The organism is Niallia taxi, assembly GCF_032818155.1.
GTDB classification, from domain to species: domain Bacteria; phylum Bacillota; class Bacilli; order Bacillales; family Cytobacillaceae; genus Niallia; species Niallia taxi_A.
Genome location: NZ_CP102589.1, coordinates 80,001 through 137,671 on the forward strand (window position 1 = coordinate 80,001; position 57,671 = coordinate 137,671).

Below are 57,671 nucleotides of genomic sequence, written 5' to 3' on the forward strand. Positions count from 1 at the left end.
CTTTCTATTAAAGTCAATATTTTATTTTCCATAATAAAACTCGCTTTAATTAGGCTGTTTTCATATAATATCACCTAACACCACAATAGTCAACATATACTTATAAAAAATTTATACTCAAATCACTTTCTTCTATATATATAAAAAAAAGAACCTGACTTATAAAGTCAAGTTCTCTAATAGCTTATTTCACGATAGAAATAATTTCTTCTTCTTTCAAGTCAACATTGCCTGGTTTGTTAATCTGTACAGATTCACCTTCAGCTAAATTAGTAAAGATGATTGGCGTTGTTGTTGAAGTTGCGTTTTCTTTAATGTAATCCAAGTCCACTTTCAATAGAGGCTGACCTTTTTTAACAACGTCATTTTCCCCTACTAGAGTTTCGAATCCTTCCCCTTTCAGTTTCACTGTATCAATACCGAAATGGATAAGGATTTCACGACCTGAATCTGCCATAATGCCGATTGCGTGTTTAGTTGGGAACAGGTTTACGATTTTTCCATCAACAGGAGATACCACAGTACCTTCAGATGGAATAATCGCGAAGCCATCACCCATCATTTTTCCAGCAAATACTGGATCCGGAACTTCTGTGATTGGAACAAGTTGTCCTTTAATAGGTGAAACCATTGAATCATCACCATCAAAATCACCTTTAAGTGCATTTGGATTCACATCTTCAATTTGCTGCTGTACTTCTTTATCCATAGAAGGCGTTGCAGCTGGACGTGGTCTCTTACCACTCATAATATCTCTCATTTGTCCTTTAATTGTTTCAGAGCGAGGACCAAAGATTGCTTGGATGTTATTGCCGACTTCTAAGACTCCAGCAGCACCAAGCCTTTTCAAACGATCTTTATCAACATCTTTAATGTCATTAACTGATACACGAAGTCTTGTAATACATGCATCAAGGTGAGCGATGTTTTCTTGTCCACCCATAGCTTCTAATACTTCGTACGGAAGGTCGCTAGTTGCTCCACCCGTTGTTTCCTCTTCTTGTGTTTCATCTTCACGACCAGGAGTTTTCAAGTTAAACTTGCGAATCGCGAAACGGAAACCAAAGTAGTAGATAACAGCAAATACTAAACCAACTGGAATAATGATCCAAGCATTTGTTTGTGGGTTGATTAATCCGAATAATACATAGTCAATCAAACCACCAGAGAAAGTCATACCAACCTTAACATTCAATAGTTGCATTGTCATGAATGATAGACCTGCAAATACTGCGTGAATACCGAAAAGAACTGGTGCTACGAATAAGAATGAGAATTCTAACGGCTCAGTAATACCTGTTAAGAAAGAAGTCAACGCAGCTGATGCCATTAAACCACCGACAACCGCTTTTCTTTCTGGACGTGCTTCATGATAAATAGCAAGAGCTGCAGCTGGTAAACCGAACATCATGAATGGGAATTTACCTGTCATGAAAGTACCAGCAGTCAAGTTTTGTACACCGTCTTTAATTTCTGCCATGAAGATACGTTGGTCACCACGTACTACATCACCTGCAGCAGTTGTGTATTGTCCAAACTCATACCAGAATGGAGAATAGAAGATATGGTGAAGACCGAACGGAATCAATGAACGTTCAATGATACCAAAGATAAGTGCTGAAACAGTTAAGTTTGCATTAACCATGTTTTGTGAGAAGGCATTAAGACCCGATTGAATTGGAGGCCAGATTAATACCATTAACAAACCAAGGATAACTGCAGATGCCGCTGTAATAATCGGCACAAAACGTTTACCAGCAAAGAATCCTAAATATGATGGCAATTCAATTTCGTAAAATTTATTGTAAAGCATGGAAGCGAGTATACCTACGATAATACCACCGAACACCCCAGTTTGAAGTGTTGGAATACCAAGTACGTTAGCAATGTCGATACCGTTAACAGATTCAGCTGTATAGCCTTTAACAGTACCCATTGTTACGTTCATGATTAAGTAACCAATAATAGCAGCAAGCCCGGCAACACCTTCACCACCAGATAATCCTACTGCAACACCAACTGCAAACAACAGCGGCAGGTTACTGAATACAATATTACCCGCATTTTCCATAACGGATGCCACCATAGATACTCCACTATTATCTAAAAATGGAGCAATGTCTAACAACGCTTCATTGTGAAGCGCATTACCTAGCGCAAGTAAAATACCAGCAGCTGGCAATAATGCAACCGGAAGCATAAGTGCTTTTCCGACTTTTTGCAAAACACCGAAAATCTGTTTAAACATTTTGTTCCCCCTACTTTCTTTAATTTCCTTAGCCCATAAAACGTTATCATAAAAAACAAAAAAGGCATGAATAAAAAAGTAACTGAAAAAGTTATTCAGGGATAGATTTCCCTAAAAAACTCTTATCAATCATCTTTTTCACTCATGCCTGATCGAATCAGTAACACGTTTATAAGATAATAACTATTTAACCTTTTTTTGAAGACGCTGCAAATGCATTGTTAAATACACAGCTTCCGCATCAAATACAGGTTTTCTTAATGTTTGTTGCATAACCTTAATGAGCTTCCATGAGAGATTATAGCACAGTGGATATTCGGCTTTCAATAGGGAAGTTATTTTTTCTGGCTCATCTACTTTTTCCCCATGATGAACTCTTTCAATTGTAAATCGGAGATGGCGCACAAGTCTCATATAATCTATGCTATCCTTATCGATTTGCACATCAAGCTGTTCCTCAATTAAATTAACTAAGTGTGTCACCAACTGAGAATGCTGATTAACTTCCGAGAGATTTCTATTCATCATAGCACTGTGTATATGAAGAGCGATGAAACCGATTTCACCTACTGGCAAATTAATCTCTGTCTGTTCACCAATAAGCTTCACCACATCCTCGGCAATTTTGTATTCATAAGGATAAAGCGCCTTCGTTTCTATTAAAAACGGATTATTCAACACCAGTCCATTTGACAATCTTGAAACCGCGAACATGATATGATCTGTTAATGCAACATGAATATGCTCATTAAGCTTTGCATTTGTTTTGCTTTTAATAAGCTCAATTGAGGAGATAATAACGTCTAGCAAATCGTTGTCTACTTGAGGAAGTAGTTTCAGGTAGTTCATCTGTTCCTTCTCATTTCGAAGTACAAACAGCTTCTCAACTACATCTGCATCAATAGTATCACCGTTTTTCCGATTGAAGCCTATTCCTTTTCCAATTAGTACAACTTCTCCATATGAAGGATGCTCACCAATTAGCACATTATTATTAAGCGCTTTTTTCACTAGCAAATTCGGCATGTCTTTTTCCTCACTTCGAAAGACTTCTAGGTAATTCAATGTTATTAAAGTAAAACTTGTAAGTCAACGAAAAAATACAAAAGGCTGCTAAAAATAGCAGCCTTAAAAACTAATATCCTATTGCAGGAATACGAAGTATAGTGCAAAGATTACAAAGAAAATGTACATAATCGGGTTGATTTCTTTTCTGCGGCCGCTCAATAGCATTGTGATCGGGTAGAAAATGAATCCAACAGCAATACCTGTTGCAATGCTGTATGTTAATGGCATTGACACAACTACTAAGAAAGAAGGCACTGCGATTTCAAACTTAGTCCAATCAATTTTTCCTAATGAAGAAACCATCAAGATTCCGACTACAACAAGTGCTGGTGTAGTGACAGCTGATGTTACGACCTCCAACAATGGGAAGAAGAACAAGGAAAGCAAAAAGAATCCTGCTGTAACAATAGCTGCAAAACCTGAACGAGCTCCTGCTGCAACACCGGCAGATGATTCAACAAAAGAAGTTGTTGTTGATGTACCGAAGATAGAACCTACCATAGAAGCGATAGAATCTGCAAACAATGCTTTACCTGCTCTTGGCAATTTATTATCTTTCATTAATCCTGCTTGGTTTGCTACAGCTACCAATGTACCTGCATTGTCAAAGAAATCTACGAATAGGAATGTCAAAATTACAACAAGCATGCTTTGTGTGTAGAAAGCACCGTCTCCGAAAGCAGAGAACAATTTACCGAACGTCGGCTCTAAGCTTGGTACTGCAGAGACAACACCTGATGGAGCATCAATAACACCAAAAATCATACCGACAACAGCAGTGATGACCATTCCGTAGAATACACCGCCATGAATTTTTCTAACCATTAGAATGATCGTTACGAAAATCCCGAAGATTGCAAGTAATGTGCTAGGCTGTGACAAATCACCAATATGAACCAATGTTGCAGGATTGTCGATGATAATATCAGCGTTTTGCAAGCCAATAAATGTAATGAATAAACCGATACCCGCTCCAACTGCGAGTTTTAATTCAACTGGTATTGCATTTATTAACTTTTCACGAAGCCCAGTAATCGTTAACAGCAGGAAGAAGAAACTTGAAATAAATACTGCTGCCAATGCATATTCCCAAGGCTCACCTTGTGTTAAAACAACTGTATAAGCAAAAAACGCATTTAATCCTAAACCAGGCGCAAGCGCGATTGGATAATTAGCAAACAGCCCCATAATAAGTGAACCGATTGCTGCTGCCAATGCTGTTGCTACGAATACAGCACCATAATCCATACGAAGTGCTGCTGGCAGGTCCGCTACATCACCTAAAGTCAATGTAAATGGATTAACCGCCAAAATATATGCCATTGCTAGGAAAGTAGTGAATCCACCGACAAATTCCTTACGGTAGTTCGTTCCTAGTTCCTCAAATTTGAAAAACTTCTTCATTCTTTTTTCCCCTTTCATGTTCCAAAATTCAATAAGAACAAAAAAAACACTCCATTATCGTAGGAGCGTTGACTAGGGTTTGTGAAATATAGCAGGGATTAGATAAAAAAGAATAAGAGTTCTAATACGTATCCCTTTATATACACTTACCTCGTAGTCAAGCTATTTACGGTAGCTCGGTAGAAACTTTTGGGCCATATCCCCCATAATTATACGAGTATTTCTTTAGTTGCAAACTTAGTTTATCAGCACAGCAGCTTTTCGTCAATACAAAAATACGAACATTAAGTGGATGTTTTTTTGTAAACGTTCGCTTGTTTTTCGGATGCTAATGTTCGTGTTCTCTTATACATTTCGATAATTTTAGCTAAAGGTATATATGGTTGTAAAGGAAAAAAACATAAAAATTTTAGCTTAAACAACTAGACGCTTACGTATCTTTATCATTTATATAAACAAAAAAGCCGCTATATGTCCTTCCACATTTTCGCAGCTTTATTAAACAATATATTTATCGTTTCTTTATTACGCCTAATTAAATCACGATACTCTTCATTTATAGCCTGTCTATTTTTATTTATCATAACGGAGTGCGTCTCATTCTTCTCATCTACAAGCTGCAATCCATATTCTGTTTTGCCGTAAAAAGATGGCCAAATTAACAACGCATATTTCTCATCGTCTGTTGCAACCCCTAAATTTCCCGTAAATGATAAGTAATCGGGATATTTTACATTATACAAATAACCGTCCTCTTGTATTACATACGTGCGATTAGCCATAATCTCTTGCATATCATTAGAAAACTGATTATATTTTGCTCGTGTGAGATACAACCAGGATAAATTATACAAGGCAAACAGGACAATACAGGTGGATACTATAATCATGATTAGCTTCCTTTTTTTATTCATAGTTCAACTATCCTCTTACCACTCCTTTTAATTTCTTCATCATGAGAAACCACAATAACAGTTTTTCCTTCTTTGTTCATACTGGCTAGAATATCCATAACAATCTCAGCATTTCTTTTATCAAGAGATCCAGTTGGTTCATCAGCCAGGATGATATCACATTTTTTTATCATCAATCTTGCTAACGCAATCCTCTGCTGTTCCCCTCCTGAAAGTGTATATATTTTATTGTTTAATTTATGAAGTAACCCAACTTTGCTTAATGCTTGTTTGACGGAAACGCCTGACTGATTTTTCCTTTTTATCAACTTCAAATTTTCACTAACCGTTTTATCTTCAATCAAAGCAAAATTTTGAAATAAAAACCCTACTTTACTACTAAAATAACGGAGTTGGTTTTTGCGTTTGCTGATATCAACACCATCCACCAATACTTGACCCTTTTCTATTTTTTCCAAGGCACCAATCGTATTTAACAAGGTAGTTTTTCCGCATCCGCTAGCTCCAGAAAAGACTACAAACTCCCCTGCTTGTATGTTTAAATTAAAATCAGCAAACAATATCCTCTCTCCATAAGCCTTGTACAAATTTAAAATCTCAATCATAATGTACCTCCCTTCAATATTTCCTGCATACATCTTTTTTCAGTTTTCATTACATATACAGTCATGAAGGCAAGCTCCACTATTATCAACAGTGATCCTCCTAACGCCATATAAAAAGCTGCCGATAGTTCTAAAAAATAATCTAATAATATAGAGCTACCTACTCCTAATAACCCAAAACCAATCGTCGATAAAAACAACTGTTTATATCTGCTAAACAGATTGAACCCGCTTATTTTTTTCAATGTTAGTTCCACAGCATTTACATTATACTCATATCTACAAATGGTCTTGATTAGGATAACTTCTAGAAGCATCAAAATTCCAGATAGGATAACACCAGTCAGAATACCTCTTTTAAATGTTTGCCATTGGAAATTAAAATGGTCAAAGGCATTTGTTTTATGCGCTACTTCATTCTCTAATGAGTTGCTTTTAACATATTCCTGCCACTCATTTTCCTTTACCTGATACATGGCTGTGCCAATTATATAATCATTCCAATACTTTTTTATCACCGTTGGATTCATGTTATTAAAGATAATAATGGGATTCTTTTTAATGCTGCTAGAAATGCGCGAGGACTTCACCATCGAAAGGATATTAATTTCGTCTTGATAAACAAACTCAACATAATCGTATGGATGAGGATAGTAAGATTCCCACACTTCCTTTATTTCTGCATAAATATCACTCTGCACTAGTTGCTTAGGAATTAAAAAATAAACTTTATTTTCTATTTTCTTCTGCCGCAGTTCAGAAATATTTTCTAGTAAATAATCCATTGTGCCACTATCAGCAAATAAGTACTCTCTTTCTGAATCACTCCATACGGATAAATTAACTAAGGATACTGCTCTGTTTTCTGATAAATATTTTTTATAAAAAGCAAATCTCATCTTATCTGTCACATCGGAATCATCAACACTCAGTTCCACATATGAATAATCTTTATACTTCTCAAAAAAACCTTTTTGCTTATAAAAGATGATACCTTCATATATCATGCCAAGACTGCTTGACAATACCAAGGCTGTAATGGAAACGGCAACTACTTTATATAAATAGGCTATTTTCAACACATGCTTTGCATTACTTCTCGACCCCATGTCACGCTTAAACTTACAGAAATAAAGTGTTAAATAGAGAATCGAATTTATCGTTAAGAATATTAACATACTGAAAACAGAGATGAACCAACAATAGCTTACTTGCGAAAATAGGCTTAAAATGGCCATTATTAAACCAAATGTCATGGCGTAAAAACTTGCATCCAATATTATATTTTTTAAAACAATAAACTGGATTCTTTCACCGCATATTATTCTCACAACCACTTCTTTTCTCATTTGCGCAACTTCATAAAGTGTCATTAAAAGAAAAAAGAATAGAACAATTATCCAAACAATTGCGATGTTCAAGCTATCATAGGACTTGTAACCCGCTTGCGGAAACTTCCCTCCATATTTATCTATTAATCTTTGTTTAAAGCCAAGAATATCTTCCTCTGCCCCAATCATGTAATAGACTTCTACTTGTTTGACATCTGGAATTTCAGCTAAATTACGTATTTCTACTTTAACATCACCTAAAAACACACTTTGAAATTCGCCAGAAGCTATCCTTGACCTTTTATCCAATGTTTTTTGTGCCCCAGGAGTCATATAAACTGTAACGCTTTCGGAAAACAGACTGTTTATCTTTCGCTCAATTGCAAATACTTCCACGTTCTGCTCTTTTGCTGTTTCTACTATATCTGACAGCATTTCAGGTTGCGTTTGCTCTTTACCTAAATACATTGTGACATAACTGTACTCTGCTTCGAAGCCGTCCAAATGCCATAAATATGCTTCCCCAATAAACAAAAATACAAGCCCTATCATCAAAGAACTGATAATGTACTTTGTCTTTTTCAATTCCTCCCTCCTTATAAATTGCATTCTTTATTCTATTTATCTCACTAATAATTATTTCGATAATATACAGTGCCTCCACTATGTATCACTTCAATCTTCGAAATTGCCTTTCCCTTCTTACTCGGACCTTTATACCAAGTATTTTTGCCGTTTTTCAAACTAGCATAGTGACTTTTCGAAGAGTGATTTGCCCATGCATAGTCCTCATTAATAGCGGTTGTATTGTAACCATATGTTAAAGCCGCTTTATTATTATCTCCCGAACTATATCGTTCCCAAGCTTTTGTAAACCCGACCGGATTCTTTTTTTCTAATACAGCAGCAGAAGCTGGACTATGTGTTGAAACTAACAAACTTCCTCCTAAAACTAAAACAGACAACCACTTACCAATACTTTTCGTCATAATATTTTACTCCTCTCATTATTATTTGTTATTTCATTTCAATCCTAACAAAAAGTAGTCGTTTACACAATAAAGTTCACAATATTGTAAAAATTCACAATTGTTTTTTGATATACATGTTAAAAATATCACTTTAATCGTAGATATAACTGGAGATACATTTTAGGATTCTAATTCCAAATCCATCCATAATTTAGTTGGTATGCTTGTTAGCAACTCTTTTTTCTTTGAATAGACGTTGTATTTGTCGCTATTTTTTATGGCAATCCATTCACCATCCTCACTTTCATTTTTAGATAAAATATCCATTTTTTTCTTTTTCATTTCTATTTCAGCAATTTTATTACCAATTAGAGTAATATCCTTAACCGAACCTACTAAAAAGTAATCATTATGATGGACAGAAAGAGTATTCTCTTCCGTAAAAATGAAACTAGGCATAAGTTGTATAGGTATGCTCTTGAGGTCTGCATTAACATAAAGACTTGTAATAGTTTCCATGATTGGATAAGCAGTAATAACTAAATAGTCTTTTTCGTCATCTCTTTTAACCTGAATGCTTCATCATTGACAGAAAGCCAGTTGAATACATCAAAATTACTCGTCTTATCCTTATAGTCAGATTCATAGACAACTAGTCCTAACTTCTCACCAATCTCCGCTTCAACACTAGAAGTAATATACAAATTCTCTCTATCATTAAAGAAAAAGGTTCCATCATCATCCTCCATATAATATCCAGTTGGTTTAGGATTATGGAGAGCTATATATAGGTAACTGGAAAAAGCAATAATGAGAATTAGCAATGAACTAACTATAATCTTTTTTTTATTCATTTGATGTACTTCCTTTTTTAAATAGTACTTACTTAGCATAATAGTTTTTTTCTATTAAAAAGAATAACTGTTAACAGGCTACCCCATACATTTCATTATAAAGAAACGCACTTTTAAAATGGGTAGGTAATTAGGTATAACCAAATAGAATTAGTTAGTTCCGATAGCCCCCTTGTCTCCTGTTTTAAAAGAAAAAAATCATGCAGCTTAGGCTTCCCCAGCTTTAGCAATGAAATGTCCACTCCCTATTTACAATCGGGAACGTTTGTAAACATTTCTTTTTTCAAAGAATAGATTTTATAGTTATCCTTTTCCTTTACAGAAACCCATTCGTCATTCGAACTATTGGCATGTGATGTTTAAAGGTCTCTTTATCATCGTGCACTTTTAACTTCTGCCTCAATTTCTTCCATGGTAAAATCACTATTTCCGTGTTTTGATTTTATTTCCAAAGATTGTGGTTCGATATAATCATCACTTTCAACAATAAATTTACCCTGGTAATCTCCCACTGCCGCATATAAATCACTTCCTAGTGGGTCATCTTCAGATTTCTCTAAAAAGAGAACAACAGTATTATTTTTTTTTATTACTGGCGCATCATTGAGAGTCACCTCAATTGTTTTTCCTTCCATTTTTTCAGACTCCTTTTTTTCTTCTTCCGTTGTAAATATTTTTTCATCTCCACCTACATCATGTTGGACATATAAACCGCCAGTTTGTACTACTTTTATAGTATCTCCAATTACAAAATCTTCTTCAGTTTTACCAATGATATCAATAATCTTTACTTTTGAAATTGTAAAGGGAATATCATCATAGGTAACATATTCATTAGAAATAACTTGTCCTTCAATATTTAAGTCAGAACGTTGATCCAATTGTTCGACAGATTCAAAACTATCAACCATTGAAGCTTCAGCAGAGCTTACTTGATAGCCTTCTTTATTTGTAATATCTATTCTAGTTGATCTAGGTTCTCTTTTTTTGAAACTAAGATTAGATTTTTCGCTTTGCTCTACTTTAATATCTTTATCTTCTCTTATATCAGTTGCTTGATTACTAGAACAAGCTGTAACACCTAGAAGAAAAAAAGAGGAGGTGATTAACAATTTTTTCATATTGATACTCTCCCTTAGTTAGAAAAATAAACAAATCATTTAGTATAAAGTAAAGCGTTTTCAATAAAATGTCACGGGTAATATTGTACCATTCGTCATACTACGCTTTTAAATTCCTCTCATACACTTTATAATTTCATTAAAATTATGAATTAAGGAAGGTGATTACATGAAATATGCGAGGTGGCTTCGACAAAAAAGGAAAGAAAAAAAGATGACACAAGCTGAAGTTGCTAAAGCGCTCGGTGTCAGCAGAGAAACAATTTCTAGTTGGGAACGCCAAAGATGTCGTCCTACTCTCGAGTTTACGGAACAAATTTTTCAGCTTTATGAATGTAGTGATGAAGAAATTCTTTCCTTTTTCTCGTAGTTACCCAAGTATCTTTCATGAATGGCTAGTTATAATACATAAAGAAAGCAGTAAAAGTATTATTATAAGTTCCTTGTACCTGCTTCCCTTTTGAATTAACTTTGTTCAAGAAGCTATCTCTATTTCAACAAAAATGCAGAAGAAATTATATTACTGAACCGAAAACTTCTGCTAGTAATCGAGTAATCCCAATAGATGAAAATACCCTAGAACATTTAAGACAATGGAAAGAAATACAAGATAAAACTATGTCGTCAAAATCGTTCTTTCCTACAATGAATTACCTACTAATAAACACGCACCAATGCATATTATAGACATTTAAAATTCGTTAACGTACACCCTATTAAAACTCACGCACTCCGCCACTCTCACGCTTCATTATTAATTATTTCTCTTGAATCACGAGTAAATCAATATAAAATCATTTAGATTGGTTGCAGATGAATATAAAAAGAGCTAGAAGCCCTTTTAAACAAAGGATTTCTAGCTCTTTACTCTTATTCCCACTCAATTGTTGCTGGTGGCTTACTTGTAATATCATAAACGACGCGGTTAACATGATCCACTTCGTTAACGATTCTTGTTGAAATGACTTCAAGCACTTCCCATGGGATACGCGCCCAGTCAGATGTCATACCGTCGATAGATGTAACTGCACGGATACCGATTGTGTAATCGTATGTGCGTGCGTCGCCCATTACACCAACGCTGCGGATGTCAGGCAGCACTGTGAAGTATTGCCAAATATCGCGGTCTAGGCCTGCTTTTTTAATTTCTTCACGCAGGATATAGTCAGATTCACGAACGATTTCCAGCTTATCTTCGCTAATTGCGCCCAGTACACGGATACCAAGACCAGGACCTGGGAATGGTTGTCTCCAAACGATTTCATCAGCTATACCAAGCTCTGAACCTAATGCTCTTACTTCATCCTTAAACAATGTGTTCAATGGCTCGATTAATTGGAACTGCATATCTTCTGGCAGACCGCCAACATTGTGGTGGGACTTAATAGTTTGCGCAGTTGCTGTACCACTTTCGATAATATCTGTGTAAAGTGTTCCTTGTGCAAGGAAGTCGATTCCTTCTAGTTTGCTTGCTTCATCATCGAATACGTAAATGAACTCGTTACCGATAATTTTACGTTTTTTCTCTGGATCGCTGACACCTTCTAGTTTAGACATGAAACGTTCTTTAGCATCCACTTTGATTACGTTCATATGGAAGCCTTCTGTGAAAGTCTTCATAACACTTTCTGCTTCACCTTTACGCAATAGACCGTGGTCAACGAAGATACATGTCAATTGATCGCCGATTGCTTTATGGATAAGAACAGCAACTACAGAAGAATCTACTCCGCCGCTAAGTGCGCAAAGAACTTTTTTGTCTCCAACTGTTTGACGGATTTTCTCCATTTCGATTTCAATGAAGTTTTCCATAGACCAGTCACCTTTACATCCACAAACACCGAAAACAAAGTTTTTCAGCAGTTCATTGCCGTATACGGAATGGCGTACTTCTGGATGGAACTGTACTGCATAAAGACCTTTTTCCTCATTGCTCATAGAAGCAATTGGGCAAGAAGGGTTAATTGCGTCAACTGTAAAACCTTCAGGCTGCTCGACAACAAGATCACCGTGGCTCATCCACACAATTTGCTCACTTGGCAAATCAGAGAAAAGCTTTGTGCTGTTTTGAATTTTGATTTCTGCTTTACCGTATTCACGATGCTTTGCTTTTTCAACTTTACCGCCGAAATGCTTTGTCATCAACTGCATGCCGTAGCAAATACCGAAGATAGGCAAACCAAGTTCAAAAATACGTTCGTCACAGCCAAATGCATTCTCATCATAAACACTGTTCGGTCCACCAGAGAAGATAATTCCCGCTGGATTTAATGCTTTAATTTCTTCCGCTGTGATTGTATGTGGATGAAGCTCACTGTAAACGCCAAATTCCCTAATTCTTCTTGTGATTAATTGATTGTACTGACTGCCGAAATCAAGAACGACTATCATTTGTTGGTCTTGAATGCTTGTTTTCCCCATGTTATTCACCTCATTAATCTATTAAAAAGCTCATTGTTACTATTTTTTCTAATTTTTGCTTATTCATGCTATAAATTGATTGCTACATAAAAAAACATTTAAAAAACTACTTTATAGCAGCAAAAAAAGGATTTCTTCATATAAAAAAGACTAGAATTCGGCCTCAAATAAAAACGAAGGCAGAATTCTAGTCTTTAACTATTACAATGGTTTTTACACACACCATATAAAAATAAGACCCATCTGCCTTCATAGTCGGATCCTTTAGGGTGACCCGGTAGAGACTCTCGAACCATATCATCGAGGATATATGAAGGAAATTTATTAGTTTAGAACATTGTAACAACATGTCGAATTGCTGGTCAAGATGTTGTTGTTTTGATTAAATTTTCACACAATTCATTAAACCGCTCTATCCCTAATGCTATAGCCACCTTTTATATACTTTTCCTCCATTTGGAAATCGCCTTGAGATGGTAACTTAATCATCATATTTACAATTTCACTAGTATAAATGAGAATATAGACAATTCTGTAAACTCTATTGTGTAAGCGTTTTCCATACTATAGGATTAATAGTGTAATAAAATTTTATAAGGAGATGATTAGCAATGTTTAACAAGAAAACTATTCTAGTAAATATTGACCTAGATAAAAATGGCGGGCTTGGTGTCTACCCTGCTGATATTAGAGATTCCTCCAAAACTGTGACTTACAAGAAACTTTAGAGTCAATGAAAACTTTTATAAAGTTCACTTTTATTGTCGGAATAGTCCTATCAATATCCCTATCCTCAACAGCTTGTTCCTTTTTAGAAAATCGCAACATTCCTGATATCTTTGAATTAGAGAAAATGGATTTGTCTGGCAAGGATTATGCGATGATTTTCTCGGCAGATATGTGGAATGAAGAACAGATGAAAACAGACAGAAACGTTTTGTTATTAATTGACAGCCAAGGAAATTGGGACGCTTATCATACTTATAATCTCGATCGTGCCAATATTAATTGGACAAAGGATGGCTTATATTTTTCTGACCATGTGTACGAGTATTTTGTTGATAATGCTGGCTCTATTTCGAAAACGAATAAAACGTCCGATTTGAAAGAAGGAACTGGCCAATATGGTTCCTCTGTTGACGATAATGAAGCTGTTTGGTCATGGTTTGATATTGGATTCGATGAAATGGGTGGATATCAAACCCGCATTAAGTATCAAGATAAAGAGAAAAGCACGGAGAAAATTGTGGAGGGCCAATATAATTATATGTTTACAATAGGCCATCAACTATATGGTGCCTCCGGTCCTTTCGAGTTAACAAACGGTATAAACAAGCTAGATAGAATGGGACTTGTGAAATTTACAGACAAAGAATTAATTCCTGAAGTACTCTCCTCAAATCTTTTACCAGATGTAACAATGGGACCTGTAGATATATCCCAACAGGTTGTTTTAAAAGATAATATTGTTTATATAGTTGGTGAAGCTGAATATATAGACGATAAACTTCAAACAAACTTAATGATGTGGAATAAGGAAAATGGAGCATTAGAAGTTAGAAGCATAGGTGCATCAACAAACCTAAGTTTCAGATCTTTTTACACACACCAAAATGCTTTAAAGAACGATGAATTATACTGGTTTAATGACCGTGCCGAATTAAAAAGAACCAATCTAAAAACCTTTAAGACAGACTTAATCCAATCTTACAATGTGGATGTAACAGAAGAATTATATTACTCTGCGCGTTTTTTGAAAAATAATGATATTCATATGGTTGTGAATGATACGACATGGGGGAATTCCTTTGATAAGGATGGCACAAAAATGAGAATTTTAAAAACATCCTTAAATCATTCTCAGGATTACACGGAATTCCCTATAAAGGATGGCAAAAGGTTAAGCAGATTATTTTCCAAGGAGTCTTTAACTCCAACCGACAATAGTTTTGCGGTCAATCCAAAATTAGCTGAATGAAGTCTATTAAAGAAGGAAGGGAACACCATCCATTACGATGTGTTCCCTTCCTTTTTTCGTTAGGCTGCTGTCTTTTTAATCAGCCTTTCCCATGATGCTTTTAAGTCACTCCAGTCCATATCCTGACGCTTGCCTTTATACAGCAGTTCTTCGTATTTAGCAGTCAGTACAGCCATATCACTTGAGTCCAACACATGGTCAATGTATTTGGCATATTCTCTTAATGTCATGTTCTCTTGTTTGCCCCAGCCTGAGAGCTTTAGCAACTTGAGTAATGTTAAATAGGCTTTTTCAAAATCAGTGCCGTTTTTCCCTCTTTTGAATTTCCATAGATAGTAATATGGAAGCCACTTATGTCTTTTCCAGAACAGCAACCAGCTTATCACTAACAGTAAGGCAGCGTAGCCAGCTATCCATTGCCAATTATCTGCAGCAAATGCTTTCAATGCACTCCACCACTTTGTGAAGGAGAATTGCTCGGACTGGTCTGATGCGGTTGTTTCCTCTTCAGGAGTTTGTTCCGCTTCGCTTTGCTCCTGTTCCTCCTGCTGTGGTTGCTCTGTTTCCTCGGTATCTGTGTCGGCTTCGTTTCTGACATCATTCACATACGTGTTTTCGTTTGAAAATCCTTGTGTTGGTTCGAAGGTTACCCAGCCAGTTCCAGGGAAATATGCCTCTACCCAGGAATGGGCATTATTATTTGTTACATCATATTCACTTATATTGTTCTCCTGTTGGATAAGCTCTCCTTCTGTGAACCCTTTTACCCATCTTGCAGGTATATCGAGAGCACGGAGCATAACAACCATAGATGTTGAATAGTTATCGCAATAACCTATTTTTGTTTCAAATAGAAATTGGTCTACATAATCCTCATCATCCGCTGGTACTGCAACATCGCTTTGGCTATAGACAAAGCCGTTTGCAGAAAAATAATTCTCAATCGCTCTTGCTTTAGCAAAAACATTATTTTCATCCTGTGTAATTTCATTTGCTAAATCAATTACCCTCTGTGGAAGATTTTCTGGCAGCTGCGTATATCTTGCTGCAAACTCTTGATTTCCCCGTAAATATCCTTCCATATCAGCATTTGTCAATGCATCTAAGCTATACTCAGGCTCTTCATACTTAACTGAATAAGAATTAACTGGATAATCGAATGAAATCCGTTCATTGCCAGTTTCGACTATCATCATTGCATCAAATGTTGCTATTGCTTCTTTTGCTCCTATTGGATACAGCAAATAATCGAATGGCTCTACAAATTGAACCTTACTTTCCTTTTCTTCTGTTGTCACACTGTTTCCACTTTCAAATGCGACAAACGGAATATCTCCTGCCCCTTCAATTCTTTGAAAGTCTTGCCCATTCATTTGAATTGCTTCTTCTGATTGGACCCAGCCCTTGCCTGTATAACTATCCTTTGTCTCTACTTTCCAATAATGAGGAGATTGTACCTCTGTTTGAAACACGACTGTATCGTCAGGCTCAAAATCTCCTCCAAGTCTTGAATCATCAACACCATAACCAACTCGATGTGGTCCAGTGCCGGTTCCTTCCCCTCCGCCTTTGTCACCTATTGTTTGGATGAATGGGACAGGGTCTGGCCATAAAGGGTCTGCTTTCGGTGCAGCAAATGCAATTGCCGCACTGGCAAAAACGAACAATAATAGTGGCGCAATCCACTTTAATGCCAGAAATTTGCTGCCCGTGATATTCTCCTTGTCTCGCATTCGGTAGAATGTCAGCATCCCCATTGCTGTAAACCCTATAATCGTAGTCCTTATAATTGCTGCATATGCATTATAGGGAGTAAATGTATCAAGGACGGTTATATAAACCATCGTCAGTAAGAAGAAGGTGAAAATTCTTCTCCGCTTTATTAGCCAGTAGTCTATTAAGTAAGACATTAACCACAGCAATATAAAAAAGAGTAGACTCTTAAACATATTAGTCAAATCAGGCCAATTCGTATCAAATAATATGGCGATATTATCTATCATTTCTGCCATAAAAGGCCCAATCCAGCTAAACGTTAAAAAGGAAGTTTCATAGTATAAAGATTGTAAAATAAAAATTATATATACTAGTTTGATTAACCCACTCAAAATGGGAGCAAAGCGTAAGTAGGCCATAGCAAGTGAGAGAATCAAAAATATGATAAACACGAGGATATTCCCTGTATTTGTTAATTGCTCCATCGGTCGGAGCCATTCCCATATTAGAAAAAAACCTAGAACATACAGCATTAAATTTGATATTGCTGTATGTAATCTAATTGAACTCAACTAGTTGCCACCTCCGAAAATGCCTCTTTGAATCTCCCTTTTGATACTGGAATAACGATAATTCCCCTTGATGATGCTCCAGCTTTTAAGCTTCTTTCCTGCTGTGTCATGCTCTCGTTTGCATCCTTGACGAGAAATACAACAACTTGATGACGTTTATTTGCAAGATAGCTTGTCTTTTCAATGAGCTGCTTCGTTAAGTTCGTTGTAGTAATCAATAGCGTAGCCTGCTGCTGCAGTGTGGACATTTCATTATCGAGCACGTTCGCCAAAGTAAGCGGGGACTCATCCTCACACTTTGCTAAATGATGAAACAGAAGGCTTCGCTGACCTTCCCCTCCTCTTATAGGAAAAGCTGTCCGCTCCTTTTCTACCGTCAGTAAACCTACTTGGGCACCTTTGCGGATAATTCCTCTAATTAAAGAGGCAGTAAAGGATACAAGTGTCTCAAATCCATTACTCTTCTCACAATCAAGCACTACTAGAATGTCATGGGATTGTTTTTGTTCAAACTCCTTTGTCATGAATGAATCTCTTTTGGCACTTGCCTTCCAATTAATCCAAGAAAACCTGTCACCAGTCTGGTATTCTCGAATTCCAACTGCCATTGTTGTATCCCGTTGAACTCGTTCCTTTGAAACCGTTGCTCCTTGGTCATAATGAGTTGAGAAAGGCTTATAAGAAAGCTCCTCGTAAACTGGATAAACAATAATCCGACTAGGGAAAGCAATGGCAGCTTCCTTTTCCATCAATCCGAGTGGATCTCCTGTTTTAACAGATACCTCAGTAAACAAATGCTCACCTCTCGGAAGAGCATCCACTTGATAAGTAAAGACAATCCGCTTTTTGAACCCTGGGAAAATCAATACTTTTCCGGAAGCCTTCTCCTTCAATGCAAAACTGAATTTATCTTCTACTAACAGGTAGAACAGTGGAAACACCGATTTTCTTGTCAGCTCTAGCTCGACTGTCATTGATTCCATTGCATTGTATTCATGCTTCGCAATTTTCCTTACTGCCTTCCATTCCTTTAACGGATACATGGCAAGCAGCGCTCCATATATGGCAAAAGGCATAAAGCTGTAAAATAAAAACCAGCTGACAAATCCTCCTTGAAACATAGCATAAGCAAATGCAGCTCCTGCTAATAAAAACAAGACGAGAAGCTTCCAAATACTAAGCACTCTTCTTAACAATGTTTTCATCAAGAACCGAGCCTTCTAACCGGGACTTGTACTGTATCCATAATCTCATCCATAATATCCTCTGCTGTAATTCCATCGAATTTAGCTTCTGATTTCAAGATAATTCTATGGGAAAAGACTGCTTTAACAAGGTATTGGACATCATCAGGAATAACATAATCCCTGCCTTGAACAAATGCATAGCTTTGAACCGCCCTCATTAAAGCAATGGAACCACGGGGGCTGGCACCTAAATACACATTTGGATGTGTTCTAGTTTCAGCTGCAAGGTCCACAATATATTTTTTTATCGTGGCATCAACGTATATCTTTTTCACTTCAGCTTGGAGCATAATAAGCTCTTCTAATGTAACAACACTGTTAAGCTCTTCAATCGGAGCTGATGTTTGCACTCTAGTAAGTACATCCATCTCTTCCTCATGTGTTGGGTAGCCCATTTTCATTTTAAGAAGAAAACGGTCTAATTGAGCTTCTGGAAGAGGGTATGTTCCTTCGTATTCGATTGGATTTTGGGTGGCCATAACAAAGAACGGCTTTTGCAGTTGATGTGTAACACCATCAATTGTCACACTGCTTTCTTCCATAGCCTCTAATAAAGCGGATTGGGTTTTTGGTGAGGTTCTGTTAATTTCATCTGCCAGAATGATATTTCCTAAAATCGGTCCAGGCAGAAACTGAAACTCCATTTCTTTCGGATTGTAAATAGATACACCTGTCACATCAGATGGAAGTAAATCGGGGGTAAATTGAATTCTGCGGAAGTTTGCCCCGACTGATTTTGCTAAGGAACGAACCATCATTGTTTTTCCTACTCCGGGAACATCCTCAAGCAAAACATGTCCTTGTGCTAACAAGGCGATTAAGCTTAGCTCCGCAACATCTCGCTTACCAATCATTACCTTTTCTATATTTTCAATGATGCTGTTTACCTTGCTATTAGTTTCTCTTGTAATCGTCATGCTTCTCCTCCTATAAAAAAGTTCCATGCAACCGAAATAGCTTATAAATGACAGAAAGGACAGCCACGACTTCTCAAATGGCCGTCCAATCATTAAATACTTTTATCTATGCCTTAGGATAAGAACTCGTTTGGATTAAGGCCAAGCTCCTGACAAATCTCTGCAACCGTTTGTTTTTCCCTTTGGTCGAAGTGCCCATCTGCATAACCGATGGAAATACAGTATCTTGCCACAAGTCTAGCAACCTCGGGCTTTGAACGAACCTTTCCTAATGCTCTGAAGGCTTCTGCTCTGCCGACTATTTGATCATATTCTATTCTTCTTACAAAATGATTGAATTGCTGCTGAACCTTGTTTATATCAAATACCCGCAGTTCCTCACTTTGATGGATAAATCCCATCATCTTCCGCTCTTCAGCAGGATCGAGCCTGCCGTCTGCCATGCTGACAAGGGCACAGGACGCAACAACTGCATCAAGAACATCAGGACTTTTAAAGCGCATGAATAGCTCCTTTGCCCGCTGTTTTTGCTGCCTGCCCCACTCTGCATAGTCTGTATTGGATGGTGACCAATTGTTTCCACAGCTATTGCAAGTGAACTTCAGCTGGTTTTTGCCGATAAATCCTCCCAGCAAACCAATTGGACCAAGTATTAAGCCGCCAATTGCCGCTTTACCCAACCCAAAGCCCTTTTCACCTGTTCTCACATTTGTGCTGCTGCATCTAGGGCAGATGATATTATCATCACCATAAGCTCCTGCTGGTGGCTGGCTATGACCGTACCCTTGCTGCTGATAACCTCCAACAGGTGCTTGTCCATAAGCTGGCGCTGGCGGCGGACTGGAGGGAGCGAAAGAGCCTGCCCCGCTAGCTGGAAATGAGCTTGAGTAGGTGTTCGTGTTATCGTAATATGGTTGATTTTGAGCAGGCGGAGCAAAGCTTTGTGGCTGGGCATTAAAGGAATTTTGTGGTGCTGGCTCATCATCGACCGTAACTCCGAAATTCCTGCACAAGGCAGCAAGCCCGCCTTGAAAGCCGCTTCCGATTGCATTAAACTTCCACTCACCGTTATGGCGATATAATTCAGCAGCAACGATTGCCGTCTCTACTGTGTACTCCCGGCCAAGATTAAAACGAATTAGCTCTGTTTGATTGCCTTCATTTACAATCCTTACATATGCATTCGAAATATGTCCAAAATTCTGCCCTTTTTCATAAGCATTATGTATGGTAATCGTGAAGGCAACTCGCTGTATGGAAGGAGGTACTCTATTCAGATCTATTCTTATTTGTTCGTCATCTTGATGACCAATGCCTGTCCTGTTGTCACCGCTGTATATGACAGAACCGCCCGCTCCATTCGGGTTATTATAAAAAATAAAATCCTGATCACTAAGAACCTTGCTGTTGCCTCCAAGCAAAAAGGCAGAAGCATCTAAATCATAATCAGCTCCCATTTGATTGATATCCCAGCCTAACCCAACCGTTACCGTGCTTAAACCAGGATGGGACTTCGTTAAGTCCACCTTCTGGCCCTTGCTAAGCATTACGCCCATTACTATTCCTCCTTATATCTAATTGCCCATTTTGTTCATAGTATTAATTTTTATTTTACATGAGTTCGCTATTATTTGGAATTTTCAAACCTGTCTATTTACGTGTCAAAATTAAAAAGGTTCCCCTTTTTCCATACCATTCGTTTAAAAAAGCCTATTTTCCTTCTTTAGCTTGCAATATAACAAACAAAAAGACTCTCTAATAAGAGCCTTAAATAGAGGACGAAATCGGCGGCCTCTTCAAGTATTCTTCCATCTCTTCTGCTGTAATCGGTTTGCTGAAATAATAGCCTTGCATTTCACTACAATGTAAATCCTGAAGCTGCTTACACTGTTCCAGTGTTTCCACACCTTCAGCGGTTACATGCATTCCAAGCTTGTTTGCCATTGAAATAATTAATGCAACAATTTCTTTATCCTTTTGTAAATCTCTTATAAAGGACTGGTCAATCTTCAACCTGTCTATTGGCATTTTTCTTAATACACTTAAAGAGGAGTAGCCTGTGCCGAAATCATCAATTGCAATTGTCAGTCCATTGCTTTTCAGCAGATTGAGCTTATCAATTGCCTCATCTAGATAATTGGTCAAAACACTTTCTGTAATCTCCAATTGAACATCACATGATTTAACTCCTGCCTCCTCTATTGCCTGAAGAGTGCTCTCCACAAAGTCGGCTTGCTGAAATAATAATGGGGAAACATTAATGCAAATTGACATTTTAATCCCTTTTTCATTCCAGCTTCTCAGCTGCCTGCTCGCTTTATTCATAACCCACTTGCTTAGTGCATTGATTGTTCCCATTTCTTCTGCAATAGGAATAAAGCGTGCAGGCGAAATCAAACCAGTCTCAGGATGCTTCCAGCGCAATAATGCCTCTACACCTAATACCTTATTAGCCACAACATCAATTTTAGGCTGATATACTAAGAAGAAATGGTTATCGATATTTTCTATCGCCTTTCTTAGCTCATGCTGGAGGTGGAGCCTTTCAACCATAAATATCCTCATACTTTTTGTGAATAGCTGTGAATTGTTCCGTCCCTTTTCCTTTGCAAAGTACATCGCGATATCGGCATTTTTCTCAAGCGTCTCCAGTTCTTCCCCATGAACAGGAAAAATGGCAATGCCAATGCTTAATGTAATATAGAATTCCTGATTTTCAATATACAACGGCTCATTGAATGTCGTTATTAAATCATTGGCAATAATTTCTGCCTCTTGTTCTGATTGAATGTCTGGAATCATAACAGTAAACTCATCTCCGCCATACCGTGAAACAAGTCCTCGTTCCGGTATACACCCGACAATTCTTTCTGCAAGTCCCTTTAGCACCTTATCCCCCATATCGTGACCAATGCTGTCATTGATTCCTTTAAAGTGATCCAAGTCGATAAATAACAATGCTAGCTTGTCCTTTTCCACACTAACGTTTGATAATGTCTCCTCAAATGATTGGGAAAGCATCCGGCGATTTGCCAGATTTGTAAGTGGATCATAGAACGCCAGTCTCTCCAACTTCCTTTGATATTTACGCTTTTCTGTATTATCTAAAACGGAACCCATAATTGCAGGTGCGTCATTATGTATGACACTTACTTTATGGGACAGAACTACAACGTCAAGCATTGTCCCATCCTTTTTCTTTAGCTGCAGTTCTGCCCTATTATTGTACAATCCTACTTCATTTCCTTCCTGCAAAGGCAAAATCAGTTCAGAAAAATGCATTTGCAGCAGTTCTTTGCTGCTGTAGCCACTAAGGTCAAGAAAGGTAGAATTAACATAAGCAAATCTTCCTTCATGCAGGATATAAATTCCCAGAAGAGATTCTTCAACCAATGTCCTAAATTTAAATTCTGCATTTAAGCGCCTTCTGTTTGATTGTTCATTTCGAATTCTCTCTCTTCTTATTAAAAGATAAAGAATAACACTCGTCACACAGATGAATATCCATCCCTTTAACATTTCATAGGATGCGAAATTACGCAAATCCCCAGTGAAATAGGTGAGAATATAAGATGAGAATAAAACCCAGCATGCAGATATAATCAAATAGATAAGCGGTATCCTCATGTCGGAGTTTTTAAATATATTAAATGGTCTTTTCATCTATACTTCTCCTTTTACTGTCTTTTTTGCGGATTTTTATTAGTATTTACCAAGACAAGAAAAGAAATTTATGAACCGAGCAAAGTTGATATTACATCGTTGTTTCTTTTTTAACAGACTTCCAAGACATATCGTCATATTGTTTTCTATCAGTAAAGAAAGTGCACTTCTGTCATCTATCTGTCTTTTTGTGTCACTTTTATTTAATCTTCGCTTCATTGTCTTTATTGTACAATTTATATGTAAAGGAGTTGTGTTACATATGCTTTTTGGATCAGTTATTTGCGCTATCCGCAAGTACCATAAATACAGCTATTATTATAGTGGCGAATGTATAACATGCGGAAAAATCCGTAAGGAATATGAAAAAGAAAAAACCGAAAATAAACCTACGGAAGAAACCTATAAAACCGATGGGCACGTAGAGTCCATTGATAAATGATGAGCCTTGATAAGGCTCGTTTTTTTTTGCCAATTATTAGCATGTTGTTTACTTTAAATCGAGCAGGGGTACTTCATAAGCGTAACTGCTAAACCAAAAGGAGGAGATATATGTGTTTCGTCATCAAAAGGAATTACAGTTTGAAGTAAAGGTAGACAAGCCAGATCCAATGCTGGCACGCCAAATCCAAGAGGTTCTTGGTGGACAATTCGGAGAAATGACTGTTATGATGCAATATCTTTTTCAAGGGTTTAATTGTCGTGGGAATGAAAAATATAAGGATATGCTGATGGATATCGGCACAGAGGAAATTGGACATGTTGAAATGCTATGTTCCCTTATAAGCCAGCTGCTAGATGGCGCATCACCAGATGATCAGGCAGAAGCAGCTAAAGATCCTACGATAGCTGCTATTATGGGCGGAGTCAATCCACAGCATTTACTAGTAAGTGGTTTGGGAGGCCTTCCGACTAACTCTAACGGAGTACCTTGGAATGGTTCTTATATCGTAGCAAGCGGAAACCTTTTGGCAGATATGCGATCAAACCTTCATGCTGAAAGCCAAGGCCGCCTGCAGGTTGCGCGACTATACCACATGACAAAAGACGAAGGTGTCAGAGCTACATTTAGAAAGATGCTAGCTCGTGACAGATATCACCAATATCAATGGCTTGCAGCGATCGAGGAGCTGGAAGCGAAAAATGGAGTCGTTGTACCAGCAAGCTTCCCGCCAGAAATGGAGAAGGAATCGCAGCCTGAAGCTTATGAATTCTGGAATCTTTCTGAAGGAACAGAGTCATCTGACGGCTTATGGGCAACTGGATCAGCACAGGATGGTTCTGGGGAATTTGTATATGTGAAGGAGCCTGTTGCAAAAGGACAAATACCTAAAAATAAGGTGCCAGCAGAATCGCTACACCATGACTTAAATACAATCGACACACTCAAATAATAAATGAACAAGCTGGCATATATATGCCAGCTTGTTCATTTATTTTATATTTTCTCTCTCTAATAGTGCAAGTGCTTGTCTCAAGCTTGCTTTTGTAACAAGATCCTTCGTATTCAAACCAAGATTCACCATTGTTTGAGCTATCTCTGGACGAACGCCGGAGAAAATGGTTGCAATGCCAAGAAGTCCTAATGCATCCATTAGCTTGAACAATTCATTTGCAACCATCGTATCAATAATAACTACGCCGGAAATATCGATAATTAAGTGATTAATACCCATATCCCTTGTTTTAACTAATGTTTCTTCCATAAGCAGCTGTGCCCTTTCTGTATCAATATCACCAATCAACGGCAGGATTGCAATATCATTTGTAATAGGCACAACCGGAACAGACAGCTCCAAAAAAGCTCTCCTTGAATTGTTGAGCGTATTCGTATAAGAATCAACATAGGAAAGGCTAAAATTATATAGAGCAAAATCTAATAACGGATCAATAATGTCCTTTACTTCAAAAACCTCATCAATAGAAAAGTCTTTTCCCTTCATTTCCTTCTTTAATACTTCCCATATGGCCCTTCTGTAAAAAGCCACATCCTTCAGTGCTTCATCTAACGGCACACCTTGTGCAGAGAGACTCGCACCAGTGTTGATTCCCCAATCTGAAAACAACGAAAGAGAACCTTCAAAATCTTGGTTTAACAGGCTTTGTCCAAATAGAGAAATAAAATGAGCACGCAGCAGAAGAAGCTCCTCTTCCACATGGCGAATCTCTTTAAGTGTTTTCAGGCTTTCTCCTTCTAATCTGCGTTTATGCACAGTCAATGCAATCTCTCGCTTTTGTTGTAATAGTACATTACCTAGATGCTTTATATTTTCTCCCATCAAACCTGCTCCCCCAATAACCGAAATTCAATAGCTTATTATTGATTATTATATCAATTTCAGCAATCATTTTACATTGTTTCAAAAATTTCCATTTTGATAAACTATTGATTAGATCGGATATTTTAACTAGAAACAGAAACTTATATCTATTTCAGTGTAAAGGTAGGTACTGAGTTATTTTGCTACCTTCATGCAGTTTCTAAAGAAAAGCCTTCATCATTAAAGTAAATGACCTCTGTAAGAATTTTGCATCCGACTATTAGCTTACAAGCCTCCCGTGCCTCTTTTTCCGTATTAAACTCAAAAAGTGCTGTCTCGTTATCCTGAGAGTAGACCGTTATTACCCACATAGAATTGATGCTCCTTTTTATTATTTTTAGTAATCTTATAGCTTTATTGCACTGCTCGCCGGTTTTAGCGCTTTTAGCTGAAGTCCTGCCTTTAGTTTCTCCAGTTGCTTTTCTTGTCTTAAATATAGCTGTTCTGCCTCTTCTAAGGAAATCTCTTTAAAGCGGATTTTTTCACCAGGCTTCTTTTGGGCAAGCAGAGGAAGGTCGACTGTTACCACTTGAGCAAATTTCGGGTAGCCTCCTGTCGTTTGCCGATCCGCAAGCAAAACAATTGGGTTTCCATCCTTCGGAACCTGAATGGTGCCATTTGTTACAGGTTCAGAAATAAGCTCCACTGGCTCTTCCATCTGCAGAGGTGCTCCCTGAAGGCGAAAACCCATTCTGTCAGAATTTGGAGTGATCTGAAATTCACCATTAAAAAAGTGCTCTTGGCTCTCATTCGTAAAAAGCTCAAATTCTCCGCCTTTAATAACGCGAATTACCTTTTCCTTCAAATTAATAAACGTTTCTGGATTAACATGCCACTTGGTAGCAGAAAATGAATCAGATAAAGAATTCCTAAGCTGTTCAAGAATTGGAGTGCTTACAAATATGCCACAGTTTATTATATCTCCTGTTTGTAATCTTCGACCTTTATAGCCGCCTATTTCTCCACGTAAATAGGTGCTTTTACTCTCCATAACTTCGTCCACCGCAAAACCGCCAGCAACAGCCAAATAAGTTCTGCAGCCTGTTAGAGAAGATTGGAAACGAAGCTGGCTCCCCTTCTTAACAAATACAGGGCGCCATAATGGCAAAGTCTTTTCATCAATAGCTACTAGCATATCTCCTCCCGTAACAGCAATAAGCAAGTCCTGTTCTGCAATAAAGGAAGCTCCGACTAATGTCATCTCCAAAACCGCTTCTTTTTCCTGATTGCCAACAAGCAGATTTGCAATCCGCAGAGAAATGGAATCCATTGCCCCGCTGACAATAACACCATATTTTTGATAGCCATATCTTCCCAAATCTTGAATACTTGTAAGTTGACCTGGGCGCTCCACTCGTAAACTCATACTAACGACTCCTTATACCCGTTATATTCTTCAATCGAAATCGGCTTGAATCTGACAATATCACCTGATTGGAGAAGGCTTGGAGGATTTCTATCCGGATAAAAGAGATCGACAGGCGTACGTCCAATAATTTGCCAGCCTCCTGGAGTCGAAATTGGATATACCCCTGTTTGCATGCCGGCAATGCCGACAGATCCTGCTGGTATTGATAATCTTGGTGATGTGTGACGAGGTGTTGCAATCTGTTCTGACATTCCTCCCAAATAAGGAAAACCAGGTGCAAAACCAATCATAAAAACGAGATATTCCGCTTTTGAATGGATTTCAATTACTTCCGCCGGTGACAGATAATGGTAATCCGCCACTGCCTGCAAGTCGGGACCAAGCTCCCCGTCATAGCATACTGGGATTTCAACTACCCTTTGTTCACTGGCTTGTGGTGCTTGTAATTTCTCTAGCCTTTTCTCTATGATAGAATGGACGATTTTATATGGTGACAGCTTTTCATTGCTTCCCTCGCCTTTGTACATTTGGTAAACAGTTAATGGGTGATAAAAGACAGTTACACTTGTAAAGGCGGGAACATACTCAACAAAACCACAAAAAGGATCTTTATCAAGCTGATCCGAAAACGCTTTTACCTTTAAGTGCACCTCTGGACTAATGTCCGTACCGAATTGGACAATTATCGCTGAATCTCCAAGCGGCTTTATGTTTATGTGTCTTAAACTACCAATGATATTTTGTCCCATCTAATCCCCCTACCATCTAAACTTCTTATTTCAGAATATCAGTTACATCTATTATACTTGTCAGAATTTTTCAGAAAAACTTATACCTAAAAGAAAATGACATGAGCATTAAACACTCATGCCACTCTATTAATCATTACACATAAAGTTAGTATAGCTTAATGTGTCTGGCCGCCTACTTCCTTTATGTCTTTTTCATTGGCAATCGCTGTTTCAACAGCTGTTTGCAGGCCTTTAACAATCGTTTCAAGCGCCATGCTCGGCTGATTAGGATGTACTGCTGCCTGACTTGGGAGAAATGGGATATGAATAAATCCTCCCCTAATCTTGTTTCCTGCTTGCGCGAGCAAGTGCATCAAACCATAGAAAATATGGTTACATACAAAGGTGCCGGCAGTTTGAGAAACAGAAGCAGGCACGCCATTTTCCCGCATTGCTTTAACAATCGCTTTAATAGGCAGGGTTGACCAGTAAGCTGCCGGACCACCCTCAACAACAGCTGTGTCGATTGGCTGCTGACCTTTATTATCAGCAATCCTTGCGTCATTGACATTAATGGCAATTCGCTCAATCGTTACATCTGGACGGCCGCCCGCTTGGCCAACACAAATGATAAGCGCTGGTTCGAGCTCCTTCACGTATTCTTTTAATCTTGTAATTGAGTCATTAAACACTGTTGGAAGTTCCTTTGATACGATTACATAATCACCAACATGTACCCCATTGAGCTTCTTCACAGATTCCAACGCTGGATTTGTTTCTTCTCCTCCAAACGGATCAAAGCCTGTCAGTAAAATCTTCTGCACAGCATAATACCTCCCCATTTTAGCTAGTCTTAAATTAAAAGTGATACACTAGAAAATACATTAACAGCATATTAATTATAAATACAGGAATAGCAATTGGGACTTGCGCCTTTATTACTGCGTTTTTGTCCTTTAAATTCAATAGCATCGTTGGAACGATGTTAAAGTTTGCTGCCATTGGTGTCATTAACGTTCCACAATAACCAGCAAACATGCCGAGTGCTGCCATAATTGCAGGGTTACCTCCATGAAGTTGAACAATAAGAGGCAGACCAATCCCTCCCGTTATAACAGCAAACGCAGCAAATGCATTACCCATAATCATTGTGAACAACAGCATCCCAATACAATAGGCTGCTACTGCTACAAAGGCATAATTTGTTGGCAATAGATCCCCTACAATACCTGATACTACATCTCCAACTCCAGCCTTTGAGAAAATGCCTCCAAGTGCCGCAAGCATCTGTGGCAGGATAACAGCCCAGCCAACGGCTTGTAATAGACGGCTGCCTTCATTTATAGGAACAACTGCCTTTGCTCTCGTAATACGCTGTGCTGCTACAAAAGCAATAATCGTAGCAAGACCAAGAGCTATCAATGTAACATTCTCAGGATTTACAAGCTGTACAGAACCAAATTTAATTTTCCCAAGTGTAAGTGTGCCAACAATCGTTAACAATGGAATCAGGATAGCAGGAATGAAAATTTTATTTTTCAGCCTCACCGCATGTCCTTCCCTTTCAACAGGATCTGGTTCCTCTTCCTTGGACTTTGTTACCTTTCCAATAGAAGCAACTATTACCATAATCAAAACAAGATAGCCAACGTAAAGAGGCGGAATCTGCTTGCCAAACAAGAAGGTTATCGCAAAAATGCCCCAGAAAATAGCAGAGCCAACACGAGTTGGATGAGTTTTATCAACTGCTACACGAATAGCAACAAAGGCTACTATAATGCCTAATAAGTAATAAAGCGTATCAAGTGTTATTAAATGCATTACAGAACCCCCTCTTCTTTATCATTCTTTTTTGGTAAGCTGCTTGAATTCCCGCTTCCACCAGCTTCTCTAGCAATCCGTTTATCTAGACGGTTAAAACGGAACCAGCTGACAATTAAAGCAGTTATTGCAGTAGGAATTCCCCAAAGCGCCATATCCCAGACACCTACATGAATGCCAACCGAATCAAAGAAGCCCTTCATAAGCAAGATCGCACCTGTCGCGATAAAGATATCCTCACCGAAAAACCAACCTGTGTTTTCGGCAGCAGCAGAATGTGCCTTAATATCATTTTTTGTTTTCTCCGGCAGCTCCCCGTAACGTGCCGCAGCTGCTCCTTCAGCCATTGGGGCAACAAGAGGACGAACTGTTTGTGCATGTCCTCCAATGTTAAGACCAATTGCTGCAGAGCCTTCCCTGATGAATAAATATGTCAACAGCACACGTCCTGTTGTTGCATTTTTCGCCTTTTTGATTAAAGATTCTGCCCGCTCCTTTAATCCGTAGCGCTCTAAAATTCCGATGACCGGCAATGTAAGAATTATTGGTAAGGACATATAACGGTTATCAATAAAAAACAGTCCAAATAACGTTATGATTTCATTAAAAGAATATCCAGCCACAAGGCCAGTTGTGATGCCTGCTACCGTAACAACAAGCAAAGTATTAAAGCGAAATGCAAAGCCAAGTGCTACAACAAGAATTCCGATTAGCTTTATCATCTATATTAACTCCCTTCTATGTATCCACTGTTTTAGTAAAATTAAATTTCTCATCTCTGACAGTTCCGTTATTCGGAATGTTAGTTCTGAATTATTAGATTTATCTGTTATATTATACTAGTAAGAATAAAAATACAATATAATTTATTATTTCAAACTAATGTTATCTACTAAAGAGTCGTTGACTCTGTTAAAAAGAATAATTTTAATTTTATAAAATTTATATGATATGCATAAATACTGTTTTATGCTACGATATTTGAAACAAGAGTTCCTTAATTCGGAATGCTAATAGTTAGGTGGGGATTTTTTGTATAAAATTGATTTGAACTGTGATTTAGGAGAAAGTTTTGGAGCGTATTCGCTAGGAATGGATGAAGATATTCTGCGCTTCGTTACATCTGCAAACATTGCCTGTGGCTTTCATGCAGGTGACCCATCCGTAATGCAGAAAACCGTTAAGCTGGCACTTAAAAATAATGTTCAGATTGGGGCACATCCAGGTCTTCCTGATTTAGTAGGATTCGGGCGTAGAAATATGAACATTACGCCACAGGAAGCACATGATATGGTCATTTATCAAATTGGTGCATTAGCTGGCTTTGTCAAATCAGAGGGCACCAGAATGCAGCACGTCAAACCACATGGTGCCTTGTACAATATGGCAGCTAAGGACAGCAAACTTGCAATCGCAATTGCAGAAGCTGTCTACAAAGTAGATTCTGAGTTGATTTTATTTGGGCTTGCAGGCAGCGAGTTAGTTCGTGCTGGAGAAAAAATCGGCTTACAAACAGCAAATGAAGTTTTTTCTGATCGTACTTATCAAGCTGACGGCACATTAACACCAAGAACAGAGCCAGATGCTCTTATACATGACAAAAAACAAGCAGTTGGACAAGTAGTTCGCATGATAAAGGAAGGACAGGTTCTTTCAAGACAACATGTAGACGTACCTGTAAAAGCTAACACTGTCTGCATACACGGCGATGGAGCGGCAGCACTTGCTTTCGCACAGCAAATTAAAGAAACTCTTGAATTGTCAGGAATTGAAATTGCAGCTTTCCGCTCTTAAGACATACAAAAAGGACATGGATTATTACTCCGTGTCCTTTCTTTTATTTTATGAATCCTAATTTTTGCGATACCTCTAGCGCTGCTGCCTTAACTTTTTCAGCAAGTGATTCAAGCTTGTCCTCTCGATAATTAACATCAAGGCCAGCAATGCTGATACCGGCAACAATTTCCCCTTTAAAGTTAAAGACCGGAGCAGCCAGCGCCGCCGTATAATCCTCCAGCTCTGAATAGCTGACAGAATAACCATTCTCTCGAGATTCTACTATCGCTTGACGCAGCTTTCCTTTATCAACAATTGTCCCAGACGCTACCTGCTTTAATTCTGTTTCATCAATATACCGCTCCCGCTCCATGTAAGGCAGAAATGCAAGAATGACTCGCGAACAGGCTCCCGCATAAAGAGGTGTCCTTCTCCCTATTGCCGTATACAGCCTTACAGGTTGTTTCGTATCGAGCTTTTCAATATAGATAGCCTCACTTCCATCCCGAACTATCAAATTAACAGCCTCGCCAACCTCCTGATGAAGCCGATGCATTACAGGCAAGGCCACCTGCCTAATATCAAGTCGCTCTGCCACCAAATGACCGAACTGTAAAAACAAAAGACCAAGCGAATACTTGCTATCTTCCTCATTCTTAGCCAGCAGCCCCATTTCCTCAAGTGACAATACCATTCGGTGCACAGATGTCTTTGGAATCCCTGAAAACTGCACTATTTCATTAAAACTCAGCTTTGAATGATGAAGAAAAAGATTAAGAATATCCATCGACTTTACAACCGTTTTATTTTTGCTTTGCAAGTACACCCCTCCTTCTTTACTTTCCATTTCCGTTTTGATACATGCCATTATTATACCTTAATGGCATGGGTGGGAGAATGGCAATTGCGAAAACTATTATAGAAGGTGTACGGCACTGCAGTCACAAAAAAAAAGCTTCTCACAAGAATTATGAGAAGCTCTAACAATTAAATTAAATGATTATTGAAAAGTTGGCTTTGTTAAAATGTTCAAACCCGCGTCCAAATTCCAACACTTTTAATTTCCTTATACTCAGGCTGCCAAACTGCATCCACCACAGCTTGTGGTACATCCTGAATGTCTGCTCTCGCAATCCCTTCCTCCTGTGCAGCCTTTGCTACTTGAACGGCAACATAGATGGATACATCATGTAATTTCTCAATTGGAGGCAGTAATGACGAACCTGGCTCTGAAGTTTCACACATCTCAGCAACAGCGTTTGCTGCTGCTGCAAACATTCCTTTTGAGATTACTTGGGCTTTGGCAACAATCGCTCCAAGACCAAGACCCGGGAATACAAATGCGTTATTAGACTGTCCTATTTCATAAGAAACACCGTTATATTCGACATTGTCAAACGGACTTCCTGTCGCAATTAGTGCTTTGCCCTCTGTCCAGTTAATCAAGTTCTCTGGTACTGCCTCTGCAAGATGAGTTGGGTTTGACATAGGCATGATGATTGGATTTTCCACATGTTTGGCCATTTCCTTTATTATTTCCTCTGTGAAGGCGCCCGCTTGCCCTGAAGTACCGATAAGGATGGTTGGCTTTACTCTTTTTACTACTTCCAATAATGGAATAATACCGTCCCCGTTCCTTTCCCAGTCCTTTACTTCTTCTCCTTTTCTTACATAAGGCATTTGGAATTTCAAGACATCAGGTGTTTCATCTGTCAGTAATCCTCGATAGTCAACTGCCCAGAAAAGATCATAAGCCTCGGCTTCAGACAATCCATCAAGAACCATAGCATCTACCATTTGATCTGCGTTGCCGATTCCCGCTGCTCCAGGTCCAAAAACAACAATACGCTGATCCTTCAAAGATGTTCCTGTTGTTTTTAATGAAGACATAATAGCCGCAAGCGTAACGGCACCTGTGCCTTGAATATCATCGTTAAAAGTAAGGATTTTGTCCCCGTATTTTTCTAAAATATTTCGCGCATTCACATTGCCAAGATCCTCCCAATGAATAAGCACATCAGGGAAAAATTTTCTGGCAGTCTGAACAAATAAATCAATAAATTTATCATAACGCTCACCACGAACACGAGCGAATTTGTTGCCAATATAGATAGGATCATCAATTAATAACTGATTGTTTGTACCGACATCCAACACGATTGGCAAAACACGGCTCGGATCAATGCCAGCTGCTGCTGTATAAACAGCAAGTTTACCGATTGCAATATTTATACCGCCTACCCCCTGATCTCCAATCCCAAGAATACTTTCAGAGTCAGTGACAACAATTAAGTCAATGTCGTTTTTGGCTGCCCCTAGATTTGCGAAGCCTTTTTCAACGCCTTCAAGGTGATCAATGGAAAGATATAAACCACCTGGACGATGATAGCTGTGAGAGTATGTCTGAATTGCTTCCCCAACAGTAGGTGTATAGATAATTGGAAGCATTTCTGCCAAGTGGTCTTTCAAAAGTCTGTAAAAAAGGACGACATTACGGTTATATAAATCATAAAGCAAACCGTTTTTGAAAAGATTTGTAGTCCTCATTGAATATTGCTCATAGGCTCTGTTTGCCTGTTCATCAAGTGTAAGTACATGGGGCGGCAAAAGACCGTCGAGTCCAAGCTCTTCCCTTTCCTCTCTAGTAAATGCTGTTCCCTTATTTATAAAAGGATTAGATAGTACTTCTTTTCCTTTTAATGTTGTAATGATTACATTATCAGGCACGCTCATTTTCGGAGATCCTTCTTTCTGAAGTAAATTTAGTTAACCAATATTGTCTATATTTATCATCCATAAATGTACTTTTTTATGCTGCGCTTACAATGGCCCTTTTAGCCTTTTTCTTTTCGGACCTTTTATATACATAACTGACAATAATCGGACAAACTATTGCTGAGACCACACATGCTGCCGCAACTTGTGCAGTTGCAGCTGGAGCTATTGCAGAAAGAGTCGGATCTGCTGCCGCAACAACTGCCGGTGTTGCTACTGCGTTGCCTGCAGTCGAACCAGTTGCTAAACCAACGATAGGATTTTCCTTGAATAATTTCAAAAGCAAGAAAGCGCCTATTCCTGTAAATGAAGCTATTAATCCAAGTAGTAAACCAGGACCTCCCGCTTCAATAATTGTGTTCAGATTCATTCCTGCACCTAATGGGAAGGAGAAAAATGGGATTAATAATAGCTTACTGCTTCCAAGAAACTTTCTCATATCAGGATCGATATTCCCTAAAATCATCCCAATTAATATTGGAATTAATACCCCTACAAGTGCTTGAAATGGAATAGAAGCAAGACCAGAAGCACCTAATGCTACTAACGTGAAAAATGGACCATCTTTTAATGAGAACAATGCGTATGCCCCTACATCTGTTTCGTCACCATAAGATGAAGCAAGGGAAGCATAAAGGCCCCCATTAGCATTTAATAATGCTGCAAGAATTGCGAGTGGTGATAGGCCTAAGATTCCAGCAGGACCAAACATCATAGCAATTAAAATACCTAACCCTGCACCTACTATAAATTTCCCAGATAATAATATTGCACCTTTTTTAATAGCCTTTGGTGCTAGTTTGAAGTTAATTTGTGAGCCAATTAAAAACATAAAACAAGCTAAAATAGTGGATGAGGCCTCTTTACTGAATAATGCTGTTGTAAAATGTCCAATCTCTAAAAATTGCGGAAAAAATGTGTTTGTTAATACCCCTAAAAAAAGTGGAACTACCATCATCCCACCTGGAATTTTATCGAGCGTTTTCTTAATTGGAATTTGCATATTTATTCCCCCTTGTCATCATTTAATATGTGAAAATCCAAATTCCCTTGCACGCCACAGAAAGCGATTGCAATGATTACCCCTTTGTTACGTGTCCATCATATTCCCCTATAAACCGTTTTCATAGTTTAAGAAAGTTTAATAATTCTTTTTGTAAATAAAAAAAGTAAGCAGCTTGCATAACTGCTTACAAAAAATTTTTTATTAAATGCTCTTTAAATTGATTATATTCATGCTGATAAACAGGCCTGCCGACAGCTCCATAGATAACCTTAACATCAAGGATTCCTATGTCCTTAAGAAAATTAAGGTACTTTCTGGCAGAAACTCTTGAGATGCCAACAATATTAACAATGTCATCAGTCGAAAAAGGCCCTTCCTTTAATTTCTGAACAGCATCCCATACTTGCTTTAACGTATCCTTCGCTAATCCCTTTGGCAGCTCCTCTGCGATGACATGTTCATCTCTGTGCAAAAGCAAGCTATCCAGCTCCTGTTGACTTACCGAATCTTGTTTATCAATCAACCGAGCTTGTTCATAATAGGTAGTAAGTGCCGTGTTAAACCTGTCAAATTCAAAAGGCTTAATTAAATAGTCGACAATCCCATATCTTAATGCCTTCTTAATGCGTTCAAGATCGGATGCAGCAGAGATAATAATAACATCAATTTCCAGCTCATTTTTCCGAAGATGTGCTAACAGCTCTATTCCAAGTTTTCCCGGCATAAAAATATCCAAAAGGATAAGCTGTATTTCTTCCTTATCAAGTAATTGTATAGCTTCATCAACTGAGGTGGCTGTTGCAGCTAACCGAAATCCTTCAATTTTGGTAAGATATCGTTTATTTATTTGCGCTACCATCGGGTCATCTTCTACAATCATTACATTAATCAATTTTCTTCATCCTCCTCTTGATAAGATACATAAGCAGCAAAACTCGTTCCCTTTCCAGGCTTGGATGAAATAATTAGTTCCCCTTCCAGTCTTTCAATTGCCTGCGCCAAAAGGTATAATCCGAATCCGCGATTATTTCCCTTAGTAGAAAAGCCTTTATCTAGTATTTTATTTTGGAGTGAATTTGTCATGCCCATCCCTGTGTCTTTAACCTCGATTGTTAAAATATCCTCTGCATAATCCAGTTTAAGATGGACTTTTTTGTTTATACTGTTCGCAATTGCCTCTATTGCATTATCCAAGAGATTTCCAATAATCGTTATCAGCTCATGAGTGATTTCCGAGTTGGCAGGCTTAGGGAGCATATTAGCACAATCAAATGAAAAAGAAACTCCTGATTCTCTCGCAAAGCTTAGCTTACCAATCAGAAATCCAGCAAGCACAGGATCTTGGACTTTCTTTGTCACAAAGCTCATTTCCGTTTCCCTATGATTAACCGTTTCATTTACATAATCAGCAAGCGTATCGTATTGTTCAGTCCGGACTAGACCAAGAATAACATGCAGCTTATTCATAAATTCATGGGCCTGAGCGCGAAGAGCATCTGCGTAATTACGCACACCTGTAAGCTGTTCAGCTAAATGCTGGACCTCTGTTTTATCTCGGAAGGTAGCAATGGCTCCAACCGCCTGATTTCCCACAACGACGGGCACCCGGTTGACTAGTATCGTAACTCCCTGCAGGTTCTGTTCTTGATCGACCTCTGTTTCACCCGATTTGATAATGCGCGTTAACCTTGTTTCCGGTAAATAATCCTCAATATTCATTCCCATTGGCTCTTCATCAAGACCTGCCCTTTTAAAAAGCTTACTCGCTGCCTTGTTAACAAGGGTGATTTTTCCTTCCTGGTCAATCGCGATAATTCCCTCGCGCACAGACTGAAGCATAGAACTGCGCTCTTCAAGCAGCTTTGCAATAACAGACGGCTCAAGTCCTAACAGGGTTTTTTTGATATACCTTGCCAAAACAACGGCACCGATTATTCCAATAAGAAGACCAATTAACGTCCCAAGCACAATCCCCATCCGGCCTTTATCAACAGCTTCTGTAACACTTTTTAAAGAAATCCCAACAGCAACTGCCCCAATTTGTTTGCCCTCTGAATCTTTAATTGGCGTAAATGCCCTCATAGATTTACCGAGAGTTCCCTTTGAAATGGAAACATACTCCTTCCCCTTAAGAACAGGCCCTTCATCTCCCCCCAAAAAGTGCTTCCCCACCTTGTTAGACTCAGGATGTGACAGCCGAATACCGGACATATCCATAACAACAACAAAGTTCACATTCGTTTTGTCGTTTATTTGATTAGCAAAAACTTGAATATCTGCTTGATTCTCTTTTCCCTCAAGAGCATTAATCACCAATGGCGAAACGGCCATTGTCCTTGCAACATTCAGCGCCTTTTCCTTCTGTGTCTCTTCTACACTGGAAGTAATACTTTTACTTATAAGCAAGTCGGTTATCCCAAGTGATAACGCAACTACAATGCATACAAAAATAATAATGATAGCTTGTAAACTAAGTTTGCCCTTTTTCATAAATTCCTCCAGGTATGATTATCATTATAGGTAGGTAAAAATAAGAGAATACCATTAAGCCTCAAGATTAGCTTTAAGTAGCTCTCTCCTTATATTATTGAATGAACCAACTGCTATTATTAAAAGTAACTTTTATAGAGATTTGATTAATAAGCGCTTTCAATTAAACAGAATATATTTATCCCATTTTATTATAGTACTTGAACCCAGCAAGTTGATTTATGTAATTAAAAAAAGTTTTATTCTGGAATAAATAGGAATCCAAACACAAAAAAACCCCACTTTCTTCAAAAAGAAAGTGGGGTTGGTGTGAGAATATTTTCTCATATAGGGTGAAAAATAGTAGTAGCTATTTTTCAGATGTTTGGCTTATTTAGCCTTACATCATGCCGCCCATTCCACCCATGCCGCCCATATCAGGCATTCCAGCACCAGCGCCTGCTGGTTCAGGTTTATCTGCTACAACAGCCTCTGTTGTTAAGAACATAGCAGCAACGCTTCCTGCGTTTTGAAGTGCAGAACGAGTAACTTTAGTTGGGTCAACGATTCCTGTTTCAATCATGTTTACCCATTGGCCGTTAGCAGCGTTGAAGCCTGTTCCAACTGCTTCGTGTTTAAGGCGCTCAACGATAACTGATCCTTCAAGACCTGCATTGTGAGCGATTTGACGAACTGGCTCCTCGATTGCGCGAAGAACGATGTTGATACCAGTAGCTTCGTCGCCTTCTGCTTCGATAGAAGCAACTTTGTTGTATACGTTTAGAAGTGCAGTACCACCACCAGCTACAATACCTTCTTCCACTGCAGCACGAGTTGAGTTCAATGCATCTTCAATGCGCAATTTGCGCTCTTTCAATTCTGTTTCAGTCGCAGCGCCGACTTTAACGACAGCAACTCCGCCTGCAAGCTTAGCAAGACGCTCTTGTAATTTCTCACGGTCGAACTCAGAAGTAGTTTCTTCTAATTGAGCGCGGATTTGGTTGATGCGTGATGCGATGCTTGCTGAATCTCCAGCACCCTCTACAATTGTTGTGTTTTCTTTTGTAACAACAACTTTTGCAGCGCGGCCTAATGATTCGATTGTTGCAGATTTAAGGTCTAAGCCAAGATCTTCTGTAATAACCTCTCCGCCAGTCAATACAGCGATATCTTCTAGCATTGCTTTACGGCGATCACCGAAGCCTGGTGCTTTAACAGCAACAGCTGTGAAAGTTCCGCGAAGTTTGTTCACTACTAATGTAGCATTTGCTTCACCTTCTACATCTTCTGCTACGATCAATAATGGTTTTCCTTGTTGAACAACTTGCTCAAGCACTGGCAGGATTTCTTGAATGTTAGTTATCTTCTTATCAGTGATTAAGATGTATGGGTTGTCAAGAACAGCTTCCATTTTGTCTGAATCAGTTACCATGTAAGGAGATACATATCCGCGGTCGAATTGCATACCTTCTACAACATCTAATTCAGTTGTGAATCCTTTAGATTCTTCAATTGTGATAACACCGTCGTTACCAACACGTTCCATTGCTTCTGCAATCAATTGACCAACTTCTTCGTCAGCAGCAGAGATAGCAGCTACTTGTGCAATAGAAGCTTTGCCTTCGATTGGTTTAGAGATAGCCTTCAACTCTTCGATAGCTGTTGCAATCGCTTTGTCCATCCCTTTGCGGATACCCATTGGGTTTGCACCAGCAGTTACGTTTTTAAGTCCTTCACGGATCATCGCTTGTGCCAATACTGTAGCAGTTGTTGTTCCGTCCCCTGCAACATCATTTGTTTTGCTTGCAACTTCAGCTACAAGTTTTGCACCCATGTTTTCAAAAGCATCTTCTAATTCGATTTCTTTTGCGATCGTAACACCATCGTTTGTGATTAGTGGTGAACCATATTTCTTTTCAAGCACAACATTGCGTCCTTTAGGTCCAAGTGTTACTTTAACTGCGTCAGCAAGTGCATCTACACCACGAAGCATAGAGCGGCGAGCTTCTTCACTAAATTTAATATCTTTAGCCATTTAAAAAAACCTCCTCAAGTATTTTAAATTACGTATATATTAATTTTTCTATTATTGTACGATTGCAAGAATGTCGCTTTCGCGAAGGATTAAATATTCTTTCCCTTCATATTTAACTTCAGTTCCAGAATATTTTGAGAAGATAATTACATCATCAACAGAAACATCGAGTGCAGCACGCTCTCCATTGTCAAGAACACGGCCGTTTCCAACTGCTACTACTTTACCTTCTTGTGGTTTTTCCTTAGCAGAATCAGGCAACACGATACCACTTGCAGTTTTTTCTTCTGTTTCAACAAGCTCAATAACAATTCGATCTCCTAATGGCTTTAACAAGTGAAACAACCTCCTCAAGTTTTATGTAAATTCATCACTATTAGCACTCATCACTCTTGAGTGCTAACACAATTATTATATTAATTAATCTTTTTATAATTTGCAAGAGACAACACTTAGATTTTACAAAAAAATTAAACCTCGTAGTTTTCACGCCTTTAAGAAGTATACACTCTTTCTTCGACTTTATTCATAAATTCTCCTCTTTTTAATGTGTTCTATTTGAGTAAGCAAGCACTTATTAGTAGAATAAATAGTGTATGTATTACTCATTCTAATCATTATCTGCATAAAGCGATTTGCCATTATGTTTAATGGGAAGAATACATAAGCTCTTATCTTTATATGCTTATTCTATATAGTAGAATAATCGAAAAGGAGTAAGATATCTTGAAAAAAGAATATTGGATTATTGTAATATCGTATATTGCTATGCAATTATCGACATTAATTGGTGTTCCCATCGTTATGTTTATCGGGAAGCTGCTCGGGTATGATACTGCAAATCTTGGAATGGCCTCCGTAGTTATTTGGCTGATTTTCAGCTTTGTTGTGACATTGCTAATTATCCTTATCCTGCTTCGTCATGAGATGAAAAATCCCCTTCGCCACAATGCCGCGAGCATCCCTGCAAGCATTGGATGGGCAGTGGCAGGTGTATTTCTTTCCTTGGTTGCTCAAAGTATTGCCGGCTCCATTGAAATGGCTTTAGGTATAGAGCAAGAATCAGAAAATACGCAGCAGCTTATGGGCTTTGTTGAGTACAGTCCGCTTGTGATACTTGTGATTGCCGTTGCCGGTCCAATCTTGGAGGAGATAATCTTTCGAAAGATTATTTTCGGGGTACTCTATAACCGATTAGGCTTCTTTCTATCTGCGCTGATTAGTTCCCTTGTCTTTGCGGCCGCACATATGGAATTTGTGCATATTCTGCTGTATGCCAGCATGGGCTTCACCTTCGCCTTCCTTTATGTTAGGACAAAAAGAATCTGGGTTCCGATTACTGCTCATGTAGCAATGAACTCACTAGTCGTTATCATCCAGTATAATCTGGATGCCATTGAGGAATGGCAAAGGAATATGGAGAATATTTCACAATTTATTGGAGGATTTTTATGAGGAAGTCAGCATTACTCTCTGGAATACTATATTTAATACTCGGTGCTTTATTTACCTATTTTGCTGTTCAATCAGTCCGTGATCATGGAGGCTGGGGATTCTTCTCCTATATTCTTGTCATACTGGCAACATTTGATATAGGAACTGGAATTCGTCTTATCTCCTTCCATTATTTCATTAAAAGGGCTGCTCGCAAAAAGCAGGAAAGATAAACCTTGTATAAATATAAAAAAAAGCAATTATAAATGTAGCATTTATAATTGCTTTTTTTAGGCTCATTCCTCTATTCCTCTTCTGTTACCTCTGGTGTTGGATAATGCTTAAGGAAGTAAACTAGAGATTGTAGCTCAACCGCTAAATCAATATGATGAATGCGTACACTTGCAGGAACTGACAATCGGGCTGGTGTAAAGTTCAAAATACCTTTAATGGAGCTATCAACAAGACGATCAGTAATCGTTTGTGCAACTGCAGCTGGTACAGTTAAGATAGCAACCTGGATATCATGCTCAAGGATAACCTTTTCCAGGTCGTCCATATGATGAATATCTACATCTCCAATAGGCTGTCCAACCTTGTCTTCTGCAATATCAAATGCCACTTCAATTTTCGTATTGTTGTTTTTCAAGAAATTATAATTTAAAAAGGCAACCCCTAAATTTCCTACACCAATCAGGGCAACCTTCGTCAGTTCGTCTTGATCTAGTGTTTTTCGGAAAAAGGAAAGCAGATAATTTACATTATATCCATACCCTTTTTTCCCTAATGCTCCAAAATACGAGAAATCTCTTCTGATGGTAGCTGAATCTACCTTCACTGCTTCACTCAGTTCTGCAGACGAAACTCTTTGTTTCCCTGATGAATGCAAATTTTTTAAGAAGCGATAATATAAAGGCAACCGCTTCGCAGTCGCTTGCGGTATCTTCATTATCTCATTGCTCATTGTGATCCCCTACCTTAATATTACATCTTATCTATCCCTGCTGTTTATCTATTCCTTTTGTATGAACCATTAACTCCGCCTGATTTCTCAAGCAAATAGGTTTCGCCAATGACCATTCCTTTATCAATTGCTTTGCACATATCGTAAACTGTTAAGGCCGTAACGGATGCTGCAGTTAATGCTTCCATTTCCACTCCAGTACTTCCAACCGTTTTTGCCGACACCTCTATAACTAGACGGTAATCATCGTTTTCTTCTTCCCAATGGAAGGAAATATCGACTCCCTTTAAGGAAATGGGATGACACATCGGAATTAAGTCAGATGTTTTCTTTGCTGCCATAATGCCTGCTACTTGGGCTACAGCCAAAACATCTCCTTTTTTTATCGTATTATTGTTAATGCTCTCATATATATGTTTATTTACAATAATGCTTGAGTGAGCTACTGCATTACGAGCTGTTTCGCTTTTTTCACTTATATCAACCATTTTTGCTCTACCCTCATCATTAAAGTGTGTAAAACTCTTCATTTTTAACACCTCTAAGCAAATCATACACTATTTTCCTGATAAAGTGTATCATTAAAGAATTTTCGTAGCCTGCGATTGCCTTTATTGCGGTTTCCCTTACATTTAAGTTACACTTGATATACATACATTTTGAGGTGAATTTCGTAATGATACTTTTACAAGTGAATCAGCTTTCCAAATACTTTGGAGCTGAAATAATCTTATCCAATATAAAATTAGAAGTGCAAACAAGAGACAGAATTGCGTTAGTAGGCAGAAATGGTGCTGGAAAATCTACTTTATTAAAAATGATTGCTGGCCAGCTTTCCTATGATTCCGGGGAGATCATCAAGCCAAAAAATGTTGAAATTGGCTACTTAGCTCAAAATACCGGTCTTGAATCAAACTTGTCCATTTGGGACGAGATGCTCACTGTTTTTAAAGGCCTTCAGCAGCAAGAAGCGGAACTTAGAAAGCTCGAGCAGCAGATGGCAGACCCAGCTGTTAGCACCCAGCCTGATAGGTTCGAAAAGATTTTGAAGGAATATGATGTACTCCAATATAACTTTAAGGAAAATGGGGGATATCAGTATGAAGCAGATATTCGCTCTGTTCTTCACGGTTTAAATTTCGCATCCTTTGATTACAGCACAAAAATTTCAACATTGAGCGGAGGCCAAAAAACAAGGCTTGCTCTTGCAAAGCTATTACTCACAACACCTGAAATCTTAATTCTGGATGAGCCAACAAATCATTTGGATATAGAAACACTTTCATGGCTTGAGCAATATTTACAAGGATATGATGGTGCAGTCCTTATTGTTTCCCATGACCGTTATTTCTTAGATAAAGTTGTAACCCAAATATATGAGCTTTCTCGGACCAATATTCAGAAGTTTATTGGAAATTACAGCTCTTACTTAGAACAAAAAGCGGAGAACTATGAACGGGACATGAAGGTTTACGAAAAACAACAGGAAGAGATTGCAAAGCTTGAGACATTCATTCAAAAAAACCTGGCAAGAGCCTCCACTACGAAAAGAGCACAAAGCAGAAGAAAAACACTTGACCGTATGGATCGACTCGATCGTCCAGATGGAGATGAAAAGTCCGCTTCGTTTGGATTTCAAATCGAGAAGCAAACAGGTAATGATGTGTTAAAAATCCAAGATCTTGCTATTGGCTATGATGACAATACTGTTTCGCGAAACATCACCTTCCAGTTGACCAGAGGGGATAGTGTTGCATTGGTTGGACCTAATGGTGTCGGCAAATCAACATTATTGAAGACGATTATCTCAAAAATTGAAAAGCATGCTGGAACTACTGCTTGGGGAACAAATGTAATGGTGGGCTATTATGATCAAGAACAAGCAGAACTTCATTCTAATAAAAGGGTATTGAATGAGTTATGGGACGAGTTTCCCCTAAGACCTGAAAAAGAAATCAGGACAGTATTAGGCAATTTTCTTTTCTCTGGTGATGATGTTTTGAAGATTGTTAATTCATTAAGCGGCGGAGAAAAAGCTCGGCTTGCTCTTGCAAAGCTTATGATGGAAAAGCCAAATGTTCTCATTTTGGATGAGCCCACAAACCATCTTGATTTGGATAGCAAAGAAGTGTTAGAAAATGCTCTGATTGATTATCCTGGCACGTTATTATTTGTTTCCCATGACCGTTACTTCATTAATCGGATCGCGACAAAAGTGGTAGAGCTACAACCAGAGGGTTCTACTGAATTTCTTGGGGACTATGACTATTATGTAGAAAAGAAATTAGAGCAAGAAGAACTGCTTGCACTTGAAACGAATGCTTTAAGTTCAGCAATAGCTGTTGAAGCATCAGAAAAAACGTCCTATCAACAGGATAAAGAAGCTAAAAAGGCAGAACGACAACGTATGCGCCGCATTGAAGAAATTGAGAAAACAATTGAAGGCTTAGAGCAAAATGTAGCAGAGCATGAGGAAAAACTATGTGAGCCTGACATTTTCCAAGACCACGAAAAGGTTTTTGAACTGAATAAAGAACTAGAGGAATTCAAAAGTGAAATAGACAGACTTATGGATGAGTGGACTGAATTGTCAGATAAGTAAAAAGTACTGGGCGGTAATCTGCCCAGTACTTTTTTTCCACATTTTTATCCACATAAAAATAGCTATTATATTAGCTTTCCACAGGATTATTCACACTATCCACAATTTATTCTGTTTTTACCCACATTATCCACAGGTATGTGGACACACGAATTAAAAACGAAAAATAAATCCCTGTTTATAAACAGGGATTTATACCTAGTTGTGGATAGTAATATCTAAACCAGGATTTCCATTCAAATCTAAAAGTGCTCTTTGACCTTTTTTATAGAAAATTGTTCCTGCAGCACCAATCATTGCAGCATTATCTGTGCATAAAGATAGCGGTGGAATCGTTAATTTAACATCTTTAAGCCCTGAGAATTTCTCTTCTAAAGCAGTTCTTAATCCTTTGTTTGCAGCAACTCCGCCGGCAAGGACAACCTGCTTTACCTTATATTCCTTAACTGCTTGAAGTGTTTTCGTCGTCAAAACATCAATTACACTTTCTTGAAAGCTTGCCGCCAAATCTTCTGGCTTGATGACTTCTCCTCTTTGTTCAGCATTATGAACAGTGTTGATAACTGCCGACTTTAACCCGCTGAAGCTAAAATCATAGCTGCCTTCCAGCCATGCTCGCGGCAGCTTAATGGACGCTTCTCCTTCAGCCGCCAGCCTGTCTATATGCGGTCCCCCTGGATAAGGAAGCTTTAAAGTTCTTGCCACTTTGTCATAAGCTTCCCCTGCTGCATCGTCCCTTGTTTCACCAATTACTTCAAAATGGCCATGTTCCTTCATATATACAAGTTCTGTATGACCACCAGATACGACTAATGCCAATAGAGGAAATTCTAAATTATCCACAAGCTGGTTTGCATAAATATGTCCTGCTATATGATGGACTCCAACAAGAGGAATACCGTGTGCAAAGCTGACTGCCTTTGCCGCATTAACACCAACAAGCAAAGCACCAACAAGTCCAGGACCTTCTGTGACGGCTATAGCATCTAGATCTTTATAGGTTACTTCAGCCGTTTTTAATGCTTCTTCCATAACCAATGTTATTTGTTCAACATGATGCCTTGAGGCAATCTCAGGGACCACACCGCCAAATCTTTTATGGCTCTCAATTTGAGAAGCTACAACATTCGATAGTATTTCAGTTCCATTTTTAATGATAGATACAGCCGTCTCATCACAGCTTGTTTCCATTCCCATTATTAAAATATCTTTTTTCATTATATATTCACCCACATTACTAAAGCATCTTCTTGATTATCGGTATAATAGTTCTTTCTGATTGCCCCATTTTGGAAACCAAGCTTCTTATACAGGTTTTGGGCAACTGTGTTTGACACCCTTACTTCCAATGTCATTGACTTAGCTCCAAGTCTTTTTGATTGTTCCATCATTGTTCCTAGTAGCTGTTCGCCAAGCTTTTGGCCTCTGAATTCAGGCAAAATGGCAATGTTCGTAATATGAACCTCGTCAATGACAATCCATGCCCCAATATAACCAACCAATTGCTCTCCATTTTCAATGACTATATACTTAGCAAATTTATTATGAGTCAATTCATTATAAAAAGCGTCCTTGCTCCATGGCGTACTAAAGGAAAGTGTCTCAATTATATGGACATTATCAATATCTCCAATGGTCATTTCTCGAAAAAGATAATCTGCCATAATAATCTACTCTTCCTTTAACTCTTTATTATTTGCCTTAAGCCAGTTTGCTTCTGCCTCTACAAGACGAATATAATTCGGAGTGAATGGATGGACTTCCTCTGCCTCCATAGCTTGGCCTAACCTCGCCAAAACAGACGGCCTTGGGTTAAAGTCTGCATAATCTGCAAACACAGCAATTTCTTTTAATTCTGTTTCAAATAATTCCTTATGGATGGATAGGTCATTACCAGTAAATAATACCTTTTCCTGCTCCGAACTTAATCTGCTTACCCAATCCTTTGCTAGGATAAGCTGATCCTTCTCCACTTGCTCTACATTCCCGTTAGTAAACTTGAATAGGCCTGTATATATTTGCCCTCTTCTTGCATCAAACAGTGGACTTACACTGCCTGGGAAATACCGGCCAGCACTTGCTGCCAGAACCTGCAAACTAGACACGCCAACAAGCGGAATGTTCAACGTCCAAGCAAGTGTTTTTGCTATTGTAACTCCAATCCGGACACCTGTATAAGAACCAGGACCTTTCGCTACTACGATTTTCGTCAAATCAGTTGGGCTTACATCACATTCCTTCATTAGCATTTCAATTGCCGGCATTGCTCTGACAGAATGATTCTTTTTCAGGTTTGTAATATATTCTCCAATAACTTTATCCTGATCAATAATTGCGATGCCCAATACAAGATTGGATGTATCAATGGCTAGTATTTTCATTTCATTAACTCCTTACATAAGTGCACATATCTTGACCCATAGGGGTTTAGCACAATTTCTCTTTCTGTCTCATTTTTATAGTGAAGACTTATTTTCAAATATTCTTCTGGCAGCTGTTCCCCTATTAAGTGAGCCCATTCTACAACTGTAACACCATTACCTTCAAAATATTCATCAAAACCAAGATCTTCAAAGGCATCTTCCACTCGGTAAACATCCATATGGTAAAGAGGAAGTCTTCCTACATACTCCTTAATAATCGTGAATGTCGGACTGTTAACTGTTCTTGTAATCCCAAGCCCTTTTGCTAATCCTTTTGTAAAGGTAGTTTTTCCTGCACCTAAGTCTCCTTCAAGTGTCAGCACATCTCCTTTATCTAAGAGCTCAGCAAGCCTTGTAGCAAAAGCCATTGTCTCATCCGCATTAGTTGTTTTCCATATTAATTTATCCATAAAACTCACCTAGTTTGTCTAAGATTATTTTTCCTATCTTCATTATATAGATAGTGAGGAAACATTCCTAATAAATGTAACAATGTTTCCTTTTTTTCTAAAAAAAAATCCTTAGGTTTGACCCTAAGGATTTTCCGGTTTGATTGCGGGGACAGGATTTGAACCTGCGACCTTCGGGTTATGAGCCCGACGAGCTACCAGACTGCTCCACCCCGCGACGGTAATATAAAATATGCCTGGCGACGTCCTACTCTCACAGGGGGAGAACCCCCAACTACCATCGGCGCTGAGAAGCTTAACTTCCGTGTTCGGTATGGGAACGGGTGTGACCTTCTCGCTATCGCCACCAGACTATTATGTTTTTATGAGTTGTTCTCTCAAAACTAAATCATATAGGAAGAAAAACACAGGAACCAAGTAATCTTTTGTCCAGCTTCAAAAGTCTAGGGCTTTTTTCCACTTTTCATTTTAGTTAAGTCCTCGATCTATTAGTATTTGTCAGCTCCACGTGTCACCACGCTTCCACCTCAAACCTATCAACCTGATCATCTTTCAGGGATCTTACTAGCTTACGCTATGGGAAATCTCATCTCGAGGGGGGCTTCATGCTTAGATGCTTTCAGCACTTATCCCTTCCGCACATAGCTACCCAGCTATGCCTTTGGCAAGACAACTGGTACACCAGCGGTGCGTCCATCCCGGTCCTCTCGTACTAAGGACAGCTCCTCTCAAATTTCCTACGCCCACGACGGATAGGGACCGAACTGTCTCACGACGTTCTGAACCCAGCTCGCGTACCGCTTTAATGGGCGAACAGCCCAACCCTTGGGACCGACTACAGCCCCAGGATGCGATGAGCCGACATCGAGGTGCCAAACCTCCCCGTCGATGTGGACTCTTGGGGGAGATAAGCCTGTTATCCCCGGGGTAGCTTTTATCCGTTGAGCGATGGCCCTTCCATGCGGAACCACCGGATCACTAAGCCCGACTTTCGTCCCTGCTCGACTTGTAGGTCTCGCAGTCAAGCTCCCTTGTGCCTTTACACTCTACGAATGATTTCCAACCATTCTGAGGGAACCTTTGGGCGCCTCCGTTACTTTTTAGGAGGCGACCGCCCCAGTCAAACTGCCCACCTGACACTGTCTCCCACCCCGATAAGGGGTGCGGGTTAGAATGTCAATACAGCCAGGGTAGTATCCCACCAATGCCTCCACCGAAGCTGGCGCTCCGGCTTCCAAGGCTCCTACCTATCCTGTACAAGCTGTACCAAAATTCAATATCAGGCTACAGTAAAGCTCCACGGGGTCTTTCCGTCCTGTCGCGGGTAACCTGCATCTTCACAGGTACTATAATTTCACCGAGTCTCTCGTTGAGACAGTGCCCAGATCGTTACACCTTTCGTGCGGGTCGGAACTTACCCGACAAGGAATTTCGCTACCTTAGGACCGTTATAGTTACGGCCGCCGTTTACTGGGGCTTCAATTCAGAGCTTCGCGCGAACGCTAACCCCTCCTCTTAACCTTCCAGCACCGGGCAGGTGTCAGCCCCTATACTTCGCCTTACGGCTTCGCAGAGACCTGTGTTTTTGCTAAACAGTCGCCTGGGCCTATTCACTGCGGCTCTCTCGGGCTTGCACCCAAAAGAGCACCCCTTCTCCCGAAGTTACGGGGTCATTTTGCCGAGTTCCTTAACGAGAGTTCTCTCGCTCACCTTAGGATTCTCTCCTCGCCTACCTGTGTCGGTTTGCGGTACGGGCACCTTGAATCTCGCTAGAGGCTTTTCTTGGCAGTGTGGAATCAGGAACTTCGGTACTATATTTCCCTCGCCGTCACAGCTCCGCCTTCACGGTAATGGGATTTGCCTCATTACCAGCCTAACTGCTTGGACGTGCTAATCCAACAGCACGCTTACCCTATCCTCCTGCGTCCCCCCATCGCTCAAACGATTCATAAGGTGGTACAGGAATATCAACCTGTTGTCCATCGCCTACGCTCTTCAGCCTCGGCTTAGGTCCCGACTAACCCTGAGTGGACGAGCCTTCCTCAGGAAACCTTAGGCATTCGGTGGATGAGATTCTCACTCATCTTTCGCTACTCATACCGGCATTCTCACTTCTAAGCGCTCCACCAGTCCTTACGGTCTAGCTTCAACGCCCTTAGAACGCTCTCCTACCACTGACATCATAGATGTCAATCCACAGCTTCGGTGATACGTTTAGCCCCGGTACATTTTCGGCGCAGAGTCACTCGACCAGTGAGCTATTACGCACTCTTTAAATGGTGGCTGCTTCTAAGCCAACATCCTGGTTGTCTAAGCAACTCCACATCCTTTTCCACTTAACGTATACTTTGGGACCTTAGCTGGTGGTCTGGGCTGTTTCCCTCTTGACTACGGATCTTATCACTCGCAGTCTGACTCCCAAGGATAAGTATTTGGCATTCGGAGTTTGTCTGAATTCGGTAACCCGATGGGGGCCCCTAGTCCAAACAGTGCTCTACCTCCAATACTCTTACCTTGAGGCTAGCCCTAAAGCTATTTCGGAGAGAACCAGCTATCTCCAAGTTCGATTGGAATTTCTCCGCTACCCACACCTCATCCCCGCACTTTTCAACGTGCGTGGGTTCGGGCCTCCATCCAGTGTTACCTGGACTTCACCCTGGACATGGGTAGATCACCTGGTTTCGGGTCTACGACCACATACTCTATCGCCCTATTCAGACTCGCTTTCGCTGCGGCTCCGTCTCTTCAACTTAACCTTGCATGTAATCGTAACTCGCCGGTTCATTCTACAAAAGGCACGCTATCACCCATTAATGGGCTCTAACTACTTGTAGGCACACGGTTTCAGGATCTATTTCACTCCCCTTCCGGGGTGCTTTTCACCTTTCCCTCACGGTACTGGTTCACTATCGGTCACTAGGGAGTATTTAGCCTTGGGAGATGGTCCTCCCTGCTTCCGACGGGATTTCTCGTGTCCCGCCGTACTCAGGATCCACTCAGGAGGGAACGAAGTTTCGACTACAGGGTTTTTACCTTCTGTGACTGGCCTTTCCAGACCTATTCATCTACCCCGTTCCTTTGTAACTCCATGTAGAGTGTCCTACAACCCCAAGAGGCAAGCCTCTTGGTTTGGGCTAATCCCGTTTCGCTCGCCGCTACTAAGGGAATCGCGTTTGCTTTCTCTTCCTCCGGGTACTTAGATGTTTCAGTTCCCCGGGTCTGCCTTCAGTTACTCTATGTATTCAAGTAACGATACTATCCCATTACGGATAGTGGGTTTCCCCATTCGGAAATCTCCGGATCAAAGCTTACTTACAGCTCCCCGAAGCATATCGGTGTTAGTCCCGTCCTTCATCGGCTCCTAGTGCCAAGGCATCCACCGTGCGCCCTTTCTAACTTAACTTGATTTGGCTAAAGATGTTACTCTTTACCCTAATTCTTCTATTTACATAGAGAATCTAAGATGGCGATTACTCGGTTTTATCTTGGTTTTTCTTCTATATGATTTAGTTTTCAAAGAACAATTTTATATCATGAGGAATTGCTCCCTCAAAACTGAACAACAAACTGTCAACAATCTATGAATGGAATAAATCCATTTTTCCTTAGAAAGGAGGTGATCCAGCCGCACCTTCCGATACGGCTACCTTGTTACGACTTCACCCCAATCATCTATCCCACCTTAGGCGGCTGGCTCCCAGAAGGGTTACCCCACCGACTTCGGGTGTTACAAACTCTCGTGGTGTGACGGGCGGTGTGTACAAGGCCCGGGAACGTATTCACCGCGGCATGCTGATCCGCGATTACTAGCGATTCCAGCTTCATGTAGGCGAGTTGCAGCCTACAATCCGAACTGAGAATGGTTTTATGGGATTGGCTCGACCTCGCGGTTTTGCAGCCCTTTGTACCATCCATTGTAGCACGTGTGTAGCCCAGGTCATAAGGGGCATGATGATTTGACGTCATCCCCACCTTCCTCCGGTTTGTCACCGGCAGTCACCTTAGAGTGCCCAACTAAATGCTGGCAACTAAGATCAAGGGTTGCGCTCGTTGCGGGACTTAACCCAACATCTCACGACACGAGCTGACGACAACCATGCACCACCTGTCATCCTGTCCCCCGAAGGGGAACGTCCTATCTCTAGGATTGTCAGGAGATGTCAAGACCTGGTAAGGTTCTTCGCGTTGCTTCGAATTAAACCACATGCTCCACCGCTTGTGCGGGCCCCCGTCAATTCCTTTGAGTTTCAGCCTTGCGGCCGTACTCCCCAGGCGGAGTGCTTAATGCGTTTGCTGCAGCACTAAAGGGCGGAAACCCTCTAACACTTAGCACTCATCGTTTACGGCGTGGACTACCAGGGTATCTAATCCTGTTTGCTCCCCACGCTTTCGCGCCTCAGCGTCAGTTACAGACCAAAGAGTCGCCTTCGCCACTGGTGTTCCTCCACATCTCTACGCATTTCACCGCTACACGTGGAATTCCACTCTTCTCTTCTGCACTCAAGTCCCCCAGTTTCCAATGACCCTCCACGGTTGAGCCGTGGGCTTTCACATCAGACTTAAAGGACCGCCTGCGCGCGCTTTACGCCCAATAATTCCGGACAACGCTTGCCACCTACGTATTACCGCGGCTGCTGGCACGTAGTTAGCCGTGGCTTTCTGGTTAGGTACCGTCAAGGTACGAGCAGTTACTCTCGTACTTGTTCTTCCCTAACAACAGAGTTTTACGATCCGAAAACCTTCATCACTCACGCGGCGTTGCTCCGTCAGACTTTCGTCCATTGCGGAAGATTCCCTACTGCTGCCTCCCGTAGGAGTCTGGGCCGTGTCTCAGTCCCAGTGTGGCCGATCACCCTCTCAGGTCGGCTACGCATCGTCGCCTTGGTGAGCCGTTACCTCACCAACTAGCTAATGCGCCGCGGGCCCATCTGTAAGTGACAGCGTAAACCGTCTTTCAGCTTTTCTACATGAGTAGAAAAGGATTATCCGGTATTAGCTCCGGTTTCCCGAAGTTATCCCAGTCTTACAGGCAGGTTGCCCACGTGTTACTCACCCGTCCGCCGCTAACTTAAAAAGCAAGCTTTTTAAGTCCGCTCGACTTGCATGTATTAGGCACGCCGCCAGCGTTCGTCCTGAGCCAGGATCAAACTCTCCGATAAAGAGTAAGATTAGCTCATTGCTAAACTCTAGCTTTTGTTACTTGTTTTGTTTTTATAACGAAAGTTATAAAAACGATTATTGTTGACGTTTGTTTGTTCAGTTTTCAAAGAGCAATTTAAATTAATTGGAGCGGGTGATGAGAATCGAACTCACGACATCAGCTTGGAAGGCTGAGGTTTTACCATTAAACTACACCCGCAATATTATTTTATTATTATTATTTGGCTTTCATCCAACTTGATAATGGTCGGGAAGACAGGATTCGAACCTGCGACCCCTTGGTCCCAAACCAAGTGCTCTACCAAGCTGAGCTACTTCCCGTAAATATGGCGCGCCCGAAAGGAGTCGAACCCATAACCTTCTGATCCGTAGTCAGACGCTCTATCCAATTGAGCTACGGGCGCATATCCACGAAAGCGACTTTTATCATCATACAATGTTTATCTTTGGTTGTCAAGAGTTTTTATGATGCGGCCGAGAGGACTTGAACCTCCACGGGGTTAACCCCCACTAGGCCCTCAACCTAGCGCGTCTGCCATTCCGCCACGACCGCACTATAATAGATAACCTTCATCATACTACACATAAACGTTTTCGTTTAAAATTAATGGTGCGGGTGAAGGGAGTCGAACCCCCACGCCTTGCGGCGCTAGATCCTAAGTCTAGTGCGTCTGCCAATTCCGCCACACCCGCGATATTAAAATAATGGTGAGCCATGCAGGATTCGAACCTGCGACCCTCTGATTAAAAGTCAGATGCTCTACCAACTGAGCTAATGGCTCGCAAATGGCTGGGCTAGCTGGATTCGAACCAACGCGTGACGGAGTCAAAGTCCGTTGCCTTACCGCTTGGCTATAGCCCACCAACAAAATGGCGGTCCCGACGGGAATCGAACCCGCGATCTCCTGCGTGACAGGCAGGCATGTTAACCGCTACACCACGGGACCATTTTGATTATATAAAGTTATTAAAGTGACCCATACGGGATTCGAACCCGTGTTACCGCCGTGAAAGGGCGGTGTCTTAACCGCTTGACCAATGGGCCATTAAAAAAATAATGGCGGAGAAGGAGGGATTTGAACCCTCGCGCCGCTTACGCGACCTACACCCTTAGCAGGGGCGCCTCTTCAGCCTCTTGAGTACTTCCCCGAAACAATGGCTCCGCAGGTAGGATTCGAACCTACGACCGCTCGGTTAACAGCCGAGTGCTCTACCACTGAGCTACTGCGGAATATTTTTAAAAGCTTGTCTTCTAGAGGACTTCCGTTTCCGTCGCTCTCTCTTGTCGACTCTTTACATTATAGGCAGGTAAATATATAAAGTCAAGCATATTTCTAAAGTTTTTTTAAAAAGAATGGAAACATGCCTTTCTTGCATATAAATGCTTATAACAACCGTCTTTTCTCTAATTATTCCTTGTTTCCTCTAACACTAATTTCCCTCTGCATTTCCCACAAACATACTTTTTAGTATCGACCTTTTTTCTGCGAAGATAAACCTGGTTGCATGATTTACATTTATATATAAGTACTTTTTTCGGTTTGCTTGAATTATTTTCGCGGGGCAAGGATGAGCAAAAACGCGGCCCGCCAACACTCTTTAGCAGGTTTTTGAAATCAGCATCCTTGTGTTGATAACCTCTTTTATTTATATGAAGATGATAATGACAAAGCTCATGTTTAATAATACCGATTAATTCCTCCAACCCTAATTGGTCAAGGTATTTTCTATTGATCTCAATATTGTGGCTGTTAAGTAAATATCTCCCTCCAGTTGTCCTGAGTCTTGGGTTAAAGGATGCTTTATGAATAAACGGTATTTGAAAATATTGATTTGACACTTCCTCAACTAACAATTGCAGCTCTTGATCTGTCATGATATTCCCTCCTCAACAAGACAAATATTATAGCATATGATGAAGCATACAAAGAAAAAGTTAGCTCAATTACAATTCCCACCTTATAACCAGCTGTCAGCAGCAGCCAAGTGCACTTCGAGCCATAAAACAGCACATAAAAAAAGGGGGTATAAGCTTATGCCTACGTGGCTCCAAAATCAAATTAAAAAGGCGTTCTACGAAAAAAACACCAACCAAGTTAAACTACTTAACCAATGCTGGTATTACTATAGAAGAAAAAACTGTTCTTAAGGAGAGAAGAACAAAAGACAAAGGAACATATTGCCCTTTGTCTTTTGTTCACTCTAATCTTATTTAGCGCTACTAGGAGGAAGCATCGTTAATGCAACTCGTCCTTTATTATGATCTATACCGTCAACCCAAACTGTAACAACATCCCCTACACTCACTATATCCAACGGGTGCTTAACAAATTTATTACTCAGCTTTGAAATGTGGACAAGGCCATCCTGCTTTACGCCTATATCAACGAAGGCTCCAAAATCAACTACATTTCTCACAGTACCTTGAAGCTCCATCCCTGCCTTTAAGTCCTCCAGCTTTAATACATCTGTTCTCAGCAAAGGTGCAGCCAACTCATCCCTCGGGTCACGGCTAGGACGCATTAACGCATCCACAATGTCACCTAAAGTCAACATACCAATAGCCAATTCCTCAGAAACCACCTTTATATCAAGAGTGCTCAATGCTTCCTTCATTTCAGCTGTCCCGATTTGCTTCGTGTCAAATCCGATTCTTTTCAGCAATGCCTTAACTTCATCATAGTGTTCTGGATGTATGCCTGTTCTGTCTAGCGGTTCATCCCCATCCATTATGCGCAGGAAACCGATTGCCTGTTCATAGGTTTTAGCACCAAGCCTCGGAATTTTCTTAAGCTGCTTTCTGTTTGTGAACTTTCCTTCCTCTTCTCTCTTTTTGACAACATTATTAGCAACAGCCTTTGAGAGACCTGCAACATATTGTAAAAGAGAAGAAGAAGCAGTATTAACATTTACACCGACTTTATTAACGCTTGTTTCAACAACAAAACCAAGAGACTCAGACAGTTTTTTCTGTGATACGTCATGCTGGTATTGACCGACCCCAACAGACTTAGGATCAATTTTCACAAGCTCAGCCAACGGGTCTTGAAGCCTTCTAGCAATAGAAACAGCACTTCTTTCCTCTACTTGAAAATTCGGAAACTCTTCTCTTGCTATTTCTGATGCTGAGTAAACACTTGCCCCTGCCTCATTGACAATTAAATAAAATATTTCCTCGTTTTGTTTTTTAATTTGTTCAGCAACAAATTGCTCTGTTTCTCTTGAGGCGGTTCCATTTCCAACAGCAACCATCTCTATCTTATATTTTGATAATAGCTCTTGGAATTTAGCTGCAGCTTCTTTTGCTTTGGAAACAGGCGGATGAGGATAGATAACTCCTATTTCGAGTACTTTTCCAGTTTCGTCCACAACTGCTAATTTACAACCTGTCCGATATGCTGGATCGACACCTAGCACCATCTTGCCTTTTAGTGGCGGCTGAAGCAGCAAGTTTCTAAGATTCTCTGAGAATATATGAATAGCTTGCTCTTCCGCTTTTTCTGTCAGCTCTCCTCTAAGCTCTCTCTCAATCGAAGGCTGAATCAATCTTTTATAGCTGTCTTCAATAGCTGCCTTTATTATGTTATTGGAAGCTGATTCTTGTTTCTTTAACCACTTTTTCTCCAAATAACTGATTACCAAATCAACAGGCGGCTTAATAGAAACCTTTAAGATATCTTCTTTTTCTCCTCGGTTCAGCGCTAATGTACGGTGTGGAACTATTTTATTTAAAGGCTCTTCATATTCATAGTACATCTCATATACATTCTTTTCATCCTTGTCAGCATCTTTCGCGGTTGTTGAAATAAGTCCTGATTGAAACGTTTTGTTTCGAATCCATTTTCTGCTTTCCGCATCATCTGATACCATCTCTGCAATAATATCTCTTGCCCCTGCAATTGCATCTTCCGCTGACAGTACCTCTTTCTCTTCCGATATGTATTTCGCTGCTTCTAGTTCGATTGGGGAACTGCTATTATGCTCAATCAGCCATTTAGCGAATGTCTCTAATCCCTTCTCCTTCGCAATAGTAGCCTTTGTTCTTCTCTTAAGCTTATACGGTCGGTATAAATCCTCTACTTCCTGAAGCTTAATAGAGGCTGAGATGCTTTTTCGCAGTTCTTCCGTCAATTTACCTTGTTCCTCTATCAGCCTTATTACTTCCTCTTTTCTCTGCTCCAAGTTCTGGATATAGTGATAACGGTCCATAATATCCTTTATTTGCACTTCATCCAAAGCTCCTGTTTGTTCTTTACGGTATCGAGCAATGAAAGGAACTGTATTTCCTTCCTCCAATAACGCAAGAACATTAGCGACTTGTTTTTTCGTAACTGATTGCTCCTTCGCAATCATGGATTGATAATCTTCTTTTATTAAAACCTTTTCCATACGAGCTACCACAGTCCTTCCTAATATGTATCAAAGAGAGTTGCTTCTTTCATATTACTATATATCACTTGAAATTATCTAACACTACTATCCATATTAAGGGATAATTATCGCTATAAAGACAAAAAAAAAGCTTACATTATAGCAAGCTTCCCAAAATAAAGGTAGAATCATCATCTGAATTATTATATTTTTGCGCAATTGTTTCTGCAATATTCCGTAACGGATTAAAGCCCTTCAACAAATCCTTTACCCCTTGAATATTATATCCATCTGAGTGAACAAGAAATTTCGAATAAGCTTCATAAGCAAAAGTTTGAGTATTATAAACTTGTGGTCTTCCTGAAAGATAACCTGTAACAGGAAGCGGATATGTGAGCTTTCCACTGGACGTGTACAGAAAGAAGCGAATATTTCCAACACAGCTGTACTTAATGCTTTTTATAGCATAATCCACCTTAAACACACACACAGCGGCACCTCTTTTCTTTACGAGGACCTTGTTTGCTAGCTCCATCAACTCCTCCACATCTGCAGTATGATTATTTCTAATCACATCTGCTACAGCTTCGGATGATTCATTAGCATATTCTCCGCTCCCTAGACCATCTGCCAGCACACAAATAAAGTATTCTTCTGTCGATAGAAAAAAATAGCTGTCACCACATAATGTTTTTCCTTGCTTATTCGTCTGATGTGCTAAAACTTGAATATTGGAGTCAGCTAAAGCTGTCATAGAATAAACTCCGAATTGCTGGACTCAGCATGAATTGCTTCTTGGAGCTTTTTAATTGCCCTTCTTTGCAGTCTAGAGACATGCATTTGGGAGATCCCGAGCTTGTCGCCAGCTTCTTTTTGGCTCATATTATCCAAGTATGTATATTGAATGATGCTCTTTTCCCTTTCACTCAATACATGCAGTACTTTTTCGAGCACGAGCTTTTGATTAACACGCT

48 protein-coding genes, 12 tRNA genes, 3 rRNA genes and 2 riboswitches (1 of these 65 only partly in view) are annotated in these 57,671 nt (G+C 39.7%); of the genes, 8 read left to right on the forward strand and 55 right to left on the reverse strand.

Going from position 1 to position 57,671, the window contains the following annotated elements:
- Window positions 1–184: 184 nt before the first annotated feature.
- From ptsG to NQZ71_RS00405, 10 genes are all read right to left on the reverse strand, one after another.
- Window positions 185–2,248: a glucose-specific PTS transporter subunit IIBC gene (gene ptsG, locus NQZ71_RS00360; protein ID WP_317011169.1), complete on the reverse strand. Its 2,064-nt coding sequence runs from the start codon at window positions 2,246–2,248 to the stop codon at window positions 185–187.
- A 183-nt stretch (window positions 2,249–2,431) separates the two neighbouring features.
- The gene (gene glcT, locus NQZ71_RS00365; protein ID WP_127742599.1) at window positions 2,432–3,274 is read right to left on the reverse strand and encodes a glucose PTS transporter transcription antiterminator GlcT; all 843 of its coding nucleotides are present in this window, start codon (window positions 3,272–3,274) and stop codon (window positions 2,432–2,434) included.
- 117 nt (window positions 3,275–3,391) lie between these two features.
- Window positions 3,392–4,720 (reverse strand): NCS2 family permease, encoded by a 1,329-nt coding sequence (locus NQZ71_RS00370; protein ID WP_260055509.1) that lies wholly within the window; start codon window positions 4,718–4,720, stop codon window positions 3,392–3,394.
- Window positions 4,721–4,854: 134 nt separating this feature from the next.
- A riboswitch (purine riboswitch) is annotated at window positions 4,855–4,957 on the reverse strand.
- A gap of 230 nt (window positions 4,958–5,187) precedes the next feature.
- Window positions 5,188–5,634, reverse strand: coding sequence for a hypothetical protein (locus NQZ71_RS00375; protein WP_275009714.1), 447 nt, complete (start codon window positions 5,632–5,634; stop codon window positions 5,188–5,190).
- On the reverse strand, window positions 5,631–6,239 hold the full coding sequence (locus tag NQZ71_RS00380) for an ATP-binding cassette domain-containing protein (protein ID WP_127742604.1): 609 nt from the start codon (window positions 6,237–6,239) through the stop codon (window positions 5,631–5,633). The genes NQZ71_RS00375 and NQZ71_RS00380 overlap by 4 nt, the downstream gene beginning before the upstream one ends.
- Entirely contained in the window at window positions 6,236–8,155 is a 1,920-nt protein-coding gene (locus tag NQZ71_RS00385; protein WP_317011170.1) for a DUF1430 domain-containing protein, read from the reverse strand. Before NQZ71_RS00385 ends, NQZ71_RS00380 begins: the two co-directional genes overlap by 4 nt.
- A 44-nt stretch (window positions 8,156–8,199) precedes the next feature.
- Window positions 8,200–8,559 carry a mediterrocin family bacteriocin gene (locus tag NQZ71_RS00390; RefSeq protein ID WP_127742608.1) on the reverse strand — a complete coding sequence of 120 codons (360 nt, stop codon included), beginning with the start codon at window positions 8,557–8,559 and terminating at the stop codon, window positions 8,200–8,202.
- A gap of 162 nt (window positions 8,560–8,721) precedes the next feature.
- Window positions 8,722–9,060 carry a hypothetical protein gene (locus NQZ71_RS00395; protein WP_251665063.1) on the reverse strand — a complete coding sequence of 113 codons (339 nt, stop codon included), beginning with the start codon at window positions 9,058–9,060 and terminating at the stop codon, window positions 8,722–8,724.
- Window positions 9,061–9,080: 20 nt separating this feature from the next.
- Window positions 9,081–9,395 carry a hypothetical protein gene (locus NQZ71_RS00400; protein WP_317011171.1) on the reverse strand — a complete coding sequence of 105 codons (315 nt, stop codon included), beginning with the start codon at window positions 9,393–9,395 and terminating at the stop codon, window positions 9,081–9,083.
- Between the two features lie 374 nt (window positions 9,396–9,769).
- The gene (locus NQZ71_RS00405) at window positions 9,770–10,516 is read right to left on the reverse strand and encodes a hypothetical protein (RefSeq protein WP_144458431.1); all 747 of its coding nucleotides are present in this window, start codon (window positions 10,514–10,516) and stop codon (window positions 9,770–9,772) included.
- 169 nt (window positions 10,517–10,685) lie between these two features.
- Between NQZ71_RS00405 and NQZ71_RS00410 the strand changes: the two genes are divergently transcribed.
- A complete protein-coding gene (locus NQZ71_RS00410; protein ID WP_127742616.1) occupies window positions 10,686–10,886 on the forward strand; it encodes a helix-turn-helix transcriptional regulator in 201 nt (66 codons plus the stop codon).
- Window positions 10,887–11,386: 500 nt separating this feature from the next.
- Here NQZ71_RS00410 and guaA read toward each other — a convergent pair whose 3' ends face one another.
- Window positions 11,387–12,937, reverse strand: a complete 1,551-nt coding sequence (guaA, locus tag NQZ71_RS00415; protein ID WP_127742618.1) for a glutamine-hydrolyzing GMP synthase — start codon at window positions 12,935–12,937, stop codon at window positions 11,387–11,389.
- Window positions 12,938–13,169: 232 nt separating this feature from the next.
- A riboswitch (purine riboswitch) is annotated at window positions 13,170–13,271 on the reverse strand.
- 399 nt (window positions 13,272–13,670) lie between these two features.
- Here guaA and NQZ71_RS00420 point away from each other — a divergent pair.
- Entirely contained in the window at window positions 13,671–14,915 is a 1,245-nt protein-coding gene (locus tag NQZ71_RS00420) for a hypothetical protein (protein WP_317011172.1), read from the forward strand.
- 59 nt (window positions 14,916–14,974) lie between these two features.
- On the opposite strand, the gene NQZ71_RS00425 is transcribed toward NQZ71_RS00420, so the two are convergent.
- From NQZ71_RS00425 to NQZ71_RS00445, 5 genes are all read right to left on the reverse strand, one after another.
- On the reverse strand, window positions 14,975–17,203 hold the full coding sequence (locus tag NQZ71_RS00425) for a transglutaminase domain-containing protein (protein WP_317011173.1): 2,229 nt from the start codon (window positions 17,201–17,203) through the stop codon (window positions 14,975–14,977).
- A complete protein-coding gene (locus NQZ71_RS00430) occupies window positions 17,200–18,408 on the reverse strand; it encodes a DUF58 domain-containing protein (RefSeq protein ID WP_144458439.1) in 1,209 nt (402 codons plus the stop codon). The genes NQZ71_RS00425 and NQZ71_RS00430 overlap by 4 nt, the downstream gene beginning before the upstream one ends.
- A complete protein-coding gene (locus tag NQZ71_RS00435) occupies window positions 18,408–19,367 on the reverse strand; it encodes an AAA family ATPase (RefSeq protein WP_317011174.1) in 960 nt (319 codons plus the stop codon). Before NQZ71_RS00435 ends, NQZ71_RS00430 begins: the two co-directional genes overlap by 1 nt.
- 113 nt (window positions 19,368–19,480) lie before the next feature.
- On the reverse strand, window positions 19,481–20,923 hold the full coding sequence (locus NQZ71_RS00440) for a TerD family protein (RefSeq protein ID WP_317011175.1): 1,443 nt from the start codon (window positions 20,921–20,923) through the stop codon (window positions 19,481–19,483).
- A gap of 211 nt (window positions 20,924–21,134) precedes the next feature.
- A complete protein-coding gene (locus NQZ71_RS00445; RefSeq protein WP_260055516.1) occupies window positions 21,135–23,030 on the reverse strand; it encodes a putative bifunctional diguanylate cyclase/phosphodiesterase in 1,896 nt (631 codons plus the stop codon).
- Between the two features lie 554 nt (window positions 23,031–23,584).
- On the opposite strand from NQZ71_RS00445, the gene NQZ71_RS00450 reads away from it, so the two are divergent.
- Complete coding sequence (locus NQZ71_RS00450) at window positions 23,585–24,424, forward strand: manganese catalase (protein ID WP_144458424.1); 840 nt, start codon at window positions 23,585–23,587, stop codon at window positions 24,422–24,424.
- A 39-nt stretch (window positions 24,425–24,463) separates the two neighbouring features.
- Here NQZ71_RS00450 and NQZ71_RS00455 read toward each other — a convergent pair whose 3' ends face one another.
- The 7 genes from NQZ71_RS00455 to NQZ71_RS00485 all read right to left on the reverse strand — a co-directional run bounded on the left by NQZ71_RS00455 (window position 24,464) and on the right by NQZ71_RS00485 (window position 29,994).
- Window positions 24,464–25,309, reverse strand: coding sequence for an STAS domain-containing protein (locus tag NQZ71_RS00455; RefSeq protein WP_317011176.1), 846 nt, complete (start codon window positions 25,307–25,309; stop codon window positions 24,464–24,466).
- A gap of 191 nt (window positions 25,310–25,500) precedes the next feature.
- Window positions 25,501–25,662, reverse strand: coding sequence for a hypothetical protein (locus tag NQZ71_RS00460; RefSeq protein ID WP_186304187.1), 162 nt, complete (start codon window positions 25,660–25,662; stop codon window positions 25,501–25,503).
- Between the two features lie 35 nt (window positions 25,663–25,697).
- Window positions 25,698–26,717 (reverse strand): 5-oxoprolinase subunit C family protein, encoded by a 1,020-nt coding sequence (locus tag NQZ71_RS00465; RefSeq protein ID WP_317011177.1) that lies wholly within the window; start codon window positions 26,715–26,717, stop codon window positions 25,698–25,700.
- Window positions 26,714–27,469, reverse strand: a complete 756-nt coding sequence (pxpB, locus tag NQZ71_RS00470) for a 5-oxoprolinase subunit PxpB (RefSeq protein ID WP_260055518.1) — start codon at window positions 27,467–27,469, stop codon at window positions 26,714–26,716. Before pxpB ends, NQZ71_RS00465 begins: the two co-directional genes overlap by 4 nt.
- Window positions 27,470–27,627: 158 nt before the next feature.
- Window positions 27,628–28,275: a pyroglutamyl-peptidase I gene (pcp, locus tag NQZ71_RS00475; protein WP_144458420.1), complete on the reverse strand. Its 648-nt coding sequence runs from the start codon at window positions 28,273–28,275 to the stop codon at window positions 27,628–27,630.
- Between the two features lie 34 nt (window positions 28,276–28,309).
- Window positions 28,310–29,272: a DUF979 domain-containing protein gene (locus NQZ71_RS00480; RefSeq protein ID WP_144458419.1), complete on the reverse strand. Its 963-nt coding sequence runs from the start codon at window positions 29,270–29,272 to the stop codon at window positions 28,310–28,312.
- Window positions 29,272–29,994, reverse strand: coding sequence for a DUF969 domain-containing protein (locus NQZ71_RS00485; RefSeq protein ID WP_317011178.1), 723 nt, complete (start codon window positions 29,992–29,994; stop codon window positions 29,272–29,274). The genes NQZ71_RS00480 and NQZ71_RS00485 overlap by 1 nt, the downstream gene beginning before the upstream one ends.
- A gap of 310 nt (window positions 29,995–30,304) precedes the next feature.
- On the opposite strand from NQZ71_RS00485, the gene NQZ71_RS00490 reads away from it, so the two are divergent.
- Window positions 30,305–31,066, forward strand: a complete 762-nt coding sequence (locus NQZ71_RS00490) for a LamB/YcsF family protein (RefSeq protein ID WP_317011179.1) — start codon at window positions 30,305–30,307, stop codon at window positions 31,064–31,066.
- A gap of 43 nt (window positions 31,067–31,109) precedes the next feature.
- Here the strand turns inward: NQZ71_RS00490 and NQZ71_RS00495 are convergent, their stop codons facing one another.
- The 7 genes from NQZ71_RS00495 to groES form a co-directional block, all read right to left on the reverse strand.
- Window positions 31,110–31,868: an IclR family transcriptional regulator gene (locus tag NQZ71_RS00495; protein ID WP_144458417.1), complete on the reverse strand. Its 759-nt coding sequence runs from the start codon at window positions 31,866–31,868 to the stop codon at window positions 31,110–31,112.
- 209 nt (window positions 31,869–32,077) lie between these two features.
- Window positions 32,078–33,781, reverse strand: coding sequence for an NAD-dependent malic enzyme (locus NQZ71_RS00500; RefSeq protein ID WP_317011180.1), 1,704 nt, complete (start codon window positions 33,779–33,781; stop codon window positions 32,078–32,080).
- 76 nt (window positions 33,782–33,857) lie between these two features.
- On the reverse strand, window positions 33,858–34,826 hold the full coding sequence (locus tag NQZ71_RS00505; protein ID WP_144458415.1) for a 2-keto-3-deoxygluconate permease: 969 nt from the start codon (window positions 34,824–34,826) through the stop codon (window positions 33,858–33,860).
- Window positions 34,827–35,013: 187 nt separating this feature from the next.
- Window positions 35,014–35,721 (reverse strand): response regulator, encoded by a 708-nt coding sequence (locus NQZ71_RS00510; protein ID WP_144458414.1) that lies wholly within the window; start codon window positions 35,719–35,721, stop codon window positions 35,014–35,016.
- The gene (gene dcuS / locus NQZ71_RS00515) at window positions 35,718–37,319 is read right to left on the reverse strand and encodes a DcuS/MalK family sensor histidine kinase (protein WP_144458413.1); all 1,602 of its coding nucleotides are present in this window, start codon (window positions 37,317–37,319) and stop codon (window positions 35,718–35,720) included. Before dcuS ends, NQZ71_RS00510 begins: the two co-directional genes overlap by 4 nt.
- A 379-nt stretch (window positions 37,320–37,698) precedes the next feature.
- Window positions 37,699–39,333 (reverse strand): chaperonin GroEL, encoded by a 1,635-nt coding sequence (groL, locus tag NQZ71_RS00520; protein WP_144458412.1) that lies wholly within the window; start codon window positions 39,331–39,333, stop codon window positions 37,699–37,701.
- 51 nt (window positions 39,334–39,384) lie between these two features.
- The gene (groES, locus tag NQZ71_RS00525; RefSeq protein ID WP_127742660.1) at window positions 39,385–39,669 is read right to left on the reverse strand and encodes a co-chaperone GroES; all 285 of its coding nucleotides are present in this window, start codon (window positions 39,667–39,669) and stop codon (window positions 39,385–39,387) included.
- A 390-nt stretch (window positions 39,670–40,059) separates the two neighbouring features.
- On the opposite strand from groES, the gene NQZ71_RS00530 reads away from it, so the two are divergent.
- Both NQZ71_RS00530 and NQZ71_RS00535 read left to right on the forward strand, forming a co-directional pair.
- On the forward strand, window positions 40,060–40,788 hold the full coding sequence (locus NQZ71_RS00530; protein WP_144458411.1) for a CPBP family intramembrane glutamic endopeptidase: 729 nt from the start codon (window positions 40,060–40,062) through the stop codon (window positions 40,786–40,788).
- Window positions 40,785–41,000: a YdiK family protein gene (locus NQZ71_RS00535; protein WP_127742664.1), complete on the forward strand. Its 216-nt coding sequence runs from the start codon at window positions 40,785–40,787 to the stop codon at window positions 40,998–41,000. The genes NQZ71_RS00530 and NQZ71_RS00535 overlap by 4 nt, the downstream gene beginning before the upstream one ends.
- 71 nt (window positions 41,001–41,071) lie before the next feature.
- On the opposite strand, the gene NQZ71_RS00540 is transcribed toward NQZ71_RS00535, so the two are convergent.
- On the reverse strand, window positions 41,072–41,731 hold the full coding sequence (locus NQZ71_RS00540) for a redox-sensing transcriptional repressor Rex (RefSeq protein WP_144458410.1): 660 nt from the start codon (window positions 41,729–41,731) through the stop codon (window positions 41,072–41,074).
- Between the two features lie 44 nt (window positions 41,732–41,775).
- Window positions 41,776–42,261, reverse strand: coding sequence for a cyclic pyranopterin monophosphate synthase MoaC (gene moaC, locus NQZ71_RS00545; RefSeq protein ID WP_144458409.1), 486 nt, complete (start codon window positions 42,259–42,261; stop codon window positions 41,776–41,778).
- A gap of 146 nt (window positions 42,262–42,407) precedes the next feature.
- Here moaC and NQZ71_RS00550 point away from each other — a divergent pair, with 146 nt between their 5' ends.
- The gene (locus tag NQZ71_RS00550; protein ID WP_144458408.1) at window positions 42,408–44,333 is read left to right on the forward strand and encodes an ABC-F family ATP-binding cassette domain-containing protein; all 1,926 of its coding nucleotides are present in this window, start codon (window positions 42,408–42,410) and stop codon (window positions 44,331–44,333) included.
- 198 nt (window positions 44,334–44,531) lie between these two features.
- Here NQZ71_RS00550 and tsaD read toward each other — a convergent pair whose 3' ends face one another.
- The 20 genes from tsaD to NQZ71_RS00650 all read right to left on the reverse strand — a co-directional run bounded on the left by tsaD (window position 44,532) and on the right by NQZ71_RS00650 (window position 54,202).
- On the reverse strand, window positions 44,532–45,551 hold the full coding sequence (gene tsaD, locus NQZ71_RS00555; protein ID WP_144458407.1) for a tRNA (adenosine(37)-N6)-threonylcarbamoyltransferase complex transferase subunit TsaD: 1,020 nt from the start codon (window positions 45,549–45,551) through the stop codon (window positions 44,532–44,534).
- On the reverse strand, window positions 45,551–45,997 hold the full coding sequence (gene rimI / locus NQZ71_RS00560) for a ribosomal protein S18-alanine N-acetyltransferase (protein ID WP_144458406.1): 447 nt from the start codon (window positions 45,995–45,997) through the stop codon (window positions 45,551–45,553). The genes tsaD and rimI overlap by 1 nt, the downstream gene beginning before the upstream one ends.
- Window positions 45,998–46,003: 6 nt before the next feature.
- Window positions 46,004–46,714: a tRNA (adenosine(37)-N6)-threonylcarbamoyltransferase complex dimerization subunit type 1 TsaB gene (tsaB, locus tag NQZ71_RS00565; protein ID WP_144458405.1), complete on the reverse strand. Its 711-nt coding sequence runs from the start codon at window positions 46,712–46,714 to the stop codon at window positions 46,004–46,006.
- The gene (gene tsaE, locus NQZ71_RS00570) at window positions 46,711–47,166 is read right to left on the reverse strand and encodes a tRNA (adenosine(37)-N6)-threonylcarbamoyltransferase complex ATPase subunit type 1 TsaE (protein ID WP_144458404.1); all 456 of its coding nucleotides are present in this window, start codon (window positions 47,164–47,166) and stop codon (window positions 46,711–46,713) included. Before tsaE ends, tsaB begins: the two co-directional genes overlap by 4 nt.
- 143 nt (window positions 47,167–47,309) lie before the next feature.
- Window positions 47,310–47,383: transfer RNA gene (locus tag NQZ71_RS00575), tRNA-Met, on the reverse strand.
- A 17-nt stretch (window positions 47,384–47,400) separates the two neighbouring features.
- Window positions 47,401–47,517: ribosomal RNA gene (rrf, locus tag NQZ71_RS00580) — 5S ribosomal RNA — on the reverse strand.
- Window positions 47,518–47,634: 117 nt separating this feature from the next.
- Window positions 47,635–50,569: ribosomal RNA gene (locus NQZ71_RS00585) — 23S ribosomal RNA — on the reverse strand.
- Between the two features lie 206 nt (window positions 50,570–50,775).
- Window positions 50,776–52,325: ribosomal RNA gene (locus NQZ71_RS00590) — 16S ribosomal RNA — on the reverse strand.
- Together the 16S, 23S and 5S rRNA genes with 12 tRNA genes alongside form the textbook arrangement of a ribosomal RNA operon.
- A gap of 126 nt (window positions 52,326–52,451) precedes the next feature.
- Window positions 52,452–52,525, reverse strand: a tRNA-Gly gene (locus NQZ71_RS00595).
- A 45-nt stretch (window positions 52,526–52,570) separates the two neighbouring features.
- Window positions 52,571–52,647, reverse strand: a tRNA-Pro gene (locus NQZ71_RS00600).
- A gap of 6 nt (window positions 52,648–52,653) precedes the next feature.
- Window positions 52,654–52,730, reverse strand: a tRNA-Arg gene (locus NQZ71_RS00605).
- Window positions 52,731–52,795: 65 nt separating this feature from the next.
- Window positions 52,796–52,879: transfer RNA gene (locus NQZ71_RS00610), tRNA-Leu, on the reverse strand.
- A 55-nt stretch (window positions 52,880–52,934) separates the two neighbouring features.
- Window positions 52,935–53,019 (reverse strand) — tRNA-Leu (locus NQZ71_RS00615).
- Between the two features lie 13 nt (window positions 53,020–53,032).
- Window positions 53,033–53,108: transfer RNA gene (locus NQZ71_RS00620), tRNA-Lys, on the reverse strand.
- A 5-nt stretch (window positions 53,109–53,113) separates the two neighbouring features.
- Window positions 53,114–53,188: transfer RNA gene (locus tag NQZ71_RS00625), tRNA-Gln, on the reverse strand.
- A 9-nt stretch (window positions 53,189–53,197) separates the two neighbouring features.
- Window positions 53,198–53,273 (reverse strand) — tRNA-Asp (locus tag NQZ71_RS00630).
- Between the two features lie 26 nt (window positions 53,274–53,299).
- Window positions 53,300–53,371, reverse strand: a tRNA-Glu gene (locus NQZ71_RS00635).
- 13 nt (window positions 53,372–53,384) lie between these two features.
- A tRNA-Ser gene (locus NQZ71_RS00640) sits at window positions 53,385–53,475 on the reverse strand.
- A gap of 7 nt (window positions 53,476–53,482) precedes the next feature.
- A tRNA-Asn gene (locus NQZ71_RS00645) sits at window positions 53,483–53,557 on the reverse strand.
- Between the two features lie 174 nt (window positions 53,558–53,731).
- The gene (locus NQZ71_RS00650; protein ID WP_127740863.1) at window positions 53,732–54,202 is read right to left on the reverse strand and encodes a SprT family protein; all 471 of its coding nucleotides are present in this window, start codon (window positions 54,200–54,202) and stop codon (window positions 53,732–53,734) included.
- 159 nt (window positions 54,203–54,361) lie between these two features.
- Here NQZ71_RS00650 and cmpA point away from each other — a divergent pair, with 159 nt between their 5' ends.
- Entirely contained in the window at window positions 54,362–54,475 is a 114-nt protein-coding gene (cmpA, locus tag NQZ71_RS00655; protein ID WP_127740862.1) for a cortex morphogenetic protein CmpA, read from the forward strand.
- Window positions 54,476–54,534: 59 nt separating this feature from the next.
- Here cmpA and NQZ71_RS00660 read toward each other — a convergent pair whose 3' ends face one another.
- The 3 genes from NQZ71_RS00660 to sigB all read right to left on the reverse strand — a co-directional run.
- Window positions 54,535–56,715, reverse strand: coding sequence for a Tex family protein (locus NQZ71_RS00660; RefSeq protein ID WP_317011182.1), 2,181 nt, complete (start codon window positions 56,713–56,715; stop codon window positions 54,535–54,537).
- 139 nt (window positions 56,716–56,854) lie between these two features.
- Window positions 56,855–57,451 carry a PP2C family serine/threonine-protein phosphatase gene (locus tag NQZ71_RS00665; protein WP_144457324.1) on the reverse strand — a complete coding sequence of 199 codons (597 nt, stop codon included), beginning with the start codon at window positions 57,449–57,451 and terminating at the stop codon, window positions 56,855–56,857.
- Window positions 57,448–57,671 carry the end of an RNA polymerase sigma factor SigB gene (gene sigB, locus NQZ71_RS00670; protein WP_127740856.1) on the reverse strand. The gene runs 574 nt beyond the window's last position, so only the last 224 of its 798 coding nucleotides appear in the window; the start codon falls outside the window, past its right edge; the stop codon is at window positions 57,448–57,450. The genes NQZ71_RS00665 and sigB overlap by 4 nt, the downstream gene beginning before the upstream one ends.

What these genes read in the sequence shown, in the direction of transcription:
- NQZ71_RS00445 (WP_260055516.1), bottom strand. Translation starts at nt 23,030, where the DNA reads ATGAAAAGACCATTTAATATATTTAAAAACTCCGACATGAGGATACCG.
- ptsG (WP_317011169.1), bottom strand. Translation starts at nt 2,248, where the DNA reads ATGTTTAAACAGATTTTCGGTGTTTTGCAAAAAGTCGGAAAAGCACTT.
- NQZ71_RS00535 (WP_127742664.1), top strand. Translation starts at nt 40,785, where the DNA reads ATGAGGAAGTCAGCATTACTCTCTGGAATACTATATTTAATACTCGGT.
- dcuS (WP_144458413.1), bottom strand. Translation starts at nt 37,319, where the DNA reads ATGAAAAAGGGCAAACTTAGTTTACAAGCTATCATTATTATTTTTGTA.
- tsaD (WP_144458407.1), bottom strand. Translation starts at nt 45,551, where the DNA reads ATGAAAAAAGATATTTTAATAATGGGAATGGAAACAAGCTGTGATGAG.
- pxpB (WP_260055518.1), bottom strand. Translation starts at nt 27,469, where the DNA reads ATGGGACAAAATATCATTGGTAGTTTAAGACACATAAACATAAAGCCG.
- NQZ71_RS00550 (WP_144458408.1), top strand. Translation starts at nt 42,408, where the DNA reads ATGATACTTTTACAAGTGAATCAGCTTTCCAAATACTTTGGAGCTGAA.
- tsaB (WP_144458405.1), bottom strand. Translation starts at nt 46,714, where the DNA reads ATGAAAATACTAGCCATTGATACATCCAATCTTGTATTGGGCATCGCA.
- NQZ71_RS00660 (WP_317011182.1), bottom strand. Translation starts at nt 56,715, where the DNA reads ATGGAAAAGGTTTTAATAAAAGAAGATTATCAATCCATGATTGCGAAG.
- NQZ71_RS00500 (WP_317011180.1), bottom strand. Translation starts at nt 33,781, where the DNA reads ATGAGCGTGCCTGATAATGTAATCATTACAACATTAAAAGGAAAAGAA.
- guaA (WP_127742618.1), bottom strand. Translation starts at nt 12,937, where the DNA reads ATGGGGAAAACAAGCATTCAAGACCAACAAATGATAGTCGTTCTTGAT.
- NQZ71_RS00405 (WP_144458431.1), bottom strand. Translation starts at nt 10,516, where the DNA reads ATGAAAAAATTGTTAATCACCTCCTCTTTTTTTCTTCTAGGTGTTACA.
- NQZ71_RS00395 (WP_251665063.1), bottom strand. Translation starts at nt 9,060, where the DNA reads ATGGAAACTATTACAAGTCTTTATGTTAATGCAGACCTCAAGAGCATA.
- glcT (WP_127742599.1), bottom strand. Translation starts at nt 3,274, where the DNA reads ATGCCGAATTTGCTAGTGAAAAAAGCGCTTAATAATAATGTGCTAATT.
- NQZ71_RS00400 (WP_317011171.1), bottom strand. Translation starts at nt 9,395, where the DNA reads ATGAATAAAAAAAAGATTATAGTTAGTTCATTGCTAATTCTCATTATT.
- NQZ71_RS00370 (WP_260055509.1), bottom strand. Translation starts at nt 4,720, where the DNA reads ATGAAGAAGTTTTTCAAATTTGAGGAACTAGGAACGAACTACCGTAAG.
- NQZ71_RS00505 (WP_144458415.1), bottom strand. Translation starts at nt 34,826, where the DNA reads ATGCAAATTCCAATTAAGAAAACGCTCGATAAAATTCCAGGTGGGATG.
- NQZ71_RS00410 (WP_127742616.1), top strand. Translation starts at nt 10,686, where the DNA reads ATGAAATATGCGAGGTGGCTTCGACAAAAAAGGAAAGAAAAAAAGATG.
- NQZ71_RS00480 (WP_144458419.1), bottom strand. Translation starts at nt 29,272, where the DNA reads ATGCATTTAATAACACTTGATACGCTTTATTACTTATTAGGCATTATA.
- NQZ71_RS00435 (WP_317011174.1), bottom strand. Translation starts at nt 19,367, where the DNA reads ATGACGATTACAAGAGAAACTAATAGCAAGGTAAACAGCATCATTGAA.
- NQZ71_RS00390 (WP_127742608.1), bottom strand. Translation starts at nt 8,559, where the DNA reads ATGACGAAAAGTATTGGTAAGTGGTTGTCTGTTTTAGTTTTAGGAGGA.
- NQZ71_RS00540 (WP_144458410.1), bottom strand. Translation starts at nt 41,731, where the DNA reads ATGAGCAATGAGATAATGAAGATACCGCAAGCGACTGCGAAGCGGTTG.
- NQZ71_RS00665 (WP_144457324.1), bottom strand. Translation starts at nt 57,451, where the DNA reads ATGACAGCTTTAGCTGACTCCAATATTCAAGTTTTAGCACATCAGACG.
- tsaE (WP_144458404.1), bottom strand. Translation starts at nt 47,166, where the DNA reads ATGGATAAATTAATATGGAAAACAACTAATGCGGATGAGACAATGGCT.
- NQZ71_RS00430 (WP_144458439.1), bottom strand. Translation starts at nt 18,408, where the DNA reads ATGAAAACATTGTTAAGAAGAGTGCTTAGTATTTGGAAGCTTCTCGTC.
- NQZ71_RS00460 (WP_186304187.1), bottom strand. Translation starts at nt 25,662, where the DNA reads ATGTGGGTAATAACGGTCTACTCTCAGGATAACGAGACAGCACTTTTT.
- moaC (WP_144458409.1), bottom strand. Translation starts at nt 42,261, where the DNA reads ATGAAGAGTTTTACACACTTTAATGATGAGGGTAGAGCAAAAATGGTT.
- cmpA (WP_127740862.1), top strand. Translation starts at nt 54,362, where the DNA reads ATGCCTACGTGGCTCCAAAATCAAATTAAAAAGGCGTTCTACGAAAAA.
- NQZ71_RS00420 (WP_317011172.1), top strand. Translation starts at nt 13,671, where the DNA reads ATGAAAACTTTTATAAAGTTCACTTTTATTGTCGGAATAGTCCTATCA.
- groL (WP_144458412.1), bottom strand. Translation starts at nt 39,333, where the DNA reads ATGGCTAAAGATATTAAATTTAGTGAAGAAGCTCGCCGCTCTATGCTT.
- NQZ71_RS00485 (WP_317011178.1), bottom strand. Translation starts at nt 29,994, where the DNA reads ATGATAAAGCTAATCGGAATTCTTGTTGTAGCACTTGGCTTTGCATTT.
- rimI (WP_144458406.1), bottom strand. Translation starts at nt 45,997, where the DNA reads ATGGCAGATTATCTTTTTCGAGAAATGACCATTGGAGATATTGATAAT.
- NQZ71_RS00650 (WP_127740863.1), bottom strand. Translation starts at nt 54,202, where the DNA reads ATGACAGATCAAGAGCTGCAATTGTTAGTTGAGGAAGTGTCAAATCAA.
- NQZ71_RS00380 (WP_127742604.1), bottom strand. Translation starts at nt 6,239, where the DNA reads ATGATTGAGATTTTAAATTTGTACAAGGCTTATGGAGAGAGGATATTG.
- NQZ71_RS00465 (WP_317011177.1), bottom strand. Translation starts at nt 26,717, where the DNA reads ATGAGTTTACGAGTGGAGCGCCCAGGTCAACTTACAAGTATTCAAGAT.
- NQZ71_RS00375 (WP_275009714.1), bottom strand. Translation starts at nt 5,634, where the DNA reads ATGAATAAAAAAAGGAAGCTAATCATGATTATAGTATCCACCTGTATT.
- NQZ71_RS00440 (WP_317011175.1), bottom strand. Translation starts at nt 20,923, where the DNA reads ATGGGCGTAATGCTTAGCAAGGGCCAGAAGGTGGACTTAACGAAGTCC.
- NQZ71_RS00455 (WP_317011176.1), bottom strand. Translation starts at nt 25,309, where the DNA reads ATGGGAGAAAATATAAAGCATCTAGGTAATGTACTATTACAACAAAAG.